General features: G+C 65.0%; 53 protein-coding genes and 1 tRNA gene (1 of these 54 cut by a window edge). 35 read left to right on the forward strand and 19 right to left on the reverse strand.

Annotation, left to right across the window (positions count from 1 at the left end; translation table 11 throughout):
• Positions 1 to 30 precede the first annotated feature (30 nt).
• Positions 31 to 1,116, forward strand: a complete 1,086-nt coding sequence (locus DNK54_RS19030) for a helix-turn-helix domain-containing protein (protein WP_110208590.1) — start codon at positions 31 to 33, stop codon at positions 1,114 to 1,116.
• A gap of 353 nt (positions 1,117 to 1,469) precedes the next feature.
• Here the strand turns inward: DNK54_RS19030 and DNK54_RS19035 are convergent, their stop codons facing one another.
• Positions 1,470 to 4,163 (reverse strand): ATP-dependent DNA helicase, encoded by a 2,694-nt coding sequence (locus tag DNK54_RS19035; RefSeq protein WP_110208591.1) that lies wholly within the window; start codon positions 4,161 to 4,163, stop codon positions 1,470 to 1,472.
• A gap of 477 nt (positions 4,164 to 4,640) precedes the next feature.
• Here DNK54_RS19035 and DNK54_RS19040 point away from each other — a divergent pair, with 477 nt between their 5' ends.
• A complete protein-coding gene (locus DNK54_RS19040) occupies positions 4,641 to 7,541 on the forward strand; it encodes a restriction endonuclease (protein WP_110208592.1) in 2,901 nt (966 codons plus the stop codon).
• On the opposite strand, the gene DNK54_RS19045 is transcribed toward DNK54_RS19040, so the two are convergent.
• Both DNK54_RS19045 and DNK54_RS19050 read right to left on the reverse strand, forming a co-directional pair.
• Entirely contained in the window at positions 7,511 to 8,461 is a 951-nt protein-coding gene (locus DNK54_RS19045; protein ID WP_110208593.1) for an integrase core domain-containing protein, read from the reverse strand. The two genes, DNK54_RS19040 and DNK54_RS19045, sit on opposite strands and share 31 nt — an antisense overlap.
• Positions 8,458 to 8,775 (reverse strand): transposase, encoded by a 318-nt coding sequence (locus DNK54_RS19050; protein WP_110208594.1) that lies wholly within the window; start codon positions 8,773 to 8,775, stop codon positions 8,458 to 8,460. The genes DNK54_RS19045 and DNK54_RS19050 overlap by 4 nt, the downstream gene beginning before the upstream one ends.
• Before the next feature lie 46 nt (positions 8,776 to 8,821).
• Here DNK54_RS19050 and DNK54_RS21185 point away from each other — a divergent pair, with 46 nt between their 5' ends.
• On the forward strand, positions 8,822 to 10,765 hold the full coding sequence (locus DNK54_RS21185) for a type ISP restriction/modification enzyme (protein ID WP_204164701.1): 1,944 nt from the start codon (positions 8,822 to 8,824) through the stop codon (positions 10,763 to 10,765).
• Here DNK54_RS21185 and DNK54_RS19060 read toward each other — a convergent pair.
• Complete coding sequence (locus tag DNK54_RS19060; protein ID WP_110208596.1) at positions 10,749 to 11,096, reverse strand: hypothetical protein; 348 nt, start codon at positions 11,094 to 11,096, stop codon at positions 10,749 to 10,751. The genes DNK54_RS21185 and DNK54_RS19060 overlap by 17 nt on opposite strands.
• Positions 11,097 to 11,219: 123 nt before the next feature.
• A complete protein-coding gene (gene mobF, locus DNK54_RS19065) occupies positions 11,220 to 14,756 on the reverse strand; it encodes a MobF family relaxase (protein WP_204164702.1) in 3,537 nt (1,178 codons plus the stop codon).
• Positions 14,757 to 15,677: 921 nt separating this feature from the next.
• Here mobF and DNK54_RS19075 point away from each other — a divergent pair.
• The 11 genes from DNK54_RS19075 to DNK54_RS19125 all read left to right on the forward strand — a co-directional run bounded on the left by DNK54_RS19075 (position 15,678) and on the right by DNK54_RS19125 (position 25,798).
• On the forward strand, positions 15,678 to 16,607 hold the full coding sequence (locus tag DNK54_RS19075) for a hypothetical protein (RefSeq protein ID WP_162602558.1): 930 nt from the start codon (positions 15,678 to 15,680) through the stop codon (positions 16,605 to 16,607).
• Positions 16,608 to 16,736: 129 nt separating this feature from the next.
• Positions 16,737 to 17,309 carry an SAF domain-containing protein gene (locus tag DNK54_RS19080; RefSeq protein ID WP_162602559.1) on the forward strand — a complete coding sequence of 191 codons (573 nt, stop codon included), beginning with the start codon at positions 16,737 to 16,739 and terminating at the stop codon, positions 17,307 to 17,309.
• Positions 17,310 to 17,378: 69 nt separating this feature from the next.
• Positions 17,379 to 18,092, forward strand: coding sequence for a CpaE/TadZ family protein (locus DNK54_RS19085; RefSeq protein ID WP_239460192.1), 714 nt, complete (start codon positions 17,379 to 17,381; stop codon positions 18,090 to 18,092).
• Positions 18,082 to 19,557, forward strand: coding sequence for a TadA family conjugal transfer-associated ATPase (locus tag DNK54_RS19090; RefSeq protein WP_110208601.1), 1,476 nt, complete (start codon positions 18,082 to 18,084; stop codon positions 19,555 to 19,557). Before DNK54_RS19085 ends, DNK54_RS19090 begins: the two co-directional genes overlap by 11 nt.
• Positions 19,554 to 20,411 carry a type II secretion system F family protein gene (locus tag DNK54_RS19095; RefSeq protein ID WP_110208602.1) on the forward strand — a complete coding sequence of 286 codons (858 nt, stop codon included), beginning with the start codon at positions 19,554 to 19,556 and terminating at the stop codon, positions 20,409 to 20,411. The genes DNK54_RS19090 and DNK54_RS19095 overlap by 4 nt, the downstream gene beginning before the upstream one ends.
• Positions 20,408 to 21,313, forward strand: a complete 906-nt coding sequence (locus DNK54_RS19100) for a type II secretion system F family protein (protein WP_110208603.1) — start codon at positions 20,408 to 20,410, stop codon at positions 21,311 to 21,313. The genes DNK54_RS19095 and DNK54_RS19100 overlap by 4 nt, the downstream gene beginning before the upstream one ends.
• Positions 21,314 to 21,336: 23 nt before the next feature.
• Positions 21,337 to 21,522: a hypothetical protein gene (locus DNK54_RS19105; RefSeq protein WP_110208604.1), complete on the forward strand. Its 186-nt coding sequence runs from the start codon at positions 21,337 to 21,339 to the stop codon at positions 21,520 to 21,522.
• A 40-nt stretch (positions 21,523 to 21,562) separates the two neighbouring features.
• The gene (locus DNK54_RS19110) at positions 21,563 to 21,898 is read left to right on the forward strand and encodes a TadE/TadG family type IV pilus assembly protein (protein ID WP_239460193.1); all 336 of its coding nucleotides are present in this window, start codon (positions 21,563 to 21,565) and stop codon (positions 21,896 to 21,898) included.
• Positions 21,838 to 22,326 carry a TadE/TadG family type IV pilus assembly protein gene (locus DNK54_RS19115; protein WP_204164703.1) on the forward strand — a complete coding sequence of 163 codons (489 nt, stop codon included), beginning with the start codon at positions 21,838 to 21,840 and terminating at the stop codon, positions 22,324 to 22,326. Before DNK54_RS19110 ends, DNK54_RS19115 begins: the two co-directional genes overlap by 61 nt.
• Positions 22,323 to 22,748, forward strand: a complete 426-nt coding sequence (locus DNK54_RS19120) for a pilus assembly protein TadG-related protein (protein WP_110208606.1) — start codon at positions 22,323 to 22,325, stop codon at positions 22,746 to 22,748. Before DNK54_RS19115 ends, DNK54_RS19120 begins: the two co-directional genes overlap by 4 nt.
• Entirely contained in the window at positions 22,745 to 25,798 is a 3,054-nt protein-coding gene (locus DNK54_RS19125) for an AfsR/SARP family transcriptional regulator (RefSeq protein ID WP_110208607.1), read from the forward strand. Before DNK54_RS19120 ends, DNK54_RS19125 begins: the two co-directional genes overlap by 4 nt.
• Before the next feature lie 102 nt (positions 25,799 to 25,900).
• Here the strand turns inward: DNK54_RS19125 and DNK54_RS19130 are convergent, their stop codons facing one another.
• Positions 25,901 to 26,248, reverse strand: a complete 348-nt coding sequence (locus DNK54_RS19130; protein WP_110208608.1) for a hypothetical protein — start codon at positions 26,246 to 26,248, stop codon at positions 25,901 to 25,903.
• A 149-nt stretch (positions 26,249 to 26,397) separates the two neighbouring features.
• Positions 26,398 to 26,958, reverse strand: coding sequence for a TetR/AcrR family transcriptional regulator (locus tag DNK54_RS21755; RefSeq protein ID WP_110208609.1), 561 nt, complete (start codon positions 26,956 to 26,958; stop codon positions 26,398 to 26,400).
• A gap of 296 nt (positions 26,959 to 27,254) precedes the next feature.
• On the opposite strand from DNK54_RS21755, the gene DNK54_RS19140 reads away from it, so the two are divergent.
• The 8 genes from DNK54_RS19140 to DNK54_RS19180 all read left to right on the forward strand — a co-directional run bounded on the left by DNK54_RS19140 (position 27,255) and on the right by DNK54_RS19180 (position 36,135).
• On the forward strand, positions 27,255 to 28,181 hold the full coding sequence (locus DNK54_RS19140; protein WP_110208610.1) for a bifunctional DNA primase/polymerase: 927 nt from the start codon (positions 27,255 to 27,257) through the stop codon (positions 28,179 to 28,181).
• A gap of 401 nt (positions 28,182 to 28,582) precedes the next feature.
• Positions 28,583 to 29,428, forward strand: coding sequence for a hypothetical protein (locus tag DNK54_RS19150; RefSeq protein WP_110208612.1), 846 nt, complete (start codon positions 28,583 to 28,585; stop codon positions 29,426 to 29,428).
• Positions 29,421 to 30,422: a ParB/RepB/Spo0J family partition protein gene (locus DNK54_RS19155; protein ID WP_110208613.1), complete on the forward strand. Its 1,002-nt coding sequence runs from the start codon at positions 29,421 to 29,423 to the stop codon at positions 30,420 to 30,422. Before DNK54_RS19150 ends, DNK54_RS19155 begins: the two co-directional genes overlap by 8 nt.
• A gap of 170 nt (positions 30,423 to 30,592) precedes the next feature.
• Positions 30,593 to 31,123 carry a cell wall protein gene (locus DNK54_RS19160; protein ID WP_162602560.1) on the forward strand — a complete coding sequence of 177 codons (531 nt, stop codon included), beginning with the start codon at positions 30,593 to 30,595 and terminating at the stop codon, positions 31,121 to 31,123.
• Positions 31,124 to 31,135: 12 nt separating this feature from the next.
• Positions 31,136 to 32,227: a M23 family metallopeptidase gene (locus DNK54_RS19165; protein WP_110208660.1), complete on the forward strand. Its 1,092-nt coding sequence runs from the start codon at positions 31,136 to 31,138 to the stop codon at positions 32,225 to 32,227.
• Positions 32,228 to 32,399: 172 nt separating this feature from the next.
• Positions 32,400 to 33,536: a tyrosine-type recombinase/integrase gene (locus tag DNK54_RS19170; protein WP_110208615.1), complete on the forward strand. Its 1,137-nt coding sequence runs from the start codon at positions 32,400 to 32,402 to the stop codon at positions 33,534 to 33,536.
• Positions 33,533 to 33,892: a helix-turn-helix domain-containing protein gene (locus DNK54_RS19175; protein WP_110208616.1), complete on the forward strand. Its 360-nt coding sequence runs from the start codon at positions 33,533 to 33,535 to the stop codon at positions 33,890 to 33,892. The genes DNK54_RS19170 and DNK54_RS19175 overlap by 4 nt, the downstream gene beginning before the upstream one ends.
• Positions 33,893 to 34,200: 308 nt before the next feature.
• Positions 34,201 to 36,135 carry a hypothetical protein gene (locus tag DNK54_RS19180; protein ID WP_239460194.1) on the forward strand — a complete coding sequence of 645 codons (1,935 nt, stop codon included), beginning with the start codon at positions 34,201 to 34,203 and terminating at the stop codon, positions 36,133 to 36,135.
• Between the two features lie 76 nt (positions 36,136 to 36,211).
• Here the strand turns inward: DNK54_RS19180 and DNK54_RS19185 are convergent, their stop codons facing one another.
• The 5 genes from DNK54_RS19185 to DNK54_RS19205 form a co-directional block, all read right to left on the reverse strand.
• Complete coding sequence (locus tag DNK54_RS19185) at positions 36,212 to 36,808, reverse strand: cadmium resistance transporter (RefSeq protein WP_110208617.1); 597 nt, start codon at positions 36,806 to 36,808, stop codon at positions 36,212 to 36,214.
• Positions 36,805 to 37,164 carry a Cd(II)/Pb(II)-sensing metalloregulatory transcriptional regulator CmtR gene (cmtR, locus tag DNK54_RS19190; RefSeq protein ID WP_110208618.1) on the reverse strand — a complete coding sequence of 120 codons (360 nt, stop codon included), beginning with the start codon at positions 37,162 to 37,164 and terminating at the stop codon, positions 36,805 to 36,807. The genes DNK54_RS19185 and cmtR overlap by 4 nt, the downstream gene beginning before the upstream one ends.
• Positions 37,165 to 37,317: 153 nt before the next feature.
• Positions 37,318 to 37,527, reverse strand: coding sequence for a hypothetical protein (locus tag DNK54_RS19195; RefSeq protein WP_110208619.1), 210 nt, complete (start codon positions 37,525 to 37,527; stop codon positions 37,318 to 37,320).
• Positions 37,527 to 38,273, reverse strand: coding sequence for a MerR family transcriptional regulator (locus DNK54_RS19200; protein WP_204164704.1), 747 nt, complete (start codon positions 38,271 to 38,273; stop codon positions 37,527 to 37,529). The genes DNK54_RS19195 and DNK54_RS19200 overlap by 1 nt, the downstream gene beginning before the upstream one ends.
• 144 nt (positions 38,274 to 38,417) lie before the next feature.
• A complete protein-coding gene (locus DNK54_RS19205; protein WP_110208621.1) occupies positions 38,418 to 38,927 on the reverse strand; it encodes a DinB family protein in 510 nt (169 codons plus the stop codon).
• Between the two features lie 136 nt (positions 38,928 to 39,063).
• Between DNK54_RS19205 and DNK54_RS19210 the strand changes: the two genes are divergently transcribed.
• The 9 genes from DNK54_RS19210 to DNK54_RS19250 all read left to right on the forward strand — a co-directional run bounded on the left by DNK54_RS19210 (position 39,064) and on the right by DNK54_RS19250 (position 47,901).
• Positions 39,064 to 39,354: a DUF6112 family protein gene (locus DNK54_RS19210; RefSeq protein ID WP_110208622.1), complete on the forward strand. Its 291-nt coding sequence runs from the start codon at positions 39,064 to 39,066 to the stop codon at positions 39,352 to 39,354.
• A 92-nt stretch (positions 39,355 to 39,446) separates the two neighbouring features.
• Entirely contained in the window at positions 39,447 to 39,719 is a 273-nt protein-coding gene (locus DNK54_RS19215) for a DUF6112 family protein (RefSeq protein WP_110208623.1), read from the forward strand.
• Between the two features lie 179 nt (positions 39,720 to 39,898).
• On the forward strand, positions 39,899 to 41,032 hold the full coding sequence (locus tag DNK54_RS19220) for a type IV secretion system protein (protein ID WP_162602561.1): 1,134 nt from the start codon (positions 39,899 to 39,901) through the stop codon (positions 41,030 to 41,032).
• Positions 41,029 to 42,498 (forward strand): PrgI family protein, encoded by a 1,470-nt coding sequence (locus DNK54_RS19225; protein WP_110208625.1) that lies wholly within the window; start codon positions 41,029 to 41,031, stop codon positions 42,496 to 42,498. Before DNK54_RS19220 ends, DNK54_RS19225 begins: the two co-directional genes overlap by 4 nt.
• A gap of 55 nt (positions 42,499 to 42,553) precedes the next feature.
• On the forward strand, positions 42,554 to 42,949 hold the full coding sequence (locus tag DNK54_RS19230; RefSeq protein WP_110208626.1) for a hypothetical protein: 396 nt from the start codon (positions 42,554 to 42,556) through the stop codon (positions 42,947 to 42,949).
• A gap of 83 nt (positions 42,950 to 43,032) precedes the next feature.
• Positions 43,033 to 44,484, forward strand: a complete 1,452-nt coding sequence (locus tag DNK54_RS19235) for an ATP-binding protein (RefSeq protein ID WP_476739119.1) — start codon at positions 43,033 to 43,035, stop codon at positions 44,482 to 44,484.
• A gap of 5 nt (positions 44,485 to 44,489) precedes the next feature.
• Positions 44,490 to 45,566 (forward strand): ArdC-like ssDNA-binding domain-containing protein, encoded by a 1,077-nt coding sequence (locus DNK54_RS19240; protein ID WP_110208628.1) that lies wholly within the window; start codon positions 44,490 to 44,492, stop codon positions 45,564 to 45,566.
• Positions 45,563 to 46,144, forward strand: coding sequence for a hypothetical protein (locus tag DNK54_RS19245; protein ID WP_110208629.1), 582 nt, complete (start codon positions 45,563 to 45,565; stop codon positions 46,142 to 46,144). Before DNK54_RS19240 ends, DNK54_RS19245 begins: the two co-directional genes overlap by 4 nt.
• Before the next feature lie 17 nt (positions 46,145 to 46,161).
• Positions 46,162 to 47,901 carry a TraM recognition domain-containing protein gene (locus tag DNK54_RS19250; RefSeq protein ID WP_110208662.1) on the forward strand — a complete coding sequence of 580 codons (1,740 nt, stop codon included), beginning with the start codon at positions 46,162 to 46,164 and terminating at the stop codon, positions 47,899 to 47,901.
• A gap of 139 nt (positions 47,902 to 48,040) precedes the next feature.
• Here DNK54_RS19250 and DNK54_RS19255 read toward each other — a convergent pair whose 3' ends face one another.
• Positions 48,041 to 49,453, reverse strand: coding sequence for an MFS transporter (locus tag DNK54_RS19255; protein ID WP_204164705.1), 1,413 nt, complete (start codon positions 49,451 to 49,453; stop codon positions 48,041 to 48,043).
• A gap of 278 nt (positions 49,454 to 49,731) precedes the next feature.
• Here DNK54_RS19255 and DNK54_RS19260 point away from each other — a divergent pair, with 278 nt between their 5' ends.
• The 4 genes from DNK54_RS19260 (at position 49,732) to DNK54_RS19275 (ending at position 52,571) form a co-directional block, all read left to right on the forward strand.
• Positions 49,732 to 50,169: a single-stranded DNA-binding protein gene (locus DNK54_RS19260; protein WP_110208630.1), complete on the forward strand. Its 438-nt coding sequence runs from the start codon at positions 49,732 to 49,734 to the stop codon at positions 50,167 to 50,169.
• 2 nt (positions 50,170 to 50,171) lie between these two features.
• Positions 50,172 to 50,807, forward strand: coding sequence for a hypothetical protein (locus DNK54_RS19265; protein WP_204164706.1), 636 nt, complete (start codon positions 50,172 to 50,174; stop codon positions 50,805 to 50,807).
• Positions 50,808 to 50,961: 154 nt separating this feature from the next.
• Positions 50,962 to 51,282 (forward strand): hypothetical protein, encoded by a 321-nt coding sequence (locus DNK54_RS19270; protein ID WP_110208631.1) that lies wholly within the window; start codon positions 50,962 to 50,964, stop codon positions 51,280 to 51,282.
• Between the two features lie 23 nt (positions 51,283 to 51,305).
• Positions 51,306 to 52,571: a hypothetical protein gene (locus DNK54_RS19275; RefSeq protein ID WP_162602562.1), complete on the forward strand. Its 1,266-nt coding sequence runs from the start codon at positions 51,306 to 51,308 to the stop codon at positions 52,569 to 52,571.
• Between the two features lie 28 nt (positions 52,572 to 52,599).
• Here the strand turns inward: DNK54_RS19275 and DNK54_RS19280 are convergent, their stop codons facing one another.
• The 6 genes from DNK54_RS19280 to DNK54_RS19305 all read right to left on the reverse strand — a co-directional run.
• Entirely contained in the window at positions 52,600 to 52,905 is a 306-nt protein-coding gene (locus DNK54_RS19280; RefSeq protein ID WP_110208633.1) for an XRE family transcriptional regulator, read from the reverse strand.
• Position 52,906: 1 nt separating this feature from the next.
• Positions 52,907 to 53,263 (reverse strand): type II toxin-antitoxin system RelE/ParE family toxin, encoded by a 357-nt coding sequence (locus DNK54_RS19285; protein WP_239460195.1) that lies wholly within the window; start codon positions 53,261 to 53,263, stop codon positions 52,907 to 52,909.
• A gap of 59 nt (positions 53,264 to 53,322) precedes the next feature.
• The gene (locus DNK54_RS19290) at positions 53,323 to 54,516 is read right to left on the reverse strand and encodes a tyrosine-type recombinase/integrase (protein ID WP_110208635.1); all 1,194 of its coding nucleotides are present in this window, start codon (positions 54,514 to 54,516) and stop codon (positions 53,323 to 53,325) included.
• Positions 54,517 to 54,522: 6 nt separating this feature from the next.
• The gene (locus tag DNK54_RS19295; protein WP_110208664.1) at positions 54,523 to 54,711 is read right to left on the reverse strand and encodes a helix-turn-helix domain-containing protein; all 189 of its coding nucleotides are present in this window, start codon (positions 54,709 to 54,711) and stop codon (positions 54,523 to 54,525) included.
• Between the two features lie 221 nt (positions 54,712 to 54,932).
• A tRNA-Met gene (locus DNK54_RS19300) sits at positions 54,933 to 55,009 on the reverse strand.
• A gap of 99 nt (positions 55,010 to 55,108) precedes the next feature.
• On the reverse strand, positions 55,109 to 57,671 hold the 3' portion of the coding sequence (locus DNK54_RS19305; protein WP_110208636.1) for a UPF0182 family membrane protein. It continues 389 nt past the right edge of the window; 2,563 of the gene's 2,952 nt are visible here — the last part of the coding sequence; its start codon lies off the right edge, out of view; its stop codon occupies positions 55,109 to 55,111.

Consider the following 57,671-nt stretch of genomic DNA (forward strand, 5'->3'; position numbering starts at 1 on the left):
TGTCCGTCCGGATCGAAGGCGACACTCTCAATGCTGAACCCCACTCGCCTAGCCGCGGCGCGCAAGCGCCGCGGCTGGACGCTGACTAAGCTCTCCCAGGAGACGGGGCTGAGCCGCGCCAGCCTGTCTACGTACGAGAACCAACACCAAGATCCCACCTCTCAGACCCTGACCACACTTGCCGACGCGCTCGGGGTCACCGAGAAGTTCCTCACGGGTGACGACCTCGACGAGATTCCTGTCGAGGCCGTTAGCTTCCGCGCTTTGAGCAAGATGACCGCACGCACCCGTGATCGCGGGCTCAACTCCGGCCGCATCGCGATCCTCATCAACGACTGGCTCGAGGATCGTTTCGACCTTCCCGGTCCTGATGTGCCAACCCTCAATGGACACGATCCCGAGTTGGCAGCGCAGGAGGTGCGTGCACGTTGGGGTCTGGGTGAGCAGCCCCTAGGCAATCTGGTCCACCTGTTGGAGGCCCACGGCGTACGAGTCTTCTCGCTGACCGACGACACCAAGGATCTCGACGCGTACTCCCTGAATTGGCATGGCCAGCCGTTCGTCTTTCTCAGCCGGGAAAAGTCAGGCGAGCGCCACCGGTTCAACGCCGCCCACGAACTCGGCCACCTCGTCCTCCACTGCGAAGACAGAGCGCCGAACGGGCCCGAGGCCGAAGCCGAAGCCAACCAGTTTGCAGCAGCCTTCCTGATGCCGAAAGCCGGCGTCCTCGCCCAAGGACTCCGCAACGCCCACGTCCAACGGATTCTGCAGGCCAAGAAGCGTTGGAATGTGGCGGCTATGGCAATGGCGCATCGGGCGAACGAACTCGGTCTGATGACCGAATGGTCCTACCGCACCGTCTGCGTTGACCTCTCCCGCATGGGATACCGCCGCGGCGAGCCGGGCGGAATCCCGCATGAATCTTCCCAACTCCTCACCAAGGCCATGCAGCAGCTCCGAGCCCACGGCCTCGGGGCACACTCCATTGCTGCCGACCTTGGCCTAGAGGCTGCCGAGGTACAGGCATACATGCTCGGTCTCACCCCAACCGCGGTTGCCGGCACGCCGAGCACCGCGGGCCGAACCCGGAACGATCACCTCCGACTGGTCGACTAGGACAGGGCGTCCCGTCGCGTGGCGGAGATTCTCGACGCCGCACCGGATCAGAAGTTGATCATGTGTGAGCGGAACCAGCGAGTGCGTTTTTGCAGGTCAGATGCGGTGCGCCTGATCCACACGTGTATCACTATGTGTATCACTTTCACGCCGCTCAGGGCTTCGAGCCAGTCGAGGAAGGCAGTGAGCCGTGCGGTGTTGCAGCACCGAAAGGTTCCACCCGAAAGACGTACAGGATGCCGCGAGGCGTCAGTGCCAGCCGTGGTGGGTGCACGGCCGTACCGGGTGCGCTCAGGATGCAGTGAGACTCAACGCTCCGGCATGCTCTCAGGCGCTTGCGACGCCCACAGTCCTCACTTCCGCAGGAGTGGCTTGAGGCCCCTACGAGCCGACAGGAGCGCTACGTCCTTCTTCGTGTCCACCGTGTGGAGACGGCTGATCACCGCCTGCTGGGTCTCGGGCGACCAGTAGATGCGCAGGTGCCTCCGGGCCCGAGTGATGGCGGTGTAAAAGATGTTGTGGGTGATGTCGTCTTCGTTGGCGCTCGTAATGACGACCTTCACCGTGTCGTATTCGAGACCCTGAGCCTTGTGGATGCCAACGGCATAGGCAACCTGGAAGGGCACCGTCGTGGTGTCCGTGTCGTCGTCCTCGTCGCTGATGTCGATGTCGTAGACGGAGAAGCGGACCGTGGAGTCCGCGACCCACTGGAGGTCGAAGTAGCCCTCCACGTCGAGTTCATCGACTGGCCGGTCGAGCTTCACGTCGAACTGGATGCTCCCGTCGTGAAGCTCGATGGCGAGGATGCTGCCCTTGAGGTTGTTGTAGATGAGCGGCTTGAAGCGGTTTGTGTCGGCGAAGAGCACCGGGTCCCCCGCCTTGTAGGTGGCCGGGCCCCACGGGACCGCAGGAGCCGGGTTGCTCGCCTGGAGGAAGCGGTTGATGTTATTGATGCCATAAAGCCCGTCGTAGTTGAGAGCCAGGATGATGTCGTCCGCTGAGTGGTTCTCAAAGAGGCTGGCATCGAGCACCGTCGAGTAGCCGTTGCGGGCGATGGCCTCCGTGATGTCCTCATCGATGTTGCGAACCTTCGTCCAGAGGTCCACGAGTGCCGCGCTGCTTGTGCGATACGGAGTCGTCAGTTCGAAGATCGAGGCTGGCGCGATGTAGGACCGGATGACGTTGAACCAGTTGCCGAAGCGGATGGCCTCGATCTGGAAGACGTCTCCCACCAGGACAAGCACCTTGAACGTTGTGGTCTCCAAGATCTTCAAGAGGTCAGAGTTGCTCACCGTGGAGCACTCGTCGATGACCAGCAGGTCGTAATCGCCGCCCATGCGGATGTGGCTAGCCACGGTCCTGAAGGCGTCGTCTGGGGCGGAGACGCGCCGGCGTAGGTTCTCGACAGCCGGGTGTGTGTTCGCGAGGAAGAGCTTCGACTTGTCGGAGTAGTAGTTGGCGATGTGGTCAACCATCCGCGTCTTGCCGGTACCCGCCGCGCCATAGATGAGGGCTACGCGGGACTGGGCAAAGAGCGTGGTCAGCGCCTGTCGCTTCGCGGGATCGTCAACCACATAGCCCGAGGTTGCGAGCCATTGCTCTACCGCGGCCGTGTACCCGCTGACGCCCTCAGCCGCGTGCTCTTGCAACTTCGTCACGATGTCGTAGGTGTCGTCCTCATAGCCCTGGATAAAGACGTGGCCCTTGTCTAGCACCAGATCCCTCTCGGGATGATGCCGGTAGTACAGCGCGCCGTTGTAGGTGGCGATGAGTGCACTCACGTCCCCGAGGTCTTCCAGTTCAGCCGCAGGCGTGTACAGCACGCCGCGGTCCTCCACGTTGCGCTGAACGCGCCGGGCCAGCAGTTCATGGGTTCGATCCGTGGCGTCCAGGCTCGTCATGAGGTCCCAGAAGCGCGGGGTGTGATGGCGCGGGAAGGTGCAGAAGGGCATGTCGTCAAAGGGAATGCAGCCGTAGTCGAGGTGGAGGTTCGACAGGCGCCCGTTGGGTTGCCAGGAGTACTGCGCCTTGAGGACGTCATTGCGCATACGAAGCAGCAGGTAACGGAGGATGTTGTGCCCCGGCTTCTTGGCACGGATGATGCGCCGCGCCTCGTCAATGGCAGGCAAGATCTGCGGGTTGCGCGTACTGGCCGTCCCCCGCGCCTTGAGGTCCTTGTAGCGCTCCGGAGAGGCGTCGATGAGGTCGAGGAGCGTTGAGCCCGCTGTCAGGCCTCCCATGACGAACTTGTACTCGGAGGAGTCGGTGCGGATCCGCGTGACGTCCTGGCCAACGATGCTGGCGAAGTGTTCCAGCTCGCAGGGCCGAATGGACACCTCCCAGTTACGGATGAGCGTGACTGGCATCTTCTGGCCGAAGACCTCGATGGTGGCCGCTTGCAGGCCGAGGTTCGCGGAGTAGTTATCCGCGATGTCGATGTCGGTGAAGCCGATGATGCGGTCGGCCTTACTCACGCGATTGACGGCCTTGTAGAAGGTGACCTCGTAGTAGACCTTCCCGCCGGTCACGAACGGCCGCGTCTTGTGGATGTAGAAGCGGTCGCGGCGGTCGGACGTGGCCCTCCCGGGCTTGTCGATCTGGGCAGCGATCTTCTCGTGGTACTCCTCTAGAGCCGGGTCTTGGTCCAGAGGAAACGCCTCGAGGTTGGCAAGGATGCCGATGCCCGCCTGCTCCTGAAGCAACGTACGAAGCCGGAGCATGTACTCGTAGTAGCGGAGCATCAGACGCTCCGACGTGTCGCCGTCGAAGGTGTAGTGGGAAGCCGAGGGCTGGAGCAGGTTGTGGAACTTCGTGACGAAGTTGAGCCGGCCGTTGGCCCTCACCCATGCGAGCCCCGCCTCAATGGCCGCGTAGTCATGCTCAGCATCACCGCTCCGTGTGTGGAGCCGGACGGCCACCCCCTCGACCAGGTTCCGCAGCTGGCTCAATACGTTCTGGGACAGGAGGTCTCGCTGGGTCGTGAGCGTGGCGATGTTCGTGCAGATGGCGGCGTCGGTCGCGGCGATGTGTTGGGCAACGGTGGTCAACGGGTTTCTCCAGCGCGGGGCGGCCTAGAACTGAGACGGAGGTAAAGACGATAGCGACGGACCTGCAGATTCCGCCCCAGCGGTGCCGGTTATCCGCAGGCGTTGCCGATTGCCTGACACCCGGGCGGCCTGTCGTTACGGTCGTGATGTGTTGATGGTCGCCAGCGAGGAGCAGAACGACGGGCCGCCGAGGACTCCGGCGATCGTGTCGCACGCCTTCCGCGAGGGAGACTCCTCCATGCTGTGCGGCATCCCCTCTTCGAGTGCTTCATCTTTCCCGATGTCCCCTTCGGGGACGTCTTCCTGCAGGGGTGCAGAGCCTGCGCCCTCCAGTCAGCGACCTAAGGAATTTTCGTGTAAGTGGCTCGGCGTGACGCCACGGCTTCGGTCGTGGAGAGAAGGAGCATCACGTACCGACCTGAACGTCCAGTGTGGTTCCGTTCACCTCGACCTGCCTCACTTGGCAAGATTGGCCGTGTGACTGTGACCATCAATGAGTTGCTCGGTGATCTGCGTGCGACCGCGCTGGACGAGCGCGACAAGGGCGATCGGTTCGAGCGGCTCATCAAGGCCTACCTGAAGACCGATCCTGAGTGGGCCTCGAAGTTCTCCGACGTGTGGCTGTGGTCGGAGTGGGATGGCCGCGGCAACGTGCCCGACATCGGGATCGACCTGGTGGCGCAGCATCGGGACAGGGATGGGTTCGCTGCGATCCAAGCGAAGTTCTATGACGCTGGCAGCAAGGTCGCCAAGGGTGACATCGACTCGTTCCTGGCTGCCACGATGCGGCCTGACTTCCAGTTCACCACCCGCTACGTGTTCGACACCTCGGCCGGGTGGACCAACAACGTCGAGAAGGAAGTCCAGGGGGTCGTCCAACGCGTCGACATCTCGTGGCTCGACGGCGCAAGCATCGACTGGAGCCAGTACCGCTGGGAGACCCCCGAGGTCGTCGTCCCAACTGGGAAGAAGAACCTCCGTCCGCACCAAGCGGCAGCTTTGAACGATGTCCGCGAGGGCCTCAAGACGCATGACCGCGGCAAGCTCATCATGGCCTGCGGGACAGGCAAGACGTTCACATCGCTGCGGATCGCCGAGGAGCAGGTCGGTGCTGGTGGGCGTGTGCTGTTCCTAGTGCCGTCCATCCAGTTGCTGAGCCAGAGTCTGCGGGAGTGGATGGCGAACGCGGAGGTGGACATCCGTCCTTTCGCGGTGTGTTCGGACGTGAGGGTGGGCCGTAAGGCTGTCTCTGATGATCTGGCTGACATCTCGACGATCGACCTGACCGAGCCGGCCACCACCGACCCGACCAAACTCTTGGAACGGATGAGGGTCGGCAAGTATGCCAAGGAGCGGATGACGGTCGTCTTCTCGACGTATCAGTCGCTACCGGTTGTGATCGAAGCTCAGCAGCACGGTCTGGAGCCGTTCGACCTGATCATCTGCGATGAAGCGCACCGCACCACTGGTGTCACCTTGGCCGGGCAGGATGAGTCGGCGTTCGTGAAGGTCCACGACAACGATCTGGTTCGCGCGAGCAAGCGGCTCTACATGACCGCGACCCCGCGGGTGTTCGGTGATGAGGTCAAAGCCAAGGCGAAGGATGCCGACGCGGTCCTGGCGGACATGAGCGACGAAGACACCTATGGGCCAGAACTCCACCGGCTCGGATTCGGTGAAGCGGTCGAGGCGGACCTGCTGACTGACTACAAGGTGCTCGTCCTCGCAGTCGACGAGGCATACGTTGCGGAGAACTTCCAGAACGCGATGGCTGAGTCCGGCGAGATCAAACTCGACGAGGCAGCCAAACTCATCGGCTGTTGGAACGGCCTGTCGAAGAACTTCGGCCATGACCAGGCTCCCAGTGCCCCGATGCGGACCGCTGTCGCGTTCGCACAGAACATCAAAGCGTCCCAACTGGCCTCCACGGCATTTCCGACGATGGTGGACCGTGCTCTGCTCGACATCCCCGAGGACGACACGGCACGCAATCGGCTGCGGATCGAGGCCCAACATGTCGACGGCACGATGGGCATCCACGACCGCAACAGCCGCCTCGCATGGTTGAAGGACGCCACTCCACCGAATGTGTGCCGGATCCTGACCAACGCGCGCTGCCTGTCCGAAGGGGTCGATGTCCCCGCACTCGACGCGGTGCTGTTCCTCACGCCCCGAGGTTCCCAGGTCGATGTCGTCCAGTCCGTCGGGCGCGTGATGCGCAAGTCCCCCGGCAAAGAGCTCGGCTACATCATCCTGCCGGTGGTCGTTCCATCCGGGATCGCGCCGGAGGATGCCCTGCGTGACAACGAACGGTACAAGGTCGTGTGGCAGGTTCTGCAGGCGCTGCGATCCCACGACGACCGGTTCCACGCACTCGTGAACAAGATCGAGCTGAACAAGAAGCGCCCCGACGACCGGCTCGACATCATCCCGATCACCGGACCACGCGACGGTGACGGGCTGCCGTCTGATCATCCCGCTGACGAGACCGAGGCGAAGAAGTGGGCTGGGCAGATCGCGTTCGACTTCCCGACCGACGCTTTCCGCGATGCCATGTATGCGCGGATTGTGCAGAAGGTCGGCGAACGCCGCTACTGGGAATCCTGGGCTCGCGACGTTGCCGACATCGCCGCCGCCCACGTCGCGCGCATCAACGGACTTCTCGCTGACGAGACCAGCAACCCCGCCAAAGAGTTCGAGGTCTTCCTGGCTGGTCTGCGCGGCAACCTCAACGACAACATCACCCGCGACGAAGCCATCGACATGCTGGCCCAGCACCTCGTCACCCGCCCGATCTTCGAGGCACTGTTCGACGGCTACGACTTCGCAGCGCACAATCCCGTCGCCAAGACCATGGAACTGATGCTCGCCTCCCTGGACGAGCACAACCTCGACGCAGAGAACGAAACCCTCGAAACGTTCTATGCCTCAGTCCGCCGACGGGTCGAAGGAGTCGACAACGCAGAAGGCAAACAACGAATCCTCGTCGAGCTCTACGACAAGTTCTTCGCCGTCGCGTTCAAGAAAACCGTCGACAAGCTCGGCATCGTCTACACCCCGATCGAGATCGTCGACTTCATCCTCCGCTCCGCCGACGCAGTCCTACGACAGGAGTTCGGACAAGGCCTCACCGACGAAGGCGTGCACATCCTCGACGGCTTCACCGGTACGGGCACATTCCTCGTTCGACTCCTGCAATCAGGGCTCATCGAACCCCACGATCTCGCACGCAAGTACGCCGACGAGATCCACGGCAACGAGATCCTGCTACTCGCCTACTACATCGCCTGCGTCAACATCGAAACCACCTACGCCGAACTCACCGGCCAGGAGGAACCTGTCCCGCGTCAAGGAGTTGGCAGGGTTTCCTTGGTTTGAAATGTCGGGATCGTCGGGTCAGCGATGCCGCGGTGGACGTCGAGCGGCCGGTTCCAGGCGATCGCTTCGTGGGGCCTGATCGTGTTGTACTCGATCCGGTAGTCCTCGGCGTGCGTGGCCAGCATGACTGCGTCGTCGATCTCGTCGATGAAGAGCCGCTCGTACTTCAGCGTGCCGAATCCGCGTTCGCGTGACCCGTTCTGGCCAGGTGACTTCACGCGCGTGCGGACGTGATGCAGTTCGGGATGAGCGGCGATGAACGCTTCGAACCTGAATGACCGGAACGGGCCACCGTTGTCGGTCACGATCGTCACGACCGGCAGCAGCTCGCCGGTCTCGACGTCGACCTCGCACAAGTCCGCGAGCGTGTGACCGAACAACTGCTCGTAGTCGGCCAACGCGAGCTCGACCGCGTCGATCGCGTCGAACTGGTTCGCCGTCGGCGACACATGGAACCGGTGCTCATATTTGGACCAGTAGTCCCGGCAACCCGCGAGGCGCCACGTGCCGCCGGTGGTGGTCTCGAACTCACTGAAGTCCAGCTGCCAGACCTGGTTCGGTCCGGTCGGCTCCTTGGCGAACGCAGCCTTCCTGCGCTCGGCCAGCTTGCGGCGTTCTCGCTGATAGTGGTCGGGCAGGATCAGCCCTTCGTCACGAAGGATCCGCAACACGGTCGCCTCAGACACCCGGTGGCCGTCGTGGCGGACCATCGCCCAGATCTTGCGATGCCCCCACGCCGGATGCGCAGACGCATGCGCCAAGACCCGCTCACGGACGGCATCGCGTGCCGGCCGGGGCCACGGCCCCTTGGGCCGTCCACCGGCCCTCGTCTTGGCCTGCCAGCGTCGCCACGTCCGCTCGGGCATGTCGACCATCCGGCAGAACCTCGCGGTCGACATGCCCGCCTCGACGCGGATCACCTCGAGGTCCTCGAAGGGCCCAACCTGCCCTCCGCGGACTTCTTCCACACCCTCAGCTCGACCGCAGCCTCACCAAGAGCCTGGGTCAGCTCAGCGACCTCAGCCTCGAGCTGCTCCTCACGGCTGGTCGGGCCATTGCGGCCCGCCGCGAGCGCGGTCTTGCCGGCCTCGAGGAACTCAGCCTTCCACCGGCCAATCGACTGCTCACTGACCTTCTCGCGACGAGCAGCATCCGCGATGCTCATCTCGCCGGCAATCACACTGAGCACGATCCGGGTCTTCTTCTCCACCGGGATCTGCGGGGGTCTTCCCATGTTCTGATTCTCCTTCAGGACCTACATAACGGTCCCGCCAAGAATCTTGACGCGCGACAAACCCTTCCCCGGACTCATCCTGACCGACACCTTCCAGAGTTGGGAACCCGACGACCGACCCGACCTCGACGTGTTCCCAGAGAACAACAAACGGCTAGAGAAGCTCAAGTCACTCGACATCCGGGTGGTACTGGGCAACCCTCCGTACTCCGTCGGCCAGGACAGCACCAATGACGATAATGCGAACGAGTCGTATCCCGCGCTCGACGATCAGATTCGGACGACGTACGCTGCACAGTCCTCCGCGCAGTCGACTTGGAAGCTTTATGACTCCTACATCCGCGCGATCAAGTGGGCCTCGCTTCGGATCAAGAACCAAGGCGTCGTTGCTTACGTGACAAACGGTGGGTTTCTCGACGCCAACAGTGCCGACGGCATGCGGAAGGCTCTCGCGGACGAGTTCACCACCATCTACGTCTATAACCTCCGCGGCAACCAGCGCACTGCCGGCGAGCAGTCACGCAAGGAAGGAGGCAAAGTGTTCGGCGGCGGCAGTCGCGCCACAGTCGCGATCACACTTATGGTCAAGAATCCGGGCCGGCCCGGCCCGGCCACGATCCACTACACCGATATCGGCGACTACCTGACCCGAGAAGAGAAGCTCGCCAAGGTGGCAAGTTCAGAAGACATAATCGCATTACCGTCGATAACTATTGTTCCCAACGAATACGGCGACTGGTTAGGTCAGCGGCGAGAAGATTTCCCGACATTCATTCCGGCGGTTGGCGAGGATCCTCAACGAATTTTTGATACGCAAAGCCGTGGCCTTACAACTGGCCGTGACGCATGGGTCTACAACTCTTCGCGGGCCAGCGTTCAGTCCACCGTAGAGAGGACGCTCGCGACCTTCAACGAGGTTGTCGCGGGGGCCGATCGAACTAATGACAAGACCCAGATCGCATGGAGTGGATCACTTCAGACTTTGGTTAGTCGTGGTCATCCACTGAAATATGAGGCGTCTGAAATGCGAGACGCCCTATACCGGCCGTTCTTTCGCCAGAAGGTCTATTTCGATTCCAATCTGATTGAACGACCAGCCCGGCTTTCTGCTTTGATGCCGACAGAGATTCATCGCAATATGTTGATTTCTGTTTCTGCGCCTGGCGCTGGGGCACCGTTCACGGCACTCGCCACGCGTTGGTTGCCTGACATCGTGATTCCGGGCGCGGGTAATCCTAGCCACATGCTGCCTCGATACCGATATGAGCGGATCAACGAGCCAGGAATGCTCGACCTCGGCAGCTCCGGCGAGGTGGTGGACGGCTACCGGCGCATCGACAACATCACGGACGAGGCGCTGAAGCGCTTCTCCGCTGCGTACCAGTCAGAGACCGTCACCAAGGACGACGTGTTCTTCTACGTCTACGGCCTGCTGCACTCTCCGGAGTACCGGGATACGTACGCGGCTGACCTGAAGAAGATGTTGCCTCGTATCCCGTTGGTGCGGGACTTCCGTGTCTTCGCCGATGCGGGTCGTGAGTTGTCCGACCTGCACTTGAACTACGAGACCGTGGAGCCGTACCCGCTGGACGGTCTCGACGTTGAACCAAGCGGAGATCCCTACGCATTCTTCGCGGTGGGCGACAAGAAGATGCGGTTCGGCAGACCAACGGCGGAGCAGAAGGCTGCGGGAAAGAGGAAGGATCGCAGCACGATCCACTACAACGACCGGATCACTCTTTCCGGCATCCCCGAGGACGCATACCGGTACATGCTCGGGTCACGGTCTGCCATCGAGTGGATCATCGACCGCTACTACATCAAGACAGACAAGGCATCCGGAATCGTCAACGATCCCAACGACTGGAGCCGTGAAGTCGGCGACCCCCGCTACATCCTTGACCTCCTGGCGCGGATCGTGACGGTCAGCATCGAAACGAACAAGACCGTCGACAACCTGCCTGCGCTCGACATCATTGATGGGGCTTGAGCACACGCGTGTGCATCGTCGATGCACATCTCCGGAGTCCAGCGAGAAACCACGAGAGTGTCGACGCGAGCGCTAGGCAGGCGAACTTGATCGTGTTCCACGCGAGCAGCAGGACGATGATGTTTATCCAGCCTGGTCCGCCGGATTGGACGGCTGAGGTCAGGCCGGCACCAGCCAATCCGTAGGCAGAAGTAAGCGCCAGCGAGACGAACACAGCGATCCCCTTCTGCGGGGAAGTTCTGAGGTGGCGCACGATCCGGTTGGTTGGCGCGTAGGCGTCGAGGTAGGAGTGAATGGTTCCGGCGAGGCGGACCGAGAGCATCAGGATCATGGTGGTGTTCCCTTCGGTCGGACTGGTGTGGTCTCTCCTGGGTACGGGAGAACCGCCCGCGAAAGCGCGCCGTTCTGGGTGGCCTGTGGACAACTCGAATCGGCTGACGCCTGTGGATACTCGTTAGTGGACGATCGAGCTCGCCCGCACTTGGGTCGGGCGATGCTCGACGGCCGAGTCGACCAGTTTTTGCGCCCTGCGGAGTGCGATGGCGGCGCGATCTCTGTCGGCACGCTGGCTGATGGTCTCGGGGATCGCGCCAAGTGGTCGGGGGCCGGTGATGTCGTAGCGGTCGCGGCATGCCGCGATCACTCGGATCTCGTCCCGCCAGGCGTTCGAGGTTTCGGTGCCTTCGGCACGTTGCCCGATTGCTTGGATCCAGGGTGCGCGATCGTTGATGGCTCGTTCGGCCAGTTCGGTGGCGCGGTGCTCGATCAGCATCCTTCGTTCGTCGAGCGCCTGCCGATGTTCAGGGCTCATAGGTCCAGCTACTTCTGGGATCAGCCCGGCGATGAGGTCCGGCTCGGCGCGGTGACGTCCGGTTCGCTTGGGTCGTGCGGTGGCGAGGTGGAGGCGGCTGATGAGCACGGCGCCGACGTCGTGGGCATCGTCCAGGCCGCGGCTTGCGACGACTCTCGGAAGCACTGTGGTGAGATCGTGGCCGTTGGCTTCGGCTCGTCGGAACTCTGCGGTCAGTGGTGCGAAGGAATCGGACGCCAGGAGCTGTTCGACGTCGGCCGGGTCGAGTCCGATCTCGTGGACCAGCTTGGTCCAGCGGTCGTGTTGGCCGTCGGCGGCGATGGTCTCGTATTCGGCGGCCAGTTGTGCGATCGAGGACCACTGCTCGTGTTCGGCTTCGATCATCTGGTGTGCCGACAGTTCGGCGCCGGAGTGATTGAGGATTCCGTACAACACGGTCCGGGCGGTGACTTCATCTTCCTGCGGTGGAGTGTGCGTGTCGTCCGAATCGTCCAAGGCGACGTAGACGGTGTTCGACCGGCGGCCGCGGGTCATCGACACGTAGAGGTTCTCGCGGTTGGTTCGCCCGGAGGCGACGACGTGGGCGGTGTCGACTGTCATTCCTTGGGCGCGGTGGGCGGTGATGGCGTACCCGAGCTCCACGCTTTCACGGACGTAAGAGGCGGGGAGGACAACGGTGCCGCCGTGCTTGTGGTCGGCTCGGGTTGCCAAGACCGCTCCGTCTGGCAGGACGTCGGTGATGCGCCAGCGGTCGCCGTTGCGGACCCACCCCCCGCGTAGTGAGCGGAGGTGGCGCTGGTTGCGGCGGGTGATGATCACATCCCCCGCCGACGCGTGGTTCCCGTCAGCGAGTTCTACTTCTCGGCCTGCTTCGGTCTCTCCGGTGAGGATCCGTTCGGCCCGCGCTCGTTGGTTGAGCTGGGTGACGGTGGCGGTTGCTTCGGTGACGAGCACGCTGGCCAAGCCAGATTGGATGTCGGTGCGCCAGGCGTCGTACGCGGCGTCGGTCATCTCGTCGGTGCTTCCGGCGTGGACTCGGCGGTGGTGGAGGTAGGTGCTGATCACGTCGGTGTCGCCAACCCGCAGAGCGGCGGTGGCGTCGGATTCCCAGTCGTGTTCGAAGCGCAGGATCTCAGTCAACTCGGGGGTGTCGTCGCGGGATGCTGCGAGCATCCCAAATGCGCCGCCGGCGTCGACGGACTGCAACTGGGCCGAGTCCCCCACCAGCAGGACCTTCGCCCCGGCATCGGCGGCCAGGCCTGTGATCCTGTCCAGCGTGTGCGTGCCGGCCAAGGTTGCTTCGTCGATGATCACCAACTGCCCGGGCTGGAACTGGGCGCGGCCTTGGTCGTGTTCGTGGAGCCACTTCGCGGTGTTGTCACACGCGATGCCGAGGTCATCTGCCAACACCTGTGCTGCCGCGGCGGAAGGCGCCAGACCGACCACCGAACCCGCTCCATGGGTCGCGGTCCAGGCCGTGCGCAAGGCTCGCATGGCGGTGGTCTTTCCCGCACCTGCAGGACCGACCAAGAGGTCGACCTGGCGCTGCGAGGTGGCGATCTGAGCCAGCGCGTTCGCTTGACCTTCGGACAGACGATGACCATCTGAGAGACGGTTGGCAGCGTCTTCGACTTCCAGCAGGTCGGCGGTGGGAGCGGTCAGCATGTTGGCGCGGACCAGGAGTCGGTCTTCGGCGGCCAGGAGGTCAGCGGAGCTGAACACCACGGACTGGCGTGGTCGGAATCGACTTGATCCATCGGACCAACGGAAGGCTTCGGGGCTGATGGCGAGTTCGGGTGGTGTGAGGCGGATCGATGCGCCGGTGGCTGCGTCGACGACCATGGCGACGACGGCTTCGCGGTCCCGCGGTGTGGCGAAGCGCCACTCCATCGTCTGTCGCGAGGCTTCTGCCCACAGGTTCCAGTGCCGCCAGGTTGAGCGCTTCTCCCCCACCACGGCCACGACCTGACGCCCGACCTCCGAGACGACGTCCAGCGGAACGTCCTCAGCACGCAGCGCCGGATTACTCGTGTGGGCGAGGACTGAATGGGCCCAACCGGTGGAGTCACCGCCCACCAGTCGCTGTGCTCGGTCGCGCCAGCCAGTGGTCAACTCGGCCAGGGAGTGCAGTTCTTTCTCGGGTCGTGTGGCGATCGTGGCTGTGGCGCGCAGTTCGATGATGGTCTTCGGTGACGGGCGACGCCCGTAGGTTGCGGTGTACTGCTCAATCAGCCGGTCGGTCTCGATGTCGACCGCACGCGAGCGGTTCGAGAACTCCGCGATCAGTTCTTCACTGACGCCAGTGATCTCCAGTGCAGTGTTGCGGTCCGCGCCGCGGTCGCGGCGCTCCCAACTAACACCGAGGCGCGTAGTCAGGATGTCAGCAAGGACTGCGTTGTAGTGCTCGGAGATCGCGACCACGCTGCGATGGATCGGGATCGAGTCGAGGCTTCGCCACTTACCGTCGTAGACGGTGCGAACCTTGTTGGAGACGACCACGTGGGTGTGCAGTTGCGGGTCACCGCAACGCGAGTCCCAATGGTCATACGCGGTCGCTGCGACACCGGCCACTTCGTGTTGGGCAACCGCTCCATTGCGGGCGTTCGCTCCAGCCCTCGTGACTGCGATCTCCCGCTCGAAGAACCCCAGCACTTCGGCGATTGCGTCGTGGTGGGCCTGCACCAACTGCCTCTGTAAGTCGGCGGCGGCGAGTCCCCACAGAACTGACACGGACTTCGGGACGCTGAATGTCAGGTCGAATCCGGAGACGGCCGTCTGCGGTCCGCGGACTTCTTCCTTATGGGTGATCCCTGCGATGGCGTCCGCTCGTGCTTCATCAGTCAGCGACGGATCGAGTTTCGCGATTCGTTTGTCGATGCGTTCCTGAACAGACGGGTATGTCGGGAAGGCTCGTCCCAACTGTGTTCCCGTGATCGGGTCGCGGCCGTGCACCAGCAGCAACTCGAGTTGAGACGGCGTCACCTCCGCGCCGACAGTCAACTGGCCGTCGCCGAACTCGCGGACGCCCGAGCCCATCCAGACGCCGGGAGGGGTTCCTTCCTCGGTGTAGTAGCGCGTCATCGGCGTGCGCAGGGAGCGGTTGCCATCCCCTACGACAACGCTCTTCAACAGGTAGTCACACCCATGGCCGGGGCTCATCTTTCGCAGCGAAACGGTCACCACGCACCTCCTCGATCACAAGGTGTGCACCGGCGCTCCACCTCGCTGTGCCAGAGGTGTGACCGGATTGAGGCTGGGGGCGAAAGGCGGCGTCTGGAGGGCGACATGTGGGTCGGAATCGGATGTGCACCTTGCTTGATGAGGTGCGAGAGGAAAACCACGAATGTTGCGTAGATCACATTTCAATGGCTCAATAGACGGAGGCGGTGAACTCGGTGGATCCGCCATCGGGGCGCCGTCTGCTGCTCCCCCGAGACCTTCTCGGCGGTGGCAGATAGATCCGGCCATGACGTTCACGCGAGGAGTTCTCTCACTCACGACGGCAGTTCTACTGCTCGCCGTAGTGGCCGCGTGTGGCTCCGACCCGGACCCGGATGGGGCTCCCAGCACGTCCCCCAGCATCACAAGTTCTCCCAGCACGACGAGTTCCACACCGGCTACTCCGAAAGAACAAGCAGGAGCGGACGCATCCGCGGCGACCGTCCTGTACTACGCCACTATCGATGAACTCCGTCAAGACGCAACAGCGCCGCTGAGCCGGTTGGATTCGGTCGCGGTCGGTACTCAGCTTTCAGCGCAGGAGAAGTTCCTGACCAATCAACGCGATGGGGGTCTCCTTCAAGTCGGTGACACGAAGGTCATTGAGACGAAGGTCCAATCGATCAGCTTGGACAACTCGGATCCAGCGAGCGGCCGAGTGCCTACCGTGACGATCGACGTGTGCTGGGACGTCAGCAATGCCGACCTCATGGACTCGAGCGGCGAATCGGTCGTGGCCGCGGATCGTGCGGATCGTGGGTGGACCCGGCTGACCGTCGCGAACTATTCCTGGGACTCTGAACCCGAGAATGGCTGGCGAGTTGCCGGCGGCGAAGACTTGGAGAAGAAGCCGTGCGACGGATAACTGCTCGGTTCCTCACGTTGTTCGCACTACTCGCCGGGTGCCTGATCGGCACCATGGCGCCACCTGCCGTCGCCGATTCCAAGACGGTCTGCCAGCAGCAGGACCCGTTGTCCGGAACGTGCCTCGTGTGGGTCGTTGTCGAAGTTCCCGATGCGGAGCCCGTGTCCGACGGCCCGAAGGACACCGGTTCCGGTCAGAGTTGTTACTGGGACGGTCGGGAACAGAATCTCTACGATCCGCCGCCCGAACCGGTTCCGTGTTCGTCGGAGTACGGCTATTGGTCGAACGCGTACCGCTGCTACATCAGGCTCGTCGATCCACAGCCGCCTGCCGGCCATCCCGCTTGGAAGGGCCACGAACCGGGCGACGGCGCAGTTTATGACTGCTACCAACCTCAGGCCGACCTGCTGATCCAGATCTGGGCAGCCGATCCTCCCGAGAACTCAGGTGCTGGCCCGAGCCCGCGCGAGGTCGCGCAACTGGCGATCGATGACATGCAGTTGCGTGCGATCGACGTAGGGATTACTCCATCGCCCGGGGCGGACCGCATCGGTCTGGTCGGGATGCCCGTGTGGATGTGGGCGGCGAATCCTGACAGCCACACGTTCGGTCCGATCACGGCGACTGCGAGTGCGGGCGGCATCACGATCACCGCTACCGCGAAGGTGCAGAAGGTGACGTGGCGGATGGGCGACGGAACGACCGTCGAGTGTCGCAGTGCCGGGACGCCGTACAAGGCGTCGTATGGGAAGAAGCCATCCCCCGACTGCGGCCACGTGTACACGTCGTCGAGCGCTGGGAAGCCCGGTGGCACCTACACGGTGACGGCAACGTCGTCGTGGGTGATCACGTGGGAGGGCGCTGGTCAGAGCGGCACCATCCTGCTCGACGGGCTGGAGCGGTCGGTCGAGATCACCGTAGGGGAAGCACAGGTACTCGTGAACTAGCGAGCGGCAGTGAGAGGCAATCGCGCGATGAGCAGCACAACGATCCGGTCTGAGCGGTCACACCTTCCTCCTCCCCCGTCTGCTGAGCCGCCGCTTCCTCCACCACCGAAGCTGCGGCGCCGTCCGGCCTTGATCGCTGCCGCGGTGGTGGCGATCTGTTTGGGGGCGCTGCTTGGCGGTTGGGCCTGGAGCGCGACGACGAGCACCCAGGAGGTGCTCGCGGCCCGAGCAGATATCGAGCGCGGATCTGTCATCGAGGCGGACGATCTGGTGAGCGTCCGGATCAACAGTGACTCCGCTCTGAGTCCGGTCAGCGCTGGTTCTTTGGAGTCGGTGATCGGTCAGCGGGCTGCGGTCGACATCGCGGCCGGGTCGCTCTTGACGCCGTCGTCGTACGCCGACGCGACTGTCCCGTCCGAGGACATGTCGGTGGTTGGCGTCGCGTTGACCTCGTCCCAGGCGCCGGGCATGGAGTTGCGGACGGGTGATCGGGTGCGGGTGATCGTGACGCCGGCCGAAGGTAGTGACGCGCCGACCGGGACGCCGTCGTTCAGTGAGGCCGAAATTGTCGGGGTGCGCGTTTCTGATGACACCGGTCAGCTCGTGGTGGATCTTCTCGTTCCTCATGGCGAAGCGGCGACGTTGGCTGCGCAGATTGCCACGGGCAACGTGGCGCTCGTGTTGGATTCCAGGGCCCGGTGAGACGTCATGGCTGTGGTTGCGCTGTGTTCGGCGTCCGGGTCTCCAGGGGTCACGACGACTGCGCTCGGCATGGCGTTGCTGTGGCCGAGGCCGGTGCTGTTGGTGGAGGCCGACCCGACGGGTGGGTCAGGGATCTTGGCTGGCTACTTCCGTGGGATCAAGTCGTACGGCCAGGGGCTTGTGGAGTTGGCTCTGTCCACCGAGGACATTGCCGACCTACTACCCCAGGTCGCTGAACCGGTCGGGTCGTCGGCGGCCAGTTTCATCGCGGGTCCGCGAACTCATAGTCAGGCTCCTGCTCTGACGGGACTGTGGGCGCCGCTGCTGAGGGCTCTGCAGGATCTTGAGGCCACGGGTCAGGACGCGATCGTCGACTGTGGGCGCCTCGGCTTGGTCGGCTGGCCCGAACCGCTGCTCGCCGAAGCTGACCTGTCGCTGATCGTGTGTCGGACACACCTGCCAGCTGTGGCGGCCGCTCGGTCGTGGGCCGAGTCCGCACGGCGCGGTCATCCGACGTGGGCCCATCCCGCAGTGATGCTCGTCGGTGAACGACAGCCCTACTCCGCGCGGGAAGTCAGCAGCGTGCTGGGGCTTCCAGTCCATGCCGTGATCGCCGACGATCCTGGCTCGGCGGCCGTCCTGCACCGCGGTGTGACGGTTCCGGATCGGTTCGATCATGGTCCGTTGGTGCGCAGTCTGCAGGCGGCGATCTCCGCGATCGACGCAGTCATGCGGACGCGGGCTGAAGGTTTGGGTGTGGAGGCGATGTCAGATGTCCAGTGACCATCTGGTCCGCCCGACCAACGCAGTCCCGCGGTTGTCGGACCTTCCCCTGTTCGATCAGCCACTTCCCCGCACCGCCCAGCCGGCCACCAAGGCTGCACGGCAGCAGCCGTGGACCTCGTCGTACGACGACGCTGATGTCGATTGGGGTGTTGTCGCCTCACTGCGCACGTTGGCGTCGAAGCAGTTGAGCCAGGCGGTGAGTGCCGAGTCGTCGCGTTTGGATAAGGCGGCTCAGACAGAGTTGGGGCGCTCGATCGTGTTGGACCTGATCGAGTCGACGATGGCGGATCGTGTCAACGAGGGCCGTGGCGCCTGGAGCACTTCCGCGCAGACTGCGCTGGCGCAGGCGGTGTTTGATTCATTGTTCCGGCTGGGGCGGCTGCAGCCGTTGGTTGATGACGACCGGGTCGAGAACATCATCATCGCCGGCCACGACAACGTCATGCTCGAACTCATCGACGGTTCCCTGGTCGAAGGTCCCGCGGTTGCGGATTCAGATGAGGAACTGATCGACTTCCTGGTCTTTCTGGCCTCACGCAGTGAGGTGAATGCGCGCGGGTTCTCTGAGGCGCAACCGCGCCTGCATCTGCGGTTGGACGGCGGTTCTCGGCTCGCTGCCGCCGCGTGGGTAACGCCTCGACCGTCGGTGGTGATTCGGCGGCACCGCCTGATGCATGTCACTCTCGAGGATCTGGTGGAGCGTGGCATGCTCTCGCCCTTGCTGGCGTCGTTCTTGCGTGCTGCGGTCCGGGCCCGCAGGAGCATCGTGGTCTCGGGAAGCCAAGGCGCCGGCAAGACAACACTGGTCCGTGCGCTGTGCAGCGAGATCGACGAACACGAGGCGATCGGGACGTTCGAGACCGAGTACGAGCTGCATCTCAACGAGCTGGGGCGTCACAAGATCGTTCATGCCTGGGAGGCACGCCCTGGCTCGGGCGAACGGGCGGCGGACGGTCGTCTGGCCGGTGAGTTCACCTTGGATGAGGCGCTGATCGACTCGTTCCGGTTCAACCTGTCCCGTCAGATCGTGGGTGAGGTTCGCGGCCGTGAGATCTGGGCGATGATCAAGGCGATGGAGTCCGGGACCGGATCCATCTCGACAACCCACGCCTCTGATGCGGTCTCGGCTATTCGCAAGCTCGTGACGTGCGCGATGGAGGCCGGTCCGCATGTCACGCATGAACTGGCGACCAGCAAGTTGGCCTCGACGATCGATCTGATCGTGCACCTGAACCTCACCACGGAACGTTCGGCGGACGGTTTCCGTCGGCACCGCAGCGTGCATGAGGTGATCGCGGTGGCGCCGGGTGAACGCGAGACCGGGTATGCGACCACGCACCTGTTCTCACCCGATGGTTCTGGAATGGCCAGGCCGTCGATCTTGCCGGAGGAGTACCGCTCGTTGGCCTCCGACGGGTTCGATCTGGCCGGGTTCCTCAGCGAACAGCAGGTGGTGTCGTGATCGCCTTGGTTCCAGCCCTCGCGGGTGCGCTGATTGTCGCCGGCCTGATCGGGGTCGTGGTGGGTTTGAAGCCTGCGCCGGTGCGTCCGGTTCGTCCGCGACGCGTCCAGCGCAAGCCGATGAGCACCCGCACCAAGCAGTTGATCGTGGTCGGCGTGGCCGGTGGTTGTCTCGCTTGGCTGGTGACCGGGTGGGCTCTCGCGCTGGTGGCCGTGCCGTTGGCGTGTGTGGGTGTGCCGATGTTGCTGTCCAGCTCCGGTGCAGCGGCGCGGATCGATCGGCTCGAAGGCATGGAGGAATGGACGCGTTCGCTCTCGGGGGTGCTGACGGTCGGGATCGGCCTGGAGCAGGCGCTGGTGGCCACCGAACGCTCTACCCCGGCCGCGATCCAGCCGGAGGTACGTCGGCTGGTGGCACGGTTGCGGTCACGGTGGAACACCGAGGAAGCGATCCGTGCGTTTGCTGACGAACTCGACGATGCGACCGGGGATCTGGTGGCGGCGAATCTGATCCTCGCGGCACGGCGCCGTGGTGCGGGGCTGGCGCAGGTGCTGGAGAGTCTCGCCGAATCGGTCTCGGCTGATGTGCGTGCTCGGCGTCAGATTGAGGCTGACCGCGCCAAGCCGCGTGCGACCGCGCGGTGGGTGACGATCATCAGCGTCGCCGTGCTGGTGGTGCTCGCGGTTTCCGGCACGTATGTGGAGCCGTATCGGAGCCCGCTGGGGCAGGTCGTGTTGGTGACGTTGTTGGCGGCGTACGTGGCCACGTTGGTGTGGATGAAGCAGATGGCGGTCGGGAAGCCGCTGGCACGGTTCCTCGTCTCAACGTCGACGCGGACGGGGCGAGCGTCGTGATCGCGGGACTTCCGTTGGCAATGGCGGCCGGTGCGCTGCTGGGGCTCGGGTGTGTGCTGCTGGTGGCCCGGTTGCTGCCGCCGCAGGTGGATCTGGCTGATGCTCTCGGGCGGTTGACGCCGTCGCGGCACGCTGACCTGGAGTCCACGACCGGGGCGGCCTCGTCGGGCAAGGAACGGATCGGAGTCTGGGCGATCCGGGTGCTTCCGCCGGGGATGTGGGTGCGGACTCCCGCCCGGGAACTGGCGCTGCTGCGGATCTCGCTGGCGAAGTTCTACGGCGACAAGCTGACGTTCGCCGCGTTGGGGCTCGTGGCCCCGTCGCTGCTGGGGATGTTCTTCAACGTGCTGGGCATCGGGCTGCCGATCGTGGTGCCGGCAGTGGCATCAGTCGGGTTGGCGGTGGTGATGTTCTTCATCCCGAACTACAACGCGATCGACGACGCCAAACGGGCGCGGGTGGAGTTCGCCCGCGCGCTGGGGGCCTATATCGATCTGGTCGCGCTGGAGCGTCACAACGGCTCAGGTGTCCGGCAAGCCATGGAGTCGGCGGCGCAGGTGTCGGACTCGTGGGTGTTCCGGCGGCTCAGTGAGGAGCTTGGCCGGTCCCGGTGGTCGGGGCTGCCGCCATGGGATGCGTTGCATGCGTTGGCTGAAGAGCTCGGGCTGCCGGAGTTGGAGGACTTCGCCGACATCATGCGGCTCTCCGGCGAGGAAGGGGCCGCGGTGTACAGCAACCTGCGTTCTCGTTCGGCGGCGATGCGCACGGCGATGCTCAACGCCGAGGTCACCCAGGCCAACGCCGTGGGTGAGCGGATGACGATCCCCGGTTCGTTACTCGGGGTCATTTTCATGGCGCTGCTCGTGGCGCCGTCCCTGCTGCGGATGTTCAGCGGCACCTGATTGGAGAAGGAAGGAACCAAACCATGAAGCGAGTGATGAGTGCGGTCACGGCGCTGATGCTCGGCTGGGATGACCGGACCAGACGGGACGAGCGGGGCTCAGTGACCACGGAGCACGTTCTGTGGGCGGTGGCGGTGATCGCCATCGTCGGGATCGTGGTCGCGGCGGTGAAGACCTTTGTCGAGATGCAGGCTGGCAAGATCAACTGAGCGACGCCGGGACCAGCGTGGTTCGGTCTCGGTCGAGCTGGTGATCTTGCTGCCAGCGCTGTTCGCGGTTCTCTTCCTCGGGATGCAGGCCGCGCTCTACTACCACGCCCGAACGGTCGCGATCGCTGCCGCGCAGGAGGGCGCCCGCGCGGCCGGAGCTGAGACCGGCACCGAATCGCGGGGCATCGACGCGGCTCACACGTTCATCGCGAATGCCGGCAACGACGTCCTGCAGCACGCGGTCGCACACGCCGAACGGACGGCGACAACCGCCACCGTCGTGGTCGAAGCGCACAGCCTCAGCGTCATCCCAGGATGGAATCCCGTCATCCGCCAAAGCGTCACCGTGCCCGTGGAACGGGTGACTGCACCATGAATCTTCACCGGGACGAGCGCGGGTCAGCGTCGATTGAGGCAGCGATCGCAGTGCCCGCCTTCGCGTTGTTCGTTGGTCTCATCATCTTCGGTGGCCGTACCGCCGTCGTGCGGCAGTCGGTCGAGTCCGCTGCCGCCGATGCTGCCCGTTCGGCCTCCCTCGAACGCGTCGAATCAACCGCCAAGAAGGCAGCCAAAGACGCGGCCGTTGCCAACCTCGATGCGCAAGGAGTCGATTGCCTCAACGTCGATGTCGTCATCGACACCCAGCAGTTCTCCCGCACCGTCGGCACCCCCGCACGGGTCGAGGTGACCGTGTCCTGCCTTCTCGATCTCGCGGATCTCTCCGTACCGGGCGTCCCGGGTACGCGCACCGTCTCGGCCACGATGACCAGCCCGATCGATACCTGGCGGGAGCGAAGCGAATGAAGCGAACACCGCGCGACGACCGTGGCTCGATCAGCATCTGGGTCATCACCGCATCGGTCGCCATGATGACGCTGGTCGGACTTGCCGTCGACCTCGGCGGCCAAGTCCATGCCCAGCAGCGTGCCCACGACGTGGCCGCCCAAGCCGCACGCACCGGTGGACAACAGGTGGAAGCAGCACCGGCGGTGGAAGGCCGGTACGTAGCCCTCGACACGACCGCTGCCCGGCGCGCTGCCGAACAGTATCTGGCCGATGCCGGGGTCGAGGGCACCGTCACGATCACCGGCGGCACCACCCTGGTCGTCCACGTCACCGACACCTACGAACCGACCTTCCTCGCCTTGATCGGTCTCGACGAACTGACGGTGACCGGCGATGCCTCAGCACGCCTGATCAGAACAACTGGAGGAACCGAGCGATGAACCCCACCCATCCACGCGCCCGAGGACTGGCTGCCGTCGTTCTCATCATCGTCGTGCTGGCCGGCATCCCCGCGACGTTGATTGGGCTCGGCGCCACCCCATGGACCGTCGACCTCTCCCAGTTGCGGCTGCGCCTGCTGAGTCCCGACGACGGCACCGTCACGCTCATCATCATCGGCGCCGTCGCTTGGGTCGCGTGGGCTTTCATGGCGTTCTGCCTGGTCACCGAGATCATCGCCGCTGTCCGCGGCGCACACGCTCCACGCCTGCGAGGCCTCGGCGCCGGGCAACAGTTGGCCGCTCGTCTCGTCGCCTCTGCCGCGGTCCTCTTCGTCGTGACCCAGCCCGTCGGCGTCAGCCACGCAATCACAGCCGCAGCACTCCCTCCCGCCACCGACACACCATCAGCAACTGCCGACCCTGAGCAGGGCGAACCAGACATCGAGCTTGTGTCGACATCCTCTATCGAACCTTCACCGGTCACCGAGTCGTACACGACCCGCGCCAACGACAGCCTCTGGAAGATCGCCGAGACCCACCTCGGCGACGGCTCCCGATTCACCGAGATCGTCGACCTCAACCCCGGCCTGTTCCCCCACGGACCGGACTTCCTCACCGCGGGCACAGTGCTCCAACTCCCAGTCAATGAAGCCACACCTACCGCGGATCCCGACGCAGATCCATACGTCGTTGCACCCGGCGACACGCTCTGGGACATCGCCGATGAGGAACTCGACGATCCGACCCGTTACGACGAGATCTACGACGCCTCCAAGGACATCGTCCAACCCGACGGCCGCCAACTGAGCGACCCCAACCTGATCTATCCCGGCTGGGAACTCCAGATCCCCCACACTGAGACACCCGCCGAAACCCCAGAACAGTCAAGTCCTGAAGCCCAAGCTCCGCAGCCCGCGCCCGAGACAGATCCCGTCGCGCCAGAGGACGTCGCCCCTGCTCCCCCGCCCGCCACAGAAATCGAACCAGCCACAGAGTCGGCTGGCGACCAAGAACTCGTAGCTGACGTCGACTCGGACGACGAAACCGGTTCCCCTGCCTGGGTGCTGCCCGGACTCACCGGGGCCGGCGCCATCCTGGCAGGTTCACTCTTCCTCGTCCTGCGTGCCCACCGCCGCACACAACTGCGGTACCGGAGCCCCGGTGAGGTGATCGAGCCGCCACCCCAGGAACTGGTCAACGTCGAGAAGACAGCACGCCTCAACGCCGGCACCGTCCCGCGGCTCCAAGACCTGGACCGTCTGCTGCGGCACCTCGCCGACGGACTGGAACTGACAGGTCAACCACGACCGCGCCTCCAGATCGTCGAACTCGCCGACCAGCACGTCACGCTCCACCTCGCCGAACCTTCACCCGCCCCGCCCGGCTGGAGCGGCACCAACAAGGCGTGGACGTTCCACCTCGACCAGACACTGCCTGATCCCGAAAGCCCCGCGCCCTGGCCCCTGCTGTGCACCATCGGCGCCACCGACACCGGTCACCTGATGCTGGCGAACCTGGAAGAACTCGGCGCCATCACACTCACCGGCGACCAAGACGCCGCAGCAGCTCTAGCGCGCTCCATGGCCGCCGAACTCACCCTCAGCCCGTGGAGCATGCTCACCGACATCGACACCGTCGGCATCGCAGCCGAACTCGCCAACCTTGATCCCATCCGCCTTCACCACCACGACACCGACGACATCGGATTCATTGATCGCATCGCGGCCGAACTCACCAAACGGGGCGACGACGAGCCGGAACTGTTCCATGCCGTGATCGCACACGACGCACAAGCAGTCGAGCCGATCATTCGAGTCATTGCTGACAGCACCGACCGCCGCGGCGCAACCGTCGTCACCACCAGCGAATCCCCCGCCGCCACCCACGCGGTCAGCTTCGATCTGTCCGGCGATGGTCACCTGCACATCAGAGATCTCAACCTTGACCTGATCAGCGCAGGCCTCACCGCGGAAGAGGCCGCCGCGACAGCAGCCATCGTCGCCGTCACCCGCGACGCAGCACCCGTTCCCTCACCGCCGCATCGTGTGGACCAACCCGTGTGGCGCGCTGCGACAGACCGCTCTGGAACCCTGGTCACGACGTATGCCGACGCGGCGCCCACCGTCGAAGATGCTGCGCCTGCGCCAGCACAGACCGCCGATGCTGACTCGGGTGCCGACGAAGAAGTCGAGGAGTCCAGCGCCTCACCTCAGACATCGGTCGACGACCTCGATCCCACCCTCGACGAGGACCTCACCGCTTGGTTCGACCCCGACAGCCGTGTCCCTAAACTGCGCGTGCTCGGGCCAGTTCGAGCGACCGCTCACGGCAACCCAGCCGCCGTCGCACGACGCAAACCGCACTACGTGGAACTGCTCGCCTACCTCGCACTGCACCCCGAAGGCGTGTCGTCCCGCCAGATCGCTGAAGCGTTCTCCATCAACAAAGACCGCGTCCGAATCGATGTCGGCGTCGTGCGCAAGTGGCTCGGCGAGAACCCACGCACAGGTGACTACTACCTGCCACCGGCCATGCAGACCCGTGCTGCTGGACAGGCAGGCGTGTGGACCTACCAAGTCGACGATGTGCTCGTCGACGCCGACCTCTTCCGCCGACTGCGCGCCCGCGGCCAAGCCCGCGGAGATCAGGGTGGCCAAGATGACTTCGACACCGCACTCCGCCTCGTCGAGGGCGCCCCGTTCTCTGACCTACGCGAGACCGGTTGGAGTTGGCTGCTCGACGCGGAGTCTCGCGACGACGAGATCCTCGCCTGCGCGATCGTGGACGTCGCACACGACGTCGTCACCGCAGCCCTTCAAGCAGACGACGTCGACCGCGCCGCCGACGCGGTCACGATTGCGACACTCGCCTCGCCCTACGACGAGATCGCCAGGGTCGACCGTGCTGCCGTCCTCGTAGCGCAAGGACATGAAGACGCCGCACGCGAGTTCCTCGCCTCAGCCGTCCACAACCGGAGCGACGACCAACTCGGGCCTCTCGACCTCCCCGCCACGACCAAACGGCAATGCGGCCGATTCAGTGGCGCCTGATCCCTCACTGTGCCCCTGGATTGCCCCGGCCAGCCTGAGTTCGAGTGCGGTCGTTGCACCAACCTGTGCCGTAACCTCGCTCGAACCCAGGCTAAGGCTCGGCTAGATCGAGCTGTAGACGTAGCAGACCAGCGATGCCCCGCCGATGCCACTGAGCACCCATGCAGGCAGAGGCTTACGCGTCCGGTACGCGACAGCCAGCACCAGCACGACAACCATCAACGCCATCTGGATGGTGACCTTGAGCGTGTTGATCGAGTCGGCGTACACCAACACCATCACCAAGAGCCCCACGGCAGAAAGCACCTCAACGATGGCCGCGCCGAAGATCATCGGCGTCATCTGCCCCTTTCCTCCGAGTGCGGCCTTGAACTGCGTGGCTTCACCAACGATCAGGACAAGGACGGCGATGCTGATGACGCCGATGAGGACGTCATGGAAAACGGGCATGAGGACACACTCCTGTACGACAGACAGTTCTAACTACACCTTCTGGTGTAGTTAGAACTGTACTAAAAGGAATGTTACGAGGATTGGTGACCCCGCGTACCCGACGCCAACGCGGTCACGTCCCTCCGGGCAGCGGGTCAGACCGCGCGTCAGTCTGCAGACGAAGGGCCGTCGGGTGCGGTGATCATCGTTGAGATGCGTGCAGCGATCTGCTGCCGCAACTCCTCAGGCAATGGTTGGTTCATCAGCGCCTCGAACATCCACAGGCCGTCGGCCGCGAGCCTCGCAATAAACAGGTCGAACTGGTGGGGGTCGGCTGCGGCCGACTCCGGTGACGGCGTCCACTTGTTCGCGACCTCAGGCCACATGCGCCCCGAGTTGGGATCCTTGGAGAACTCCAACACGAACGCCAGATCAGCACTCGTGGCCGACTGCGTAGCCACCTCCGCATAGGCCGCGAGACGCTCCTCGGCAGTTGCCTCACCAGCGTCCTTGCCTGCAGCTTGGGCCATGAGGGAGTCCCACACCGTGGAGACATGCTCCTGGATCCCGGCAAGCAGCGCATCTTTCGACGGGAAGTGATACATCAAGCCACCCTTGGTCAAGGACGCCTCAGCAGCCACCGAATCGAGAGTCACCGCCGTCACCCCGTCGCGCTGCGCAACACGGACAGCAGCCTCAAGGATCTTGGAACGATTACTCGGACGCATGAACCGAATCTATCCGGGCCTAACTCCTGGGCAGGCGAGTCGGGCCCTCAAGGTTCCCTACCCTCACCCCCTTGGACAAGGACGTGCAGCAGTCCTGAACGGCACAGGATCCCGCTGACGCGGCATCCGGCCACTGCTCTGCCGACGACTCAGCGGCCCACTTCAAGACCACTTCAAGACTTCCGGGGGTACGCCCGTTGACCTGCGCAAACGCATAGGGGTACGGGTGTACCCCCTCCCCTACTGGCCAGTAAGGGGTACGAAGTCGGATACGGGTTCTGAGGATCGTCGAGCCCATGAACGACTCGACACGCGACACCACGCGAGGCCCTCGTTGGTCACGGGCGCTGGTTACGGAGCTGGCCCAAGCGTCGGCGCCGGCTCATGCGGCGATGTCACTCGCGGCCGCCGGGGTGCCTGTGTTTCCGTGTGTGCCGCTGCAGAAGAATCCGCTCACACGGCACGGGTTCCGTGACGCCTCAACCGAACCCGGGATCGTGGATGGCTGGTGGCGTCGGTGGCCGAACGCGAACGTGGCGATGCCGACCGGCGCTGTCTCCGGTGTCGATGTCGTCGATGTGGACGTGCATCCGTCCGGGCATGGTTTCGAGGCACTTCAACTCGCACGGGGTGCGGGCCTTCTGGACGCGCCCGCCTGGATGGTCTCGACCCCCTCGGGCGGATTGCATGTGTGCTTCCTCCGACAGGAACCTGTCGAGCAGCGCTCGTGGCAGGTACCCGAGCGCCACATCGATTTTCGGGGCGATGGCGGCTACGTCGTGTTGCCGCCTTCAACCGTCACTCAACCCGATGGTGAGGCCAGCCCGTATCGGGTCATCGACATTGCCTCTCGTCAGCCTGGCGGGGTCAATGCGGCCGCGGTACGGCGACTCTTGGATCCTTCGCGGACAACCCGGCCGCCTGTGGACCTGCCTCGCGCCGGGGCGCGACCGGACCGGCTCGCGACCTGGGTAGCCACCCGCGGCGAGGGCGAACGTAATCGGGGACTCTTCTGGGCTGCCTGTCGGATGGTCGAGGCCGGTGAACGGTTCGACGTCACCGCGAACGTGCTGGGCGACGCGGCCCGTTCGGCGGGGCTGCCTGATCGGGAAGTGATCACCACCATTCGTTCGGCCTACCGCGTCGCCGCCCGGTTGGGAGATGACGCCGTTTCGCGTGACCGCGTGGGCCCTTCACGGGCGGCTGAGGGGGTCCGCCTTTGACAACTCCCACACGCCTTCCCGACTGCTCAGTTTCAACCTTGACGAGGAATCCCCATGAACGGACCTGACCCCTACGACCGCCGACTCGACCGAACGGCCGAGGACACCCAGCATCTCGACGTCGAGACTCACGACAGGCCTCACCTCGCGGTCCACCGCGACCCCTCACAGCGATCGACCACACCGGACTTCCCCGGCAATCAGCCGATCACCTGGGTGCGACCCAGCGAGTTGGCAATGCGTGTCGGCTCACCGGTTGCCAGCCGCGGCATCGACTTACACACCGCGCTCGTGATGCGCACTCGTCGAGCTCCGGCCTCGCTCGCCAAAGCAGCACGCCGCACGTCGCGCGCGGCGATCGCTCGACCGACGCCAATCCCTTCGCGCGAAGGAGTGGAACTGTGAAGATCCCGCCGTTCACGAGTGCGCAGGGCCTGCGGCTGTTGCTGGTCCGCTTGCACTACTCCCCTGCCGGCGCTTGGACACACGACCCGGACGCTGAAGAGTTGATGCGGTTCGTGGCCCGCAAGTACGCGGCTCTCGCGCACAAGTACGCCCTGACACCGGACGACGCCGCGTATGCAGCGTTCGAGGCGATGCGGACCCGTGCTGTCCGGGCCGCTGTCGATCCGTGGGCAGTGGTCACGCGGGCCGTGCAAGTTAGCTTGATCTACGAGGCCCGGGCCCAGGGACTGTTGTGCTCGAACCATCAGGCACGCCGCCCCGAGGTCGCGGTTCATCACGACGCCGAACGTTTTTGCGAGCGTGAGACTGATCTGGCCGACTACCACCCGGCGTTCCATTTGACCGACCGTCTCGACGATGAGTACGACGCGGACGATCTCGACCCGGCACAGAGCGTTGAGCCGACTAACGCGTGGATGGCCGCCGAACACGCGGCAGGGGTGATGGTCGTCAACGGGTGGCCACAACCGACCGCTACGGGGTGTATCGAGTACGTCTGCAGCCAGTTGATCCGGTCGGGTGACCGCGCCACCGCCTACACGCGTCTGGTCCGTGACCATCATGCTGAAGCGCTGCTCGACCTGTCCCACCCGGATTGGGTGGCTGTCCTCCAAGCCCTGTTGGGCAATCAACTTCCCACGCATGAACGCACCCGGGAGGGTCGGGGGCTGCTGCAACTGCTGGCCATGGGATATCTGCCGGCCGAGCTCAGCACCGTGCCGTGTTTCGCCCAGGTCTTCGCCGCGACCGCCCCGTCCACCGAGGGGGTCGCTCATGTCTGAAGCACACGGCCACATCGAGTTGGAACGTCGCGTGGACTCCATCAAGGTCGGTGTCCGGCACCGCTCCGACCCGACACGCGATCTGGCTCCGCTGATGCGTTCGATCGACCGTCTCGGTCTGCTGCAGCCGGTCACCATCACCCCCGAGGGCGTGCTGGTGTGCGGGCACCGTCGCTTGGAGGCCGTCAAGCAGTTGGGGTGGACGACGCTGCGGGTGTGGGTCCGCACCGGAGTCTCGGACCATCTGACGCAACTGCTTGCTGAGCAGGACGAGAACACCATGCATCGTCCGCTCTCCCCGCTCGACGCCGCGAGGTTGTATCAGGAACTGAAGGACCTCCTCGCAGAAGATGCTGCTCGTCGGCAGCGGGCCTCCCGGTTCGGCGCCGACGACGGGGAAGAAGGCGACGGTGGTGCCGATTCGGCACCACCGCACGGCGACCCAGGAAAGTCCCGCAATCAAGCCGCTCAGTTGGTGACGAGCTCGGCGTCGCATACCCGTCTGGAACAGATCTGCACGATCGAGCGCATCGCGGCCGATGACGACACTCCCAGCGATGTCCGCAAAATCGCTGAGGAGGAACTCGACCGGATCCGCGAAGGCGGCGCGGTCGACCCCAGTTATCAGCGGGTCCGGGCCGCACTCAAGGTCGCCCAGCAACATGTGTCTCAAGAGCCGCCTGAAGACTTGGAGGAGTTGGCCGCGAAAGCGTTGGCGCAAGCCAAGGCAGACCGCGCCCGGCGCATTGCCGAGAACCGTCGCAGGCGTGAGGCGGCGGCGGAAGCCGCGCGGCGTTCGGTGCATTCCTTCGGTCTGCTGTGGGAGGACATGGAGGGGTGGACTGACCGCTACGACCCGATCAAGGTCGGTCAAGAGTTGAGCGACGCCAAGTGGGACAGCTTCGAGCGGACCATCGCGGCGTCGGTCGAGTTCGCCAATGCGGCCCGGACCGCACGCGAGCAGCACGCGTTGGCGTCCGTGGCGAGCGCGTGACGAGGTGAATGCAGATGCTTCGTTCCACGACCTACGATCCAGAACTTCGTCGACGCCGCCTCATCGTGGCCGCAGCAGCCGGTGTCCTGCTCCTGATCGCGGCCGTGACGTACCTGCTGCTGACCCACGACCGTGTCGATGCACCCTCACCGACTGCAGATCGGTCGGCTGTGCCAGCGGCGATCCCGGACGGTGCGTCGAAGGTGCCGGACGACGGGACGTTGTCGGAACTGCCGCCGGTGTCGGATCCGGCCGAGTTCGCCGAACTGGTGGCGCACGCGATCTTCGATTGGGACACCACCGCGTTGGCGCCGCGTGCGGCGTATCTGGAACGCATCGCGACGATCGCCGACCCGACCGGTGAGGAGACACAGGGGCTCATCAGCGACGTCGACGCCTACCTGCCACCCGAAGCCATGTGGATTGAGTTGCGCGAGTACCAGACCCGTCAGTGGATCAACGTTGAGTCCGTCGAGATCCCGACCCAATGGGCGACCGCGCTCGAACAAGGCCAGGCGACGCTCGCACCGGGCACAACGGCGTACACGATCACCGGGGTCCGTCACCGCGACGGAGTCTGGGAAGACGAGCCGGTCGCGACCCAGCATGACGTGACGTTCACCGTCTTCATCACCTGTGCCCCGACCTATGAGGACTGCCGGCTCCTTCGGCTCTCCCTGCTCGACGAACCGCTGGAGTAGGTGAGCAGCGTGATGTCGAAAGCCGTCATCGGTGGGCTCATCATGGCGTTCCTCGGACCGGCCGCGGTGTTGCTGTCGATGACGGTGCTCCTCAACCCGTCGGCCGAAGCATCGTGCCTGCCCTCGACGTCGGCGAACTTCTTCTCCAACGCGCAAACCGTTGCAGCGCCGGTTGGCGAGTCGTCGCGGGTCGTCTTCCCGCTCCCCAAAGGCACCTGGGTCAAGTCGAGCCCGTTCGGGATGCGACGACACCCCATCACCGGCGTCTACAAACTGCACAGTGGCGCCGACTTCGCCGCACCGAGTGGGACACCGATTCTGGCGGCCGCCGATGGTCGGGTCGCCTCGGCTGGGCCTGCGGCCGGGTACGGGAACTTGATCCTGATCGAGCACACCGTCGCCGGACAGTCGGTGGCGACCGGATACGCCCACATGACAGCAGCGAGCATCCTGGTCAAAGCCGGCGACCGTGTGACCGCCGGGCAACAGATCGCTTCGGTCGGCTCCACCGGGTACAGCACCGGACCGCACCTGCACTTCGAACTACGAACCGGCACCGCCAGCGGGCCGCCCGTGGATCCCGCGCCCTGGCTTGCTGCCCAAGGTGCGGTCGATCTCTCCCAAGGCACATCGAGCAGCTCCGGCGGTGGTTGCGGTCCCAAAGAAGATGCCGCCTCCTACGACGGAACCAACCCCAACGGCATGGTCGACGACCCCACCACGGACGGTCAGATCACCGAACGCACCGCATTCGTGCTCGCACAAGTGCGTCAGCAGTTCCCGAACACGGCCTGGTCCTGCTACTCCCCTCGCCCCGGCCAACCCTCCGAACACTCCCTGGGCCGTGCCTGCGACGGGACATTCGGGAACTCGATCGGCACCAGAGCCAGCGGACCCGCCCTCGACCTGGGCTGGACGGTCACCAACTGGATGAAAGCCAACGCCACGAAACTCGGCGTCCAGTACCTCATCTGGCAAGGCAAGATCTGGTCCGTGGCACGGTCCGCTGAAGGCTGGCGCGCCTACGACGGCGGCGGCATGTACGACCCCACGAACGTGACAGGAGGGCACTTCGACCACCTGCATTTCACGGTCGTCGGGTAATGTCGGAAGTTACATCTAACGCACGATTCATGCGGTAGATGTAAGCGCCAATCTGGCGTTAAGCGTGAATCGACAATGCGTCCTCCGGGTGCCCGCACCCCGTTTACCTGCAGGTTTGCGGGCTGACGTACATTAGATGCAGGAATCGTACATCTGATGTAACGTTGTTGGCATGGTCCTTGACGGCGTCGGCGTTCCCGGCTCGGTGGTGGCGTTGCGCCCGGGGAATGTGTCGGTCCTGCGGCCGGCCGATCATCTCTTCGACGACATGCTGGCTGGCTGGGCGGCGCAGCAGTCGTCGCGGTTGCTGTCTCGTACGACGACCCGGACTCGCGAGTCGCAGGTCCGCCGGTTCGCCGGCTTCTGCTCCACCCCGCCGTGGGAGTGGACCGCGAGCGACGTCGAGGAATGGACCTCCGAGCTGTTGTCAGGTCCGCGCCCGCTGACGGTGTCCACGATTCGCGGCTACCAGAACGCGGTAGCGCTGTTCTGCTCCTACGTGACCGACTTGCGCTACGGCTGGGTCGATCAGTGCATGGCGATGTTCGGCACCCATCCCGTCCAGGTCTGTCACGAGTGGAACACCGCCGTGCACGTCGCCGACCACGAAGCACGCCCGGCGGTGCGACCGCTGACCCGCGCCGAAGTGCAGGCATTGTTCGACCTGGCCGATGATCATGTCGACTTCGCCCGGTCGTCCAAGCGCAAGGGCTGGTTGACGCTGTTCCGGGACGCGACGTTGTTCAAGGTCATCTACGCCTACGGGCTGCGTCGACGCGAAGCCGCGATGCTCGACGTCCACGACTTCACCCGCAACCCCAAGGCGCTCGAGTTCGGCCGCTACGGCGTCTGCAACGTCCGCTGGGGCAAGGCCAGCCGCGGCTCCCAGCCTCGCCGGCGAGCGGTGCTGACGGTGTTCGAGTGGACCCGACCTGTCCTGGAGGAGTACGTCACCGATGTCCTGCCACGGTTCGAATTGGCGGACTCGGCGGTGCTGTGGCCGACCGAACGCCAGGGACGTATCCGGCTGGCCCACATCGATGACCGGTTCGCCGACTGGCGCGACGACCTCGGCCTGGACCCGGTGCTGCACCCGCACTGTCTGCGGCACTCCTACGTGACCCATTTGATCGAGGACGGCTTCGACCCGCTCTTCGTCCAACAACAGGCCGGCCACCGTTGGGGCTCGACCACCGCGCTCTACACCGGCGTCTCCGGTGATTACCGCAACCGCGTGCTGCGACACGCCCTCGACGAAGCATTCGCGCCACCGACCAGTCCGACCGATCAAGGAGGTACCCCGCGATGACGAACCCGACGACGAAAACCGTGGCCTACCGCTGGCACCTGCGCAAGGTGATGAGCGACCACGGCCTCCACAACACCACCGATCTGGTGCCCCTTCTGGCCGATCGCAGCGTGGTGATGACCTCGACGCAGGTCTACCGGATCGTCACCGGCGAACCCGAGCGGCTCAACATGCGCCTGCTGGCAGCGCTGTGCGACATCTTCGGGTGCACGCCCAACGACCTCATTGAGCCCTACGTCGTTGCGACGTCGAGGCGTGGACGGAAGACCGCCACTGCCGCGCAGCCGACCACTCGCGACACGACAAGCAAGACCAGGCCGCGCCGAGCTACCATCACGCCCACCGACAACGACTGAGCGGTGGGCCTGTGCCACGCCCGGAAGCGCAGCCTTGCTCCGACTGCGGCCGGGCACGCAGTGGCCGAGCGCCTGGGGTACTGCTCTGCCGATGTCACGAGAAACGTCGCGCGGCCGAGAAACTCGCCGCCAACCGGAGCGCACAACTCGCTACCGTCGCCAGGCTGATCGTCGAGCTTGACCAGACGGTCACTCCTGACCAAGTCGAGGATCTGCTGGCCCAGGTCGCACCCGCCGCCCACGCACACACCCTGCTGCTCGGCCACCTCGCCAATCACCCGGCCGTCCTGACCTCCGGCGGGTCGTCTATGCCGAAGCTCGTCGGCGAGTTCCTCTACGCCGCCATCGACGCCGGTATCGCCGGCCTGGCCGCTCCCAGCTGCGCGCTCTGCCGCCGGCCACGGCCCCTGTTCCACACCCACGACGACGGCCAGCGGATCTGCACCACCTGCTACAGCCGGCTCCGCGTCGCGACCTGCTCGGGCTGCGGTCGAGAAAACCAGCGCATCAAGGTACGCACCAGCGACGGCAGCCCCCTCTGCCCCCGATGCCACGACCACGCCCGGCAACCGGAAGCCTGCGCAGGCTGCGGACAGCTGCGCCTCCTGAAACGTTCGACGGCAGACAGCCTCGACTACTGCCGGGGCTGCCAAAGCAGACGGTCGCCGACCGAGCCTTGCTCCGTCTGTGGGCAGGATCGGCGTGTCAACGCACGCGCTGCCGACGGCAGCGCCGTCTGCAGCACCTGTTACGCCAAGAGCCGCACCAGCACCGACGTCTGCCACGAGTGCGGTGCCGTCGGCCCGCTCAACGCCCGCGCCGGTGGACGCACCGCCACTGGCAAGGACGTGTGCATCCGTTGCTACCGGCACCCCAAACGCGAATGTGGCATCTGCGGGCGCGCCCGCCGGGTCGCACTGAAAGCGACCGGCACCAGCACCGACGTCTGCCCCACTTGCTACCAGGCGCCGATGATCGACTGCTCGGTCTGCGGGCAGCACGCTCTCGGCCGCCGCACCACCAAGGAGGGACAACCCTGGTGCTTCGCCTGCCAAGCCACCGAACGCATCGACCAACTCCTCGCCGCGGCTGATCGCAGCATTCCCGATGGGCTCAAAGACGTGCGCGACGTACTCGTCGCCGGCCCCCGACCTCGATCGATCCTGAGCAACTGGAATCGCATCGGAAGCCTCAGCCTCCTCGCCAAACTGGCCCGCGAGCACACCGATCTCACCCACGAGCTGCTCGACGCCGAAGGCAACCGGTTCTCGGTCAACTACCTCCGCGCTGTCCTCGTTGCAACAGGCGCCCTGCCTGCACGCGACGAGAACCTCGCCAGGCTGCACCGCTTCGCTGCCCGAGTCATCGCCGAGGTGTCTTACGCCCAGGACCGCCAGAATCTGAGCCGATACGCCCGCTGGCACGTGATCGCCAGAGTCCAAGTTGACCGTCATGGACAGCTCGGCCACGGCGCAGCCGACCGCTGCCGCCAGGAGATCCGAGCCGCACAACGCTTCATCGCTCACCTCGCCGACCGCAACCGCATCATCGGCGACTGCACTCAAGCCGACATCGACGCCTGGCTCACCAAGCAGCCCGACAAAGGAATCCGCTTCGTCCGATGGCTACGCGACAACGGCCACGTCGGTGACGTGGCCCTGCCTGGTCCAGTCCCAAAGGCCGGGCCACGAACCCACGCCAACCCCGACGAACACTGGGCCCTGGTCCGACGGATGCTCCACGACGAACACTCCGCCAGCGTCGAGGACCGCGTCGCTGCCTGCCTCGTACTGCTCTACGCACAACCACTCGCCAAGATCGTGGCGCTCACGGTCCACGACATCAACACAGCCGAGGACGGCACCTACCTCCGACTCGGCACCGAGCCGTTGCTCCTCATCCCCCCGCTGGACGCGCTCGTGACCGCGCTCCCGATCGCCAAGCCCTTCGGCGCCGCCCGGACCCTGGCCGACCCCCGCTGGCTGTTCCCCGGCAAGAACGCCGGCCAACACCAACACCCCACGTCCCTGATGGGGCGACTCAATCGGCTCGGCATCACCACCCGCGCCAGCCGCAACACCGCCATGCTCCACCTCGCCTCGAGCGTCCCACCCGCCGTGTTCGCCAGCCTCATCGGAATCAGCGCCGGCGCCGCCACGAAGTGGACCGAGCACGCCGGCGGCAACTGGACCACCTACGCCGCAGTCCGGAAGAACTCCACCAGGCCGCGTCACAACGACTGAGGCATGTCCAACACGCCGCTGGCACGCTACACAGCAGCAGCGCCAGAGGCCGGCGACTCGACTCGTTGTCGTTCTGTCAGAGACCGAACGCTCCGCCGGTGTAAAGGATGACGATGCCGAGTCCGACCAAGACGAGGGGGAACAGCACATGCTCCCAGCGTTCGAGGACCTCGTCGATCCCGGGTCGAGTCGCAACGAACTTGGCCAGCATGACCAGAGCTGCCACAAGGACGAGGAAGACAATGCAGAACGCAACCGTGGCAGCGACGCCCACGCTGAGGAAGACCGGCACGTAGACCCCGATGTTGTCCCCACCGTTGGCGAACGTCACGGCAGCCACCGTCCAAGCAGCCACCGGCTTGCCGGCGATCTTCGCGTCGTCGTCATCGTCGCCGGATCGCCAGACTTGCCACGCTGCCCACAGGCCCAGCAGCAAGGGGATCAGGCCGAAGTAGGGAATGGCTTCCTCGGGCAAGAAAGCTCCTGCGCCCAACGACACGAGCACTGCTGCGGCCAAGATGCCAGCGAACCCCAGGTACTGACCGACCAGGATCCGGGCCGTGGTCCCACTGCGGCCGGCTCCTCGGGCGAAGAACAGCGAGAGCACGATGATGTCGTCGATGTTCGTAGCGATGAACAGGCCAATCGCCTGCAGCGCGGAGGACAGGATCACGCGCTTGCCTCTCCGTTTCCGCACTCGGGTAGGGAGCAGGTCGGGTCGATACAAGGTGCACTCTCATCGACCGCGAGAGTGACCTCAACCAACGCAGTAAGGGCCCGAGCCAGATGCGGATCGGCAATGACATACCGCGTCTGCCGACCCTCCGGTTCAGCCACCACGATGCCGCAGTCCCGCAGGCACGCCAGATGATTCGACACGTTCGACCGGGTCAGACCGAGCTCGCGCGCCAACTCAGCGGGATAGGCGGGCCGCTCCAGCAGAGCCATAAGAAGGCGAGAACGGGTCGGGTCCGCCATCGCCCGACCCAACCGGTTCATCACGTCCAAACGCGTAGCAACAGTCAGCACATGCTGAACAATACAGCCACTGCTGAACCACTAGCTCGCTGGGCGCTGCCTCATGAACGCAGACTTGTCGCACGTACTCCATATTTCGGCGGGGGAGCCGAGCGCCCTGGTAGTGCTACTCCGTCGATTCGATCATCCGACGTCGCCGGTAAACTAAACGGGTCGTTCGTCCGAGGTTGAGTGCGTCGTTGAGTCGTCATGTCCACGGGTCCACCAGCCGACGAACACGGCCAGCACCGCCAATGCGATCGCCACACTGATCGGCACGACCCAGTCAATCACGCCGAGGCCGGCCAGAATCACCAGTACGACTGTCGCCAAGCACAGCGGCAGAACGAAACCCAAACCCTTGAGTAGATTCATCAGCATTCTCCTCGTAGGAGTGCTCGGGCCTCGTCGACGAATTGGGCGAGGTATCTCCACGGGGCGGCGACCTGCTCAGGTTCTCCGGACATGCTTGCCGGATCGTCGCGCCACGCACTGCGCACCGCCGCGCCTGCCTCTTCGCCACCAGCGTTCAGCCAGGTAGAGAGTTGGTCCATCCTGGCGACGCTCTTCTGCACCTGCGGATCGTCAGGACGCGCTCCGGCCACGCGGAGCTCCTCGACACGGCGGTACAGCTCAGGCCACTCAATCTCCAGCACGTAAGCCAGAGCCGGCCCCACAGTTGCAGCGCCCGAGGCGAGCTGCGCGCGGTGGTCCTTGCTCACGTGCCGGTCAAGAACCTCGCCAGCGCCTGCCCGCGCGCCGCGCATCAGCGTGAGCATCCCGGCGGGATCGACTTTCCCGGTCAGCTCACCACCTGCCTCCACGATCGTGGCCACCCGTTCCCGCAGCCGGCTCAGATCAGCTATCGCGTGGTCGAGGTGATCAAGTTGGTCAGTCAGCACCCGACGTGGATCCAGCCCAGCATCGAGGCAAGCCCGGATGGACTCCAGGCTCAGCCCCAATTGGCGTAGCGTGAGCACGACATACAGACGGCCGAGATCACTCTCGGTGTACTCGCGGCGGCCGCCAGCACCACGGTTCTGGGGCGACAAGATCCCGATCTCGTCCCAGTGGTGCAAGGTCCGCACGGTCAGTCCACTCGTCGCGGCGACCTCACCCACGGTCCACCGATCTCTCATCGCCTGATCGCGCTCCTCATGCCATCCAGCATGCAACCTCACGTCGCGTGAGGTGCAAGCACCACAGGTCGACTTGGCCGCTGCGCTCAGGAACGGGTCGACACCTTCGCCGCCGCCAACGGACGTTCAGATGCTGACAGTCAGCCGTTCAAGGTCGAGCCGGTGATGAACGACCTCGTGGACGATGTGCGCTGCGAGCCAGGACAGCGGCCGGAGCATCGGCTCCGGGTAGTTGTAGAGCAGAGTTCGATCCCACTCGTCGTTCGGGATCTGTTCCCACGTGCGGGCGAGCCAATTGGCCGCCAACTTGATCTCGTCGGCAGCCTCCGCGGGCTCAAGGTCGTCGTACTCACCCCAAGCGACCCGCTCATTCGGGCCCATCGTGACGACCCTGGTCCCATTCTCACGCCGCGCATTGAGAGTTCTCTCCCGAGCCACCAGGAGCACATCGCGGACGTGCCCGGCATACTCCATGGCTGACCAGGACCCCTCAGGCACGGTGCTCGTCGGGTGCCTCTCCCGAAGCATCTGCGAGAACTGTGCAACTTCGCGCCGCAGCTCCGTTGGTGCAACGCAGGGCGACAGCGTTCGATAGTCGTAACTGCACTCTGCACAGATCGGATCCATATCGTCCATCGTCGCAGGCAGCCGCTCGCGTCGCCACGATTCCCAGTTCCACCCTCGATAGCGACTCCACTCGGAGCTGATCGTTCGGCCACGTCATCTCCGGCAGCGACACAGGGAGCAGACGCTTCCAGAGCACCTTCCTGGCATGACGGTTTACGAGTTCACACAGCGGCCGACCAGTCCTGACTTCGGGGCTGTAGGTGGTTCTGGTGATATCCGCCAGGTCGTTGGTGCGCTACTGACGTACGGGCTGGTGTTTGCGTGTCTGATGCTGATCATCTCGGCCGCGGTGTGGGCGATCTCGTCGTCCAACGGAAGTTGGCAGTCCGCCTCCAAAGCGAAGGCTGGCGTGTTCGTGTCCCTTGCTGGCGCGGCTCTGACGGGCGGAGCGCTCGCGTGGGCGAACTGGCTCCTCGATGTCGGTGCTGCGCTGTGACCTGCGCACCTGTGGTTCAGGAACACCTGTCGACTTCAGGAGGAATCGTGCTTCACCTTGACCTGCTTCCCGCTCTTGTTCAGGTTCTGCCGATGGACATCACCATCGACCCGAACTCCAACGGGCTGCCCGGCATCGGACAGCTCCGCAAGATCGTCGGCGCGTCGATGACGGTCGGTCTGGTTCTGGCGGTCCTCGCACTGATCATTTCGGCCATCGTGTGGGCGATGGGCGCGAACTCGTCCAACCCGCATCTGGCCGGGCGCGGGAAGTTCGGCGTCGTGATCGCCCTTGGGGCCGCCATTGTGACCGGCGCGTCGGTGACGTTGGTGAACTTCTTCTGGAACGTCGGCCAGGCCGTCTGAGACGACAGATTCGGGCGACGGGAGCAAGAGCGATGGGTGTGTGTGATCTGCCGGTGGTCTCCACCGTGTGCGACAAGGCCGGCGATGCGGCCGCGAGTTTGGTGACCGCGCCGTTCAACTGGCTCGCCGAGGGCATGGGCAACGCGGCGGAGTGGATGTTCGAGTCCGTGTGGTCGGTCATGGACTCCACCACCTCAGTCGACGTCACCAGCGACGAGTACATGAAGGTCTACAACATCCTGTTCGGGATCGCGGTGTTCGTGATGCTCGGGTTCTTCCTGCTCCAGGTCATCGGGGGAATGATCCGAAGAGAACCTGCCGCGCTCACCCGAGCGCTGACTGGTCTGGCCAAATCGATCCTCGGCTCTTTCGTCGCGATCACCTTGTTGGCGCTTGCGTTGGAGATCACCGATCAGCTCACCGTCGGGATCGTCCAGGCAGCGGGCACGAACATGGACGAGATGGGTGATCGGATCGCCCTATTGGCGGTGGGGATCGGCAGCCTCAGCCTCAAAGCGCCGGGTGCGGCGGCGATCTTGACGATCTTCCTCGCCGGGCTGGCCATCGGTGCCGCAGTGATCGTGTGGATCAGCCTGCTGGTCCGTAAAGCCCTGCTGCTCGTGGCGATCGTGTTCGCTCCCATCGCCCTGTCAGGAGCCTCGTGGGATCAGACCCGCGGATGGATCGGTAAGTGGGCGACGTTCGTGATCGCGTTGATCTTGTCCAAGCTCGTACTTGTGGTGATCTTCCTACTCGCCACCGCCCAGATCTCGGCACCGATCGATGCCGACTTGAAGTCCGTCAGTGAACCGATCGCCGGTGTCGTGTTGATGCTGATGGCCGGCTTCGCGCCGTACATGACCTACAAGGCGATCAGCTTCATGGGCTTCGACATGTACCACGCGATGTCGGCTGAGCAGGAGACCAAGGCGTCGATGAACCGGCCCATGCCGATGCGTGGCGGTGGTGCTGGCGGTGGCACTGTTCCCAAGATCCTCGGCGGCAACAGTGGTGGACCGGGAGGCACCACCCGCGGACCCGCTCCGGCGTCCGCCGCGAGCGGGTCAGGTGGGGCAGCGTCTGGTGGTGGTGCCGCTGCTGCTGGAGGTGTGGTGGCCGCCGGTGCCGTGGCAGCGAAGGAAGCCGCGACGGCTGGCCCGAGGATGGGCAACTTCGTCGCCACCCAGGCTTCGGGTCATGCTGAGCAAGCCAGCGCCCCAACAGGTGCCGCAGGAGCGGTTCCTGCGCACAACGTTGATCCGACTCCCCCGGCGGCGTCGCGACGGGACGGCGAATCTGGAGGCGGACGATGAGTGCGCCGCAGACCTCAACGTCGAGCACCTACGACCTGCAGCCGGTGAAGTTCTCACGGCTCGCACGCCGGGGTGTGCTGTTCGGGCTCACTGTCTCCCAACTGGTGGTGGTCGGTATCGGTGCAGCCATGCTCGTGTTCTGCCTTTACGTCGGCGGTGGGGCCAGTTTGATCGTCGCTGTCCCGGTCATCGTGTGCTGTGCGGCGCTGGCCTGGGTGGGTGTGGGTGGTCGCAAGCTGATCCAGTGGGTTCCGATCGTCGGCATCTGGGTGTGGCGCTCGACGGGAGGACAATTGGCCTACCGGCGCCGCATCGTGGCGCCTCGGCCGGTCGGGACACTCGCGCTGCCCGGGGATGCCGCCAGGCTGCGGCAATGGTTGGACCCTGAATCCGGTGCCGTGATGGTGCACGACCCCCATAAGTCGACACTGACGGCGATCGTCGCGGTCTCGCATCCAGCGTTCATCCTGCTCGACCCGCTCGAACAGGAACGGCGGGTCACCGGTTGGGGTCGCGTTCTCGCGACCGCGTGCCGGTCGGGTCGGATCGCCTCCTTGCAGGTCATGGAACGGACCCTGCCGGACTCCGGCAAAGGGCTTGCCGAATGGTGGCAGCAGCACGGAACCAGTGACGGCAGTTTCACCGCCACCACGTACGGCGAACTCATCGACCGTGCCGGACCCGCCGGGGAACGACACGCATCGACCATCTCGGTCTCGCTCGACCTCAAGTCCGCCAGTCGAGCGATCCGGGCCGCCGGCGGCGGCAACCGGGGCGCCGCAGCCGTGCTGCGACAGGAGATGTCGACCATCGTGGCCGCACTCCGCTCAGCCGACCTCGCACCATCGGACTGGTTGGAACCTGGAGAACTCGCAGTCATCCTGCGCGGCGCCTACGACCCCGACATCGGCGCAGCGCTGGAACGCCAAGGCGACATCGGGCGCGACCTGGCCACCGCCGGACCCGTGGCCGTCACCGAAAACTGGGCGATGCTGCGCTCTGACTCCGCGCACCATTGCGTGCTGTGGATCAGTGAATGGCCACGGTCGCTGGTCTTCCCCGGCTTCCTCGCGCCCGTTCTGCTGTCGTCGGGTATCCGACGGACGTTCAGCCTGCTGTACACGCCCCTGCGTACCGACCAGGCCGCCCGCGACATCCGCAAGAAGAAGACCGAGTACGTCTCCGACGCGGCGCAACGGCAACGCATCGGGCAAGTCGAGGACGCCCAACACAGCGCTGAATACCAAGACGTCCTCCAGCAAGAAGCCGACCTCACTGCCGGCCACGGCGTCCTGCGGGTCACCGGGCTGATCGCCGTCAGCGCCAGCGACCCTGACGAACTCGAACGCGCCGTCGCTGACATCGAGCAGGCCGCCATCCAAGCCTCCTGCGAAACCCGGCGCCTGTGGGGGCAGCAAGCCCAAGCGTTCACCGCAGCCGCGTTGCCTTTGTGTCGCCAACTCTGACCGTTGCGGCGCACCTGGTTATCAACCCAGGCGTCATGACCATTCGGGAGGAAACGTGCCGACCTTCACCAACCCCACCGTTGATGCAGCTGAGGCCGAGCAGGCGCTGCGCGGTCTCACGCACGCCACACGCCGGATCGACGACCCCTCCCAGATCTACGGAATCCTGGCCTCGCTGTCTCAAGCGGTCGCCTCGTTGAGCCAGTCACTGCACCAACTCGCGGCTACCCACGACAACCACGGCGTAGGCAGCCGCACCGAGGTGGTCGTTGATCCGCAGCAAGCCGGTGCCGCGTACCGGGTGTCGTGGGATCTGCACCGTGCAGGAGAGATGCTCAAGAGCGTTCAGAAGGTCGTCGATGCCGCCCACGAGGCCGAAGCGACCCTCACCTACCAGCCCCCAGCCGTCAGCCGGTCGACCGGACGTACCTCGGGCGGGGTGTCGTTGTGACCGGCCGCGATACGTCTCGTCTGCACACTTCGGTTCTGGTTTCCCCGAACCGTGAACGACGCCGAGACCGCAAGGCACGAAAGGTGGCAGCCCGCGACCTGCTCGCCCGCGACCGCGCTGAGCAGAAGGCGACCGCTAGGGCCAAGGCCGATGCGCTCGCCGCGGAACGCAAAGCAACCGTGCTGCTGCCCAAAGCGGGGGAACCTGGTGCCGCGGCGTTGCGGACACCTGGACGGTTGCGGCTCCCTCGTCATCAAGACACCTCTGCCACCCTCGCGGGTGCCTATCCGTTCCTCGCCGAAGGTGGACTCGGTAGCGATGGAGTCTTCGTCGGCCAAGACCTGTACTCGGGCAGTTCGTTCGTGTTCGACCCGTGGGTGCTGTATGCGCGCGGCATGATCACCGCCCCGAACGTGGTGCTGGCCGGGATCGTGGGCTCGGGCAAGTCGTCGCTGGCGAAAAGCCTCTACACGCGGTCCATCCCGTTCGGTCGACGCGTCTACATTCCCGGCGACCCGAAGGGTGAACACACCGCTGTGGCTGAGGCAGTCGGCGGCAAAGCCATCGCGTTGGGTCATGGGATGTCGGCGCGGTTGAACCCCCTCGACGAGGGTCACCGGCCCAGCGGACTCGACGACGTCCAGTGGGCCGCGCAAGTCAGTGCACGACGCCGCGACCTTCTTGGCGCGCTCGCTGAGACGGTGCTCGATCGTCGACTCTCACCCTTGGAACACACCGCGATCGATGTCGCACTGGGCGAGGTGGTCCGTACCGCTGAGGTGCCGGTGCTGCCGCTGGTGGTCGACCGGCTCTTGGAACCTGATCCGACGGTGGATGCCGACGGTCGGCTCGCCGAAGACGGCCGGCTCCCCGGGCACGCGCTGCGGCGACTGGTGGCTGGTGACCTCGCTGGCCTGTTCGACGGCCCCTCAACGGTGCAGTTCGACCCGACGTTGCCGATGATCTCGCTCGACCTGTCGCGGGTGACGGAGAACGCGACCCTGGTGTCGGTGTTGATGACCTGCGCGTCGGCGTGGATGGAGTCCGCGCTGCTGGATCCCAACGGTGGACAACGCTGGGTCGTGTACGACGAGGCCTGGCGGCTCATGTCCCACCCCGCGCTGCTGCGCCGCATGGACGCCCACTGGCGACTTGCCCGCCACTACGGGATCGCGAACATGCTTGTCTTCCACAAACTCTCCGATCTCGACAACGTCGGCGACTCCGGATCAGCCATGCGGGCACTCGCGAACTCACTGCTCGCCAATGCGGAAACCCGGATCGTGTACCGCCAAGAGTCCGACCAACTGGGTAGCACCGCGACCGCACTCGGACTCACCGGAACCGAGCAGACGCTCCTGCCCACGCTGGGCACCGGCCAGGGCCTGTGGCGGATCAAGCACCGCTCCTTCGTCGTGCAACACCAGCTCCATCCCGCTGAGTTGGAGTTGTTCGACACCACGAGCCGGATGACCGGCATCCACCCGGCGGAATCCTCCGCGCACCTGATGGACGACACGACATCGGGAAGGTGAACCGGATGCGGCAGCAGACACGAGCAGCGCAGCAAGCACGAGAAGCGAAACTCGACGCGCTGCACGCCAAGTTGACCGACGCGGTCAGCACCCTGGTCAGCGGCGACGACTGGCGTCGGGCACTCGAGTTCTCCGCGAGATTCCGCAGCCGGTCGTTCAACAACACGATGCTGATCTACCTGCAGCACTACGAAGCATTCCAAGCCGGCCGGGTCCCATCCGCCACTCCGACCTACGTCGCCGGCTTCAAGCAGTGGCAGACCCTGGGCCGACAAGTGAGGAAGGGACAGTCCGGGTACGGGATCCTGGCACCGGTCACCGCGCGGTTCGCGTCCCGCACCCCCGAGAACGCCGACTCGTGGCGGCGTCTCGGGCGCGGTGAACGGGCTCAGCTTGGTGAGACGACCCGCACCAAGCTGGTCGGCCTGCGGCCCGCCTATGTGTGGGACGTGACTCAGACTGACGGTGACCCGATCCCGGAACCACCCGCCCCGACCCTGTTGGCCGGCCAAGCACCTCTCGGGCTCTGGGACGGGCTCGCCGCGCAAGTCGAAGCGCGGGGGTTCACCCTCAAACAAGTCCCTGACGCGGCGGCGATCGGTGGCGCAAACGGCCTCACCGACTTCACCAGCCGTGAAGTCAGCGTCAGAACCAACATGGATGAGGCAGCCCAGGTCAAGACACTCGCGCACGAACTCGGCCACGTCATGCTCCACTCCCCCGACACCCACACGAGCGACAAGGCGACGACGCGGGACGCAGCCCTGCATCGCGGCATCGCCGAAGTCGAAGCCGAATCCGTAGCGCTGATGGTCGGCGCAGCCCACGGCCTGGACACCAGCGCCTACACCATCCCCTACGTGACGAGTTGGGCGAGCACAGTCCCCGGGACTGACCCCGTAGATGTCGTCCAAGCCACCGCCGAGCGAGTGCGGAGCACCGCTGTTCGCGTCCTGGACCAACTGGACACTGCGCAGGTCGGCGATGGTGATCCTCCCGGAATCGAACGCACCGCCCCCGCCCGGACCAATCCGGAGCGGCGGCAACAGGCGGTCGTTGAACGGCAGGCGGTCGGGTTATGAGCCTGCTGAACCCAGCCACCGCCTACCGCCGCTCCACATCCCGGCCGCGGATCCCCGTCGTCCTGCCGCAGGTCCAGGTCACCGTCGACGACACCGGGACATTGAGCGTCAGCATCGACGACGAACCACCCACCGACGACACCAGCGGCCTGACCCGGGGCGACCTGCGTCCACTGCTGGACCGCATCGCCACCGAACGCGAATCCGCACTGCGGGTCGAGATCCACGAACCCGACGGCACCGTGTTCACCGACTTCCACACACCACAACCAGCAGCCACACCCGCCCCTGTACCACCGCCATCTATCCGTGAAACGCATGGCCGAGCAGGCGCGCAGCCGACTGTGAGAGTGAGCGCGGGAACGGTGACCGGCGAAGGCTTCGGCCCCAGCGAGACGGTCGTCATGGCGATCGTGGTGCACCGCACCACCGCCACCGCCGACGGCACCCTCGACCTGCACCTGCCCGTCGCCCTGCTCGACCGGACAAACGAAGATGTCGTCCTCCTCGGAGAACAAACCGGCCTGGCCCCAACCCGATCGGACGCCACCGAGGCATCGGAACGGGAAGCCTCGTGAACACCGGCGGGCGCCCGATGGACGACACCCTCGTCAACCTCGCCCTCATCGGCATCGGGATCCTCGCCGCGTTCGCCGGCCTGCTGCGGGGCGCCGCAACCCTCACCGCCTGGGTGAGCCGAACCAGTCAACCGACCGCCGATTGGGCTGCCGGAATCCGCGTGCTCAGCAACCCGGGCGACCCCAGCCGAGTATTCGGCGCTGCCATCTCGCCGTGGGTCTACTGGCCGATCGTCGCCGTACTCGTCCTGGCGCTCGGGGTGGCTGGGTTTCTGATCTGGCGCACAGTGGATTCGATGCGGCACAGCACCCGGCACGACCCGCGGCGGCTGGCCGGTGTCGCAACCCGCGCCGAGGTGGCCGCCGTGGCGTCCAAGAAAGCACTCCTGGCCCGCTCGGCCACCCTGCGACCCAGCCTCACCAACGCCGCCCCCACCGACGTCGGCTACCTCCTCGGACGTTCCCGTGGCATGGAGGTCTGGGCGTCGGTGGAGGACTCGATCCTGCTCCTCGGGCCCCCACGATCAGGCAAAGGGCTCCACGTCGTCATCAACGCCATCCTCGACGCACCCGGCGCGGTCGTCACCACCTCAACCCGGCCCGACAACATCGCCGCCACCATCACCGCACGCCAAAAACGGGGCCCGGTCGCGGTGTTCGATCCGCAACGGCTCGCCGAAGGATTCCCCTCTGGTTTGCGGTGGTCACCCGTACGGGGATGCGAAGACCCGCTGACCGCGATGATCCGAGCCACCGGCCTCGCATCAGCCACCGGCCTGTCGGCTGGTGGAGTCGAGTCCGGCGGGTTCTGGGAAGGCAAGACCCGCACCGCGCTCCAAGCGCTACTGCACGCCGCAGCACTCGACCACCGCAGCCCCGCCGAACTGTTCGCATGGACCCTCTCACCGTCGGCAGCCAACGACGCGGTCGCGATCCTCTCCTCCCACCCCCAGGCTGCGGCCGGTTGGGGTGAATCGCTGGACTCGATGATCCACGCCGACGCCCGCACCCGCGACTCCATCTGGATGGGCGTCTCCCTCGCGCTGTCCTGCCTGGCCGACCCGCGCGTCCTCGAATCCGTCAGCCCCTGCCCTCGTGAAGAGTTCGACCCGGCCGAGTTCCTCACCAACAACGGCACCCTCTACCTGCTCGCCACCGGAGCCGGCGCAGGAGCATCCTGGTCACTCGTCGCAGCGTTCATCGAGGACCTCGTGGAAACCGCCCGCCGACTCGCCGCCGACTCACCAGGCGCCAGACTCGACCCGCCCCTGCTACTCGCACTCGACGAGATCGGAAACCTCTCCCCACTCCCCTCCCTACCGGTGCTCATGGCTGAGGGTGGAGGCACGGGCATCACCACCCTGCCCGTCCTCCAATCCCTCGCTCAAGCACGCGACAAATGGGGAGACCACGCAGCCGGAGCCATCTGGGACGCCAGCATCGTCAAGGTCATCCTCGGCGGAACGTCAGCAGCACGCGACCTTCAAGATCTGTCCGCGCTCATCGGCGAACGCGATGAGCAAACAGACACCGTTTCCGTCGGAGACTACGGCTCACGGTCGCTCCAACGCTCCATCCGCCGAGTGCCCGTGATGCCACCAGAAACGATCCGCACCCTGCCCTTCGGCACAGCACTGGTCTTACTGCGCAGCGCGCCACCTGTAGTGACATCTCTGCGCCCGTGGACCGCACGGCCAGAGGGCGCGGTGATCCAGCAGAACCGCACGGCGGTCGAGAAGTTGCTCCGGCGTCGCTAGGGGCGTCTAACGAAACCAAGATCAGTCATACGCCACCGGGTCTAGAGGGCGGTGAATGGTCGCGGCTGACCGACGAGACACCGGGCGACGCCACGGAACACCTCATCGGGCACTTCGGGATCGGGTTACGACGGCACGCTCATGTCCTCGTCTGTCGTTCCTCCTTGACGATTACGATTCGCTGGACAATGACGGCCGCAAGGCATAGGCCAATGATCGCGAGGCCGCTACTTCGCACATAGGGTGATACACCTTGCAGAGCCGACGCGAAACCCAGGCCCACGTAGACCGTGACACCTGCGGATCCACCGAGCTGGTCCGCGGCTCGCTGCACGCCGGATGCGACTCCGGCATCATCGTCAGTGACTTCGGTAACGGCCGCGTACTGCAATCCAACGAGGCCGAAACCCATACCTGCGGCGATGAAGAGCATCGCGGGGGTTAGTAACCACGCGGGGGCTTCGAGCTGCGCGGCTGCCGCGATCACGATCATGCCTGCCCCTGCGGAACTCAGTCCCACGACGATGCACGCACGCGCTCCCCAGCGCCCCAAGAGGCGGGGCACGACGGTCACGGCGACGACGAGTGCCACCGCAAGCGGCAGGAGCAGCAATCCGGTTTCCAGTGGCGAGAGACCGAGTCCATCCTGTAGATAGAACGTGAACAGCAGGAAGGATGTTGAGAGCGCCGCGCTCAACAATGCAGTCGCAAGATTTGCTCGCACTCGTGTCCGGTTGCGGAAGAAGGTCAGCGGAACCAACGGGTTTGCGGCTCGGCGTTCCACCTTGACGAACAGTGCAGCGGCGGCTACCGCTCCCACTAGGGCAGCGATTGATGACCATGGCACATCCCCATTGCCGTGCCCCGCCTCTACCACACCGAAAGCGAACAGCAGCGGTGCGCTCGTCAGCAGAATCGATCCGAGAATATCCAACGGTGCGCGCTCCTGCGATCGGTCTGGAGGTAGCAGGGCGACAGAAGCGATCAGCACGAACAGGACGAACGGAACGGCGATGAGGAAGATCCATCGCCACCCGAGATATTCGGTGATGATTCCCGAGAGCACGAACCCCAGTACAAGACCGCAGCTCGCCACCGCAGCCCAGACGCTCAGGGCGCGGGTGCGCGCCCGCCCTTCGGGAAACAACAGGACGATGGTCGCCATCGCAGCGGGCAAGGCGAGGGCTTCCCCTGCACCCTGCAACAGCCTTGCGCCGACGAGTAGCGGAAAGGTTTCCGCGATGCCCGCCATCAGCGAGGCTGCTCCAAAGATGGTGGTGCCGATGAGGAGAAGGCGGCGGCGGCCGAAGACGTCCCCCAGACGTCCGCCAAGCATCAACAGACCACCGCCTGTGATGGTGTAACCAACGACGACCCATGTCAGGCCGCGTGCGTCAACGCCCAGATCGTGGCCGATGGATGGCAGCGCCACGTTGACCACGGTGACGTCGACGGCGATGAGAAATTGCAGGATGGACAGACACACGAGGACTGCCCAGGACCGAGCGACCGATACTTGCGCAGGCCGCGATGAAGAGGTGCTGAAAGACACAGAAAACTCCGTTGCTCGAATGAAGACCGGGCGACCAGACATGTCGCACCGAACCGACGATCAAGCGACGGAACGTGAACTAGATAGTGTGAGGAGACGTTCCGCCGCTAGCGGAGCGTCTCGGTCACAGCGGCAGCGGCCGCAGCAGAAGCACCTGACATGACGCCCATCTTACCCGATGGTGTTCCGCGTAGTGGCTGTCCGCGAGCCGTCACGCACACCTGTCTCCTACAAGCGGAGTGCCAATCCGGCACTCCCCGAAGATCAGGAGCCAGGTCATGACCATCCCCACCCAGATGAGCCTTCACGGATTCATCGCTACCCCGCCGGAGTTGACGTACAGCAAGAACGACGTGGCCCGGTTCTACGCCCGGATCGGTGTCGAGCAGTGGCGCAAAGAGGCTGATGGGAGTTTCACGAAGCTTGAGCCGCAGTTCTGCGACCTGGTGATGTTCAAGACCGCCGCCGAACGGGCATATGCCCGGTTCCGTACCGGTGACCAGTTCGTTGCCTCCGGGTACGTCCATGAGTACGAGTTCGACCGCGACGGCGAGACCGTGCAGCGGGAGGAGTTTGTGGCCCGCCGGATCGGTCACGACAGTGCCCGCACCCGCTACAGCGTCGAACGCCCCACCCCCGAACGTGAAACCGGACCGACCACCGGCCGTGACACCCAACGGCGGGTCGAACCGACGTCGACCGCGGTCGGGATCTGACCATGACCGACGAACCCAAGAACCGTGACCGTGGGGATGCGTCGGTGCTCGACGTTGAGCGGCACCCTGTCTTCGAGACCTGGGAGAACTTCCCCACCCGCGACAACACTGCCGACCAAGATGCGACGGGTCCTGATTGGTCGGAGGCGTTCGAGTCGGGGTCGTTGTCTGAGCCGTTGGGGCCGATCAACTGGAATACCCTTACCGCGAACGAGGCCGAAGCCGAGTGGCTGGACCTCAACGCATGGGTGAACTGGCTCCGCGGCACCTACGGCCTGTCCCCTACCGAGTTGCCGCCGATGTGGCACCGTCACGACGAACTCGTGTGGGAACTGTCCGCCCTGCACCTGCACTGGCTGAACTCCTACAGCCCCGACGCTTCCCCCTCGGCACCGTTGGCCTGGCACCGTGACTTCGCTGAAGCACGCCTGCGGCTGCGGGACTGGGTCGCCGCCTGCGGCACCCGACTAGACCGCGACCGCCCCACCCGCCACACGTCCTGGCCCGGCGAACCCGCTGCGTTGCCTGCCGCGGAAGCGACCGTGACCGATCGAGATGCCGACTTCGTGCAGGTCGTGATGGCCGACGTCACCGCCCGACGGCAGGTCGAGGCCGAGGTCGCACGCAAAGCCTCCTAACCCCACCGCCCTGTCCTGGCGCCGCGGCGCCGCAGCGGGTTGTGGAGAACCCACGGGTGTCCACAGGACGACCGTTCCGCACCACCCCTGGCCTTCCTGTTGGCGGACGGTGGCGTTGCGCGCACCTGATGTACATACCGAAGGGAACGAATCGATGCTTCTCGCTCACGCGGTCACTCTGGCTGAGGCCCGCTCCTACATCGCAGCCCTCGCCGACGAGGCCGTCACGTTCGACGGCTCGGTCGAGTACGAGCACGCCCTGCTCTACCTCGACCTGATCCACGGCGAGGATGTCCCCGCCCTCGACACCCACGGGCTCACCGACGACCGGGCCATCCTGCACGCCATCGCCGTCAGCGCCGTCAAAGAACTCGCCGACCACGGTGTCGACCGGCTCCAGATCGAACTGCTCCTGGACATGCTCGACGTGGCCCGTGACCGCGACAACCCGTCCAGCGAACCCCGTGATTCCTGATGTACGGCGACAACACCGCGGCCATGCGCAGTGAACTCGCCACCCTCCTGCAACTGGCCCGCAACCACCACACCAACGGCCTCACCCCTGGTGACGTCGAACAGATCGCGGCGTTTCGCACCAGCCTGACCCTCTGGTGCCAGCAAGCCGTCCGCGCCTCCAACCCGATCGTCGACCTCGGCGGCACCACACCCCGCAGCCGCGGACCAGCCGAAGAACTACGCCACCGACTCGATCAAGCCCGAACCGGCTACACCACCGGGCTACCGGACCTCGACCAGCTCGCCACCCCGCACCCCCAGCACGTCGTCGACACGTGGCGACGTGCCGCGAAAGCAGCCGTCCTCGGCGAGCACGACTTCCCCGCCGGCCTCAGCTACGACCAGATGAGTGACGAACAGGCGATGACCGTCCTCAAAGACGCCGCCGAGATCACCCGAGCACTCACCGGACTCGACCGCCACTACACGACCACCATCCCCAGCTGGGAACCCATCACCGATGCCAACCTCCTCGGTAGGGCAGCGGTCGTGTGCGCCGCGCACGCCGGGTACACGCCACCTGACTACCGGATCGACCACAAGGGCTGGCGGCCCCCAGTCCAACTCGCCGACGGCCCCGCCCTACCCGGGCTGACCGGAGTACTGCAAGCGCAGAACAACCTCCTGTTCCATCTCCAGCATCAGCCCGACGGGTACAGCCTCCGGCTGATCCTGGACTCCCAACGCATCGTCTCCAGACACGCCGCCACACTCGCCCAACACGACTCCCGTGGCGCTGGGTTCGCGGACCGGTGGGCCGAACGCGCCCGCACCTACACGCTGCTGGTCGACCAGACCCGCAACCTCCGCGGACTGGTCGGACACGGCCACGCCGCGGCCGAAGGCGCCATCGCCGCAGCACGCATCCAGAAACTCCAACCAACCGGCCTTATCGAGATACAAGCCCTACGACACCTCGACGCACTCTTCACCCACATCGACCGACGACTCCACGACGTCATCGTCGCCGGTGCGCGGGACCGCAGCTACCTGATGCGCGTCACCATCCCCCGCATCGACCTCACTGCTCCAGGAGCAGTCAAGGCGCCGCGGGCACGGCACGTGCCACTCGATGTGCGGCCCGACTCTCCTTTACTGATGGCGGTCGCGAACCGACTCGATCCACGCCCCACACCATTGACACGTTCGCCTCGCGGGGTGACGGAACGGCGGGCGTTCATCGACGCTGTCGATAGCACCGAGACGTCTCGCCGTTCCGTCCCTGCGTCTTCACCTCCACGGTTGTGACTCGCGTGTCCGTTCGCGGGGGCCAGGCTCAGGCGATTTGGAAGGTCTCCTCGCCGACGGTGACCTCGACCTTGAGGGTGCCGCCGAGCGCGTCGGCGTATCGGCGCAGCGTGTCCACCTTGGTGAAGTCGACCTCGCCACGCTCGATCTCCGAGACCCGCTTCTGGCTGATCGACAAGGTCGCGGCAACTTCGGACTGCGTCAGCGCCTGCATCTCCCGAAGCTCACGCAGTTTGTAGGCGCGTACCTCGGCCAGCATGCGTTCCATGTGGCGTTCTTGAACTTCCGGACGCCCCGGACGCTTGGCCAGGTATTCATCAAGTGTCTTGGCCATGTCACTTCCTGCCCTTCGGGTCACGCAACCTTGCGAGGTGCTCGTCATATCGATCGTCGGCGATCGGGATGTTCTTCCGGTACCACTTCTGCCACGCTCTGTGCTTGTCACCGGCTAGCAGCATGATCGCTCGGCGACGTGGATCGAACGCGAACAAGATCCTCACCTCGCTACGGCCTGATGAGCCCGGTCGCAGTTCCTTCATGTTCTTGTGTCGCGACCCCACGATCGAGTCGACCAGGGGCCGCCCAAGCCCTGGCCCGTGATCAGCCAGCAACCTGATCGCGGCCACCACTTGATCGAACGTGTCCGGGTCAGTCTGGTCGAGCCAATCCTCGATCAACTCGACGTCAACCACCCACCGCCCACCAATATACTCTTTTCCTTCTACATGGGAAAGGGTATGTCTATCGTCATTCATCGGCCCAACTCCCGGGTTCGGGGTGCCAGCGATTCGAGGATCTCCGCAGTCACCGGGTTCACCTTCTCGTCGGGCTCGATGTAGTGCGCCTTCGTGATGTCCGATGAGGTGTGGCCGAGCATCTCGGCCGCCAGCTCTGCTCCCCCAGCACGATCGATCACCGTGGCGACCGTCCTGCGGAACGAATGCGGGGTGACGCCCTCGATCCCCGCCTCTTCCATCACCGCCCGGAGACGTCGGCGCACGTTGTTCGTGGTTAGTGGTGTGCGGTTCCTGCTGAAGAAGATCAGGTGGTCAGGCCCCTCTGAACCGATCTTCGCCAATCTGTCGCGCAGCACCTCAGCTGTGAACGACGGCACCGACACCGTTCTGGTCGACTTCTGTGTCTTGGGATGGGGTTGTCGCTGCGTGGGCTTACCGGCCGGCGAGACGATCGTCCCGGAGATCCTGACCGTGGCAGGCGTACTGGTGACGTCGACGTCGCACTTGCGGATCGCAAGTACCTCCCCGATACGGGCCGAGGTGCCGAGCATGACCTCGATGATCTGCTCCAACTGGCCATCCGGTGGCGGACCGGAGAATCCCGGTCCACGTCGCCAACTCCGCACAGCCGTACGGATCGCTTCAACCTGAGCCGCGGTGAGTGCGGCTGCTTGCGACGGGGGTTTGCGCAGGCGTGCGGTCTCACGGACAGGGTTCTTCGCGATGGCGTCGTAACGCACCGCAAGACCCAGCGCGAGGCTCAACACGGTGCGAGCCTGCTTGGCCATGCTGTAGCTCTTGTTGGTGGCCAGTCCCTTGAGGAAACGGTCAACCTTGCTCACCGTGATCTCGCGCAGGGCGTATCCCTCGAATGCCGGCAACACCAACTGCCGCATGTTGCGCTCATAAAGCGCCCTGGTGCTCTCGGCGAGCTTCGCTTCCAGATCAAGGTCAGCTAGCCACACATCCGCCAGCGCGGTGAAGGAACTGTCCGGGGATAACTCCCCCGTCGACCGGTACGACGTCCGGTCGGCCAGCACCTTCTTCAGGTTCCGTTCCGCCTCACGCTTGGTTGCGCCAGTCGCCGAGACTCGTCTGACCTTACCGTCGTCGTCGCGGTACCGCGTCCGTGCACGGACTTGGCCTTGGGCGGCCTTGATGAACGAAATGTCGCCGAACGTGCCGATCGGGGTCCTGGGTCTAGCCACGACCGGTCACCGCCCGTCGAGCGAGTGTCCTGGTTCTTGCTCGCGCTGGCTCGCCAGCCAGGCGTGAACGTCGCTGACGAAGTAGCGCAGTTGACGCCCCACGTGGACAGCGCACGGACCACGCCCCGACAGACGCCAGTCGTAGAGCGTCCGGACCGGAACGTCGAGATACTCCGACAGCTCTTCGATGCTCATCAGCGGTTCGAGACCACTGATCGTTGTCTCTGAGGTCTTCATACCAGCTAGGTGCGCGGTGGCATCCGCACTTCCCAGCACCAGTCGGGCTGACTCCGTAGTCAGCGTGAGCAACCTCGTCGATGACGGTTCTTGGACCGGGTTTTCGGTCCGTAAGTGGTACCTGGATCAAATCCTCAAATGCTTTCAGGCTCGGAATCCGTAGATTCCGAGCCTGAATTTGGTAGCGGGGGCAGGATTTGAACCTGCGACCTCTGGGTTATGAGCCCAGCGAGCTACCGAGCTGCTCCACCCCGCGTCGGCAAGAAGAACTATACGGGGCTTGGCCCTGTTGCCCAAATCGGGGTCCCGGCGGACGCTGCACGCGCCGCCGAGACCCCGATCACGAGAGTCCGCGCTACTTCTTCTTGGTCGCCAACTCCAGCGCCTTGGAGACCAGGTCCTCGGCCTCCTTGGTGCGGTCGGCGTACCCGCCGAGGTCGCCCTCCTGGAGCGCCTTGTTGGCCGCGGTGAACTTCTCGTCGGCCTGCTCCAGCAGGCTCCGGATCTGCTTGGCGACCGAGCCCTTCAGCGGCTCACCGGTCTCCGGGTTCTCGCCAGTGCTCGGCTCTCCCGCGTCCGGATCGTCGGTGGAAGCCGACTCACCCTCGTCGAGCGAGAGCACGTTGGCCACGGCCTCCGCCACGGTCTCGCCGATCGCGTACTTGCCTCCGAAGGCCACCGTCACGTACTTGAGTACCGGGAAGTTGGCCGAGCTCACGCTCCGCTGCACGGTGTAGATCGGCTGCACGTAGAGCAGCCCCTCCCCGACCGGCAGGGTCAGCAGGTTGCCCTTGATGACCCGCTGGTTGTCGTTCCTGGTGAGCGGCTCGAGCTTCGTCTGGATGACCTCGTTGGTGTTGAACTTGTTGGCCATCTGGCCGGGGCCGTCGACCTGCGACGTACCCGGCAGCTGCAGCACCCGGAAGGTGCCGTAGTCGGCCTGCGACGCGTCGGCATCCACCGAGATGAACGCCGCCAGGTTCTGCTTCTTGTAGGGCACGTAGACCGAGGTCAGGGAGTAGATCGGGTCCGCGCCACCACTCGGCGTCCGCACGCTCAGGCGGTACGGCGGCTGGTAGACGCCCTTGCCGCTCGGGTCCTCGGGCACCTCCCAGCGCGCATTGCCCTCGTAGAAGTCCTTCGCGTCGTCGACGTGGTACGACGCCAGCTGGTAGCGCTGCACCTTGAACATGTCCTCGGGGTAGCGCATGTGCGTCAGCAGGTCCGCGGGGATCTCCGACTTGTCCTTGACGGTGCCGGGGAAGGCCGCACGCCATGCCTTGAGCAGCGGGTCGGACTCGTCCCACGCGTAGAGCGTCACCGAGCCGTCATAGGCATCCACGACGGCCTTCACCGCGTTGCGGATGTAGTTGATCTCGTCGGTCGGCAGCGTCTTGAACTCGTTGCTGGTGCTCAGCGCGTCATCGGTCATCGTCTCGAACGAGTCACGCTGCGCCTGCGGGTACTGGTCGGTGGTGGTGAAGCCGTCGAGGATCCAGACGATCTTGCCGTCGACCACCGCCGGGAACGGGTCCGAGTCCACCGTGAGCCACGGCGCAACCTTCTCCACCATCTGCCGCGGGTTGCGGTCGTAGAGGATCTTGGAGTTCTCGTTGACCCGGTTGGAGAGCACGATGCTGGGCTCGCCGAACTTCCACGCATACATGAGCTGGCGCCAGGTGCTGCCGACGTCGACGCCCGCCTTGCCGTCGTACGTCGTGGTCTTGCTGCTGTCGGTCTCCACGTCGTTGGGCAGGTCGAGCTCGACGTCGCGGTCGGACTCCTTGGCCTTGCCGACGATCGAGTACTCGGGGCTCTTCTCACCGAAGTAGATCTGGCCGCGGTAGCCGTTCGGCGAGAAGATGTTGGTCAGGTCGCCCTCCGGCGGCAGCTTCTGCTCCGCCCAGGCAAGGTTGTCGCTGCCTCCAGCGTCGTTGCCGTCGGCGTCCTGCTGGTTGCCGTAGGCCGCGATGACGCCGTACCCGTGCGTGTAGACGGTGTGCAGGTTCGACCAGTTCTTGCTGCCGTCGGGCAAGCCGTCCTGGTTGAGCTCCCGTACGCCGATGACGACGTCGCGCTGCTGTCCGTTGATCTCGTAGCGACCGACGTCGAGCACGTCCGGCACCGTGTAGTAGCCGGTGACCTGCTGCCGCTGCTCGAAGGTCGCACGCACCACAGCGGGGTCGACGAGGCGGATGCCCGCCGCGTTGCTGACCTCGGCGCGCTGCTCGTCCTTGCTGAGCGCGGTGTCACCGGCGTACTCCTCGATCACCGGATCCTCGATGTCGTACGCCGCCCGGGTGGCATCGATGTTCTTCTGGAGGTACGGCTCCTCCTTGGATGCCTGCGAGGGATCGACCTGGAACTGCTGGACGATCGCAGGCCAGATCATCCCGAGCAGGATCGAGGAGAGCACGAGCAGGCTCAGCCCGACTCCGGGGAGCAGCCAGGTGCGCCGCACCACGTTGGCGAAGAAGAGCACCGCGCAGATGATCGCGATGAACATGAGGATGTTCTTCGCCGGGAGCACCGCATGGTCGTCGGTGTAGCCCATGCCGCTGTGCAGACCGCCGCTGCCGTTGAGCAGGTCGAAGCGGTCGAGCCAGTAGTCGGCGGCTTTCGCGAGCACGAAGAGACCGAGCAGCACCGAGAGCTGGGCCGCGGCCGCGCCGGAGAGCCGGTCACCGCGCGACTGCAGCTTGATCCCACCGAACACGTAGTGCACGAGGGCGGCGGCTATCAGCGAGACCAGCAGCATCGCCATCGTGAAGTCGACGATGAAGTGGTACCAGGGCAGGTCGAAGACGTAGAACCCGATATCCCTCTTGAAGTACGGGTCCTTCGCGCCGAAGTCGCTGCCGTGTCGCCACAGCTGGTAGTCACGCCACTTCCCGGACGCAGTGGTGCCGGCGAAGGCT

The sequence above is a fragment of the Nocardioides daejeonensis genome (assembly GCF_003194585.1).
Taxonomy (GTDB): Bacteria; Actinomycetota; Actinomycetes; order Propionibacteriales; family Nocardioidaceae; genus Nocardioides; species Nocardioides daejeonensis.

Excerpts from the sequence above, each read along its gene's own strand:
- DNK54_RS19030 (WP_110208590.1), top strand. The coding sequence starts at position 31 with ATGCTGAACCCCACTCGCCTAGCCGCGGCGCGCAAGCGCCGCGGCTGG.
- DNK54_RS19050 (WP_110208594.1), bottom strand. The coding sequence starts at position 8,775 with ATGGGAAGACCCCCGCAGATCCCGGTGGAGAAGAAGACCCGGATCGTG.
- DNK54_RS19060 (WP_110208596.1), bottom strand. The coding sequence starts at position 11,096 with ATGATCCTGATGCTCTCGGTCCGCCTCGCCGGAACCATTCACTCCTAC.
- DNK54_RS19085 (WP_239460192.1), top strand. The coding sequence starts at position 17,379 with ATGGCGTTGCTGTGGCCGAGGCCGGTGCTGTTGGTGGAGGCCGACCCG.
- DNK54_RS19090 (WP_110208601.1), top strand. The coding sequence starts at position 18,082 with ATGTCCAGTGACCATCTGGTCCGCCCGACCAACGCAGTCCCGCGGTTG.
- DNK54_RS19105 (WP_110208604.1), top strand. The coding sequence starts at position 21,337 with ATGAAGCGAGTGATGAGTGCGGTCACGGCGCTGATGCTCGGCTGGGAT.
- DNK54_RS19115 (WP_204164703.1), top strand. The coding sequence starts at position 21,838 with ATGGAATCCCGTCATCCGCCAAAGCGTCACCGTGCCCGTGGAACGGGT.
- DNK54_RS19120 (WP_110208606.1), top strand. The coding sequence starts at position 22,323 with ATGAAGCGAACACCGCGCGACGACCGTGGCTCGATCAGCATCTGGGTC.
- DNK54_RS19125 (WP_110208607.1), top strand. The coding sequence starts at position 22,745 with ATGAACCCCACCCATCCACGCGCCCGAGGACTGGCTGCCGTCGTTCTC.
- DNK54_RS19130 (WP_110208608.1), bottom strand. The coding sequence starts at position 26,248 with ATGCCCGTTTTCCATGACGTCCTCATCGGCGTCATCAGCATCGCCGTC.
- DNK54_RS21755 (WP_110208609.1), bottom strand. The coding sequence starts at position 26,958 with ATGCGTCCGAGTAATCGTTCCAAGATCCTTGAGGCTGCTGTCCGTGTT.
- DNK54_RS19140 (WP_110208610.1), top strand. The coding sequence starts at position 27,255 with ATGAACGACTCGACACGCGACACCACGCGAGGCCCTCGTTGGTCACGG.
- DNK54_RS19155 (WP_110208613.1), top strand. The coding sequence starts at position 29,421 with ATGTCTGAAGCACACGGCCACATCGAGTTGGAACGTCGCGTGGACTCC.
- DNK54_RS19165 (WP_110208660.1), top strand. The coding sequence starts at position 31,136 with ATGTCGAAAGCCGTCATCGGTGGGCTCATCATGGCGTTCCTCGGACCG.
- DNK54_RS19170 (WP_110208615.1), top strand. The coding sequence starts at position 32,400 with ATGGTCCTTGACGGCGTCGGCGTTCCCGGCTCGGTGGTGGCGTTGCGC.
- DNK54_RS19175 (WP_110208616.1), top strand. The coding sequence starts at position 33,533 with ATGACGAACCCGACGACGAAAACCGTGGCCTACCGCTGGCACCTGCGC.
- DNK54_RS19180 (WP_239460194.1), top strand. The coding sequence starts at position 34,201 with ATGCCGAAGCTCGTCGGCGAGTTCCTCTACGCCGCCATCGACGCCGGT.
- DNK54_RS19195 (WP_110208619.1), bottom strand. The coding sequence starts at position 37,527 with ATGAATCTACTCAAGGGTTTGGGTTTCGTTCTGCCGCTGTGCTTGGCG.
- DNK54_RS19205 (WP_110208621.1), bottom strand. The coding sequence starts at position 38,927 with ATGGACGATATGGATCCGATCTGTGCAGAGTGCAGTTACGACTATCGA.
- DNK54_RS19210 (WP_110208622.1), top strand. The coding sequence starts at position 39,064 with ATGACGGTTTACGAGTTCACACAGCGGCCGACCAGTCCTGACTTCGGG.
- DNK54_RS19215 (WP_110208623.1), top strand. The coding sequence starts at position 39,447 with ATGGACATCACCATCGACCCGAACTCCAACGGGCTGCCCGGCATCGGA.
- DNK54_RS19220 (WP_162602561.1), top strand. The coding sequence starts at position 39,899 with ATGGACTCCACCACCTCAGTCGACGTCACCAGCGACGAGTACATGAAG.
- DNK54_RS19225 (WP_110208625.1), top strand. The coding sequence starts at position 41,029 with ATGAGTGCGCCGCAGACCTCAACGTCGAGCACCTACGACCTGCAGCCG.
- DNK54_RS19240 (WP_110208628.1), top strand. The coding sequence starts at position 44,490 with ATGCGGCAGCAGACACGAGCAGCGCAGCAAGCACGAGAAGCGAAACTC.
- DNK54_RS19245 (WP_110208629.1), top strand. The coding sequence starts at position 45,563 with ATGAGCCTGCTGAACCCAGCCACCGCCTACCGCCGCTCCACATCCCGG.
- DNK54_RS19250 (WP_110208662.1), top strand. The coding sequence starts at position 46,162 with ATGGACGACACCCTCGTCAACCTCGCCCTCATCGGCATCGGGATCCTC.
- DNK54_RS19260 (WP_110208630.1), top strand. The coding sequence starts at position 49,732 with ATGACCATCCCCACCCAGATGAGCCTTCACGGATTCATCGCTACCCCG.
- DNK54_RS19265 (WP_204164706.1), top strand. The coding sequence starts at position 50,172 with ATGACCGACGAACCCAAGAACCGTGACCGTGGGGATGCGTCGGTGCTC.
- DNK54_RS19270 (WP_110208631.1), top strand. The coding sequence starts at position 50,962 with ATGCTTCTCGCTCACGCGGTCACTCTGGCTGAGGCCCGCTCCTACATC.
- DNK54_RS19275 (WP_162602562.1), top strand. The coding sequence starts at position 51,306 with ATGCGCAGTGAACTCGCCACCCTCCTGCAACTGGCCCGCAACCACCAC.
- DNK54_RS19280 (WP_110208633.1), bottom strand. The coding sequence starts at position 52,905 with ATGGCCAAGACACTTGATGAATACCTGGCCAAGCGTCCGGGGCGTCCG.
- DNK54_RS19295 (WP_110208664.1), bottom strand. The coding sequence starts at position 54,711 with ATGAGCATCGAAGAGCTGTCGGAGTATCTCGACGTTCCGGTCCGGACG.